This window comes from gamma proteobacterium symbiont of Lampromicra miyakona, assembly GCF_059730895.1.
In genome coordinates, this window is sequence record NZ_AP035932.1 from 1,201,959 (window position 1) to 1,257,827 (window position 55,869).

The window sequence follows — 55,869 nt, forward strand, 5'->3', positions numbered from 1 at the left end:
CAGGTACATCACCAGAAACACCAGCAGGATCGCTTCCAGCAGGGTTTTCACCACGTCCTTAATGGAGGCTTTAACGAACGGCGTGGTTTCAAACGCCACTTTGGCTTCCAGCCCGTGCGGGAAATATTGCGCCAGTTCGGCGACGCGGGCGCGCACCAGCTTGTCGGTATTCATCTCGTTGGCGCCGGAAGCCAGCTTGATGCCGAGACCGGAGGCGGGCTGGCCGTTATAGCGGCTCAGAAAGTCATACTTTTCGGCGCCCATGGCGATGGTGGCCACGTCGCCGAGCGTCACCACTGAACCGTCGGTGTTGGTTTTCAGCGTAATGGCGCGAAACTGCGCGGGCGTCTGTAGCATCGACTGGGCGTTAACCGTGGCGTTCAGCGCCTGTTTGTCCACCGACGGCAACCCGCCGACCTGGCCGACCGCCACCTGAGTGTTCTGCGATTCGATGGCGCTGACCACATCGTCGGTGGTTAGCGCGTAGTTAATCAGCTTGTTGGGATCGAGCCAGATGCGCATGGCGTATTGCGAGCCGTAGGCATCGACCTGGCCGACGCCGTCGATGCGGCTGAGCGGATCCTGAATGTTACTGGCGACGTAATCGGCAATATCCTGTTTATCCATGCTGCCGTCGGTGGAGACAAAGGCGATCATCAGAATGTTGCTGTCGCCGGTTTTGTTTACCGTGACGCCCTGCGACTGCACCGCCGCCGGCAGCTTGCGCAGCGCGCTCTGCAGCTGATTCTGTACCTGTTGCCGCGCTTCATCCGGGTTAGTGCCGGCGGTAAAGGTGAGGGTGATCTGCGCCTGGCCGGTGTTGCTGCTGTTCGAGGACATGTACATCAGGTTATCGATCCCCGTCATATTCTGCTCGATAACCTGGGTGACGGTGTTTTCCAGCGTCTGCGCGGATGCGCCGGGATAGTTGGCGGTGATGCGCACGTTAGGCGGCGCGAGATCCGGATACTGTTCCACCGGCAGCGAGATAATGGCCAGCGTGCCACACAGGCACAGCAAAATAGCCAGCACCCAGGCAAAAATGGGGCGGTCGATAAAAAAGTTCGACATGAAACCGACACTCCTCAGCTGCGTACTTTGTACTTGTTATTAGTAAAAGCGTGTCGCACGCTGCGCTTCACGCTGGCGGAGTGCAAGGGCGATCCTGAAAACTCCGGTTGCTGCTTACTGTACGCGGGGCAAATTAGGGAATCGTGGATAAATTATGGAGAAAGTGTAAAAGTCGCAGCAGCTTTATGTGCGCAATCACACATTGCGACTCTCCAGCCACAGCACCGTTGCCGCAACGCGGGAACGGACGTCGAGCTTACGCAGCAGGTTGCGGATGTGCACCTTTACCGTTTCTTCGGAAATGTGCAGCGTGGCGGCAATCTCTTTGTTGGATAAGCCGCGTGCTACTTCCTGCAACACATCCAGTTCGCGCTCGGTTAGCTGTCTGAACGGATTGACGCTGGGCTGGCGGGTCGCCAGATATTCTGCCACCACCTCGCTGAACACGTTCTCGCCCTGTGCGCCGCGCATCACCTGCGCCAGCAGCAGTTCCGGTTCGCTGTCTTTGAGCAGATAGCCATCGGCGCCGGCATCCACCATGGCGTAAATATCGCTGCGCGCGTCGGACACTGTCAGTACCAGAATGCGTGCCGCGACGCCCTCGTGGCGCAGCGCCTTCAGCGTATCCAGCCCGGACATGCCCTTCATATTCAGATCGAGCAGAATCACATCCGGTGCCAGACGGCGCGCTTCGGCCAGCGCTTCGGTACCGTTATTCGCCTCAGCCACCACTTCCAGACGCGGTTCCAGCGCCAGCAACTGGCGGATACCGCGACGCATCAGCGGATGATCGTCAACGATCATAATAGACAGGGAAGGGTGAGCCATAGGTTCTCCAGAGTTTCAATCCATTTGCTAAGTGTAATGCGTTAAGCCAGCCGGTGCGCGGGGCGGGCGGGAAAACGCAGCGTGACGCAGGTGCCCTGCGCCTGCGGGGTAATCAGTAAGCTGCCGGCGAGACGCGCCGCGCGCTCGGCCATGATGGTCAGCCCGTAGTGGCCCGGCGGCTCTTCCACGCTATTGATACCGCAGCCGTCATCTTCGATGGTCAGCAGGTGCTCATCATCAGCGACACGCTGATAGCGAATCTGAATCTGCTGCGCCTGCGCGTGACGAATTGCGTTGAGCAGCGCCTCGCGTGCAATCTGCAGCACGTGCACCTGCTGCTGGGCATCCAGCGTTTGCAGGCCAGGCTGATAGTCAAAGGTAATCGCCGCCTGCGACTGCTCCTGCAGCGGGGCGATCATCGCCTGCATCGCCTGCACTAAATCGGCCTGTTCAATGCTCAGGCGGAAGGTGGTGAGCAGCTCGCGCAGCTGCTGATAGGCCTCGGCCAGCGCGCGATCAAAATCGGCGATGATCGCCTGTGCCTGCGGCTGGCTGCTATCGACATTACGCCGCAGCAGCGTCAGCTGGATACGCAGAAAAGAGAGCGACTGCGCCAGCGAATCGTGCAGCTCGCGCGCAATGGTGGCGCGCTCTTCAATCAGCAGCATCTGCTGATACTGCTTCTGCGTCTGCCAGATCCACAGTGCACGCGCCAGCATGTTGGCCAGGCTGTGCATCAGCTCATCGGCCGGCGGCGCGCGGCGGGTTTGCCAGCACAGTTCGCCGAGGCGCTGCTCCTCCTGCTGCAGCGGCAGCCGCTGCCAGCTGAGATCGTCGGCGGGCACGCCGGCCTGGAAGGCGATATCTTCGCTGGCGATTTGCAGCACCTCCAGCGCTTCCCGCCGCTGCACCAGCCGCAGCAGGCCCTGAAACAGCTCGGGATTGAGCGGGCTGCCGGTGAGAATCTGCGAGCTTTCATACAGCAGCGACAGCGTGCGGTTGGCCTGGGTTAAATCTTCGGTTTTATTGCGTACCGCGCACTCCAGCAGGCGATAGTGCGAATGCAGCCGCTCCGCCATAGTGGTAAACGCCTGCGCCAGCACGCCCAGCTCGTTGGGCTGATGCACGGAAAGCGGCGGAAAACTGAAGTTGGCCTGTTCGACGTACTGACTGGCGGTGACCAGCGAATCGAGCGGACGCACCACGTTGCGGCGAATAAAGCCAATGCTCCACAGCGCCAGCGCGACAATCGCCAGAAAGCCGAACAGGCTGCTGGCGGCCACCAGATGCATTTTCAGCTCGGCATAGTGCTGCACCGCCAGCACGAAGCGGTCGATCTCACTGACGTAGCCCGCCACGCGCTGCTGGTACACCTGCGCCCGCGCCGGCTGCAGCGTCTCCTGCAGTACCGGCCAGCTGTCGCGCAGATAGCGATAGCGGCTGCTGACTTCAATCGGCACCCACGGACGCTCCAGATGCTGCAGCGCCGGTGACTCCAGCGTCTGCTGATATTGCTGCATATGGTGCGCCAGCTGCTGCGGATCGCGCGTGCTGTCCCACGCCAGCCGGTAGATTTGCATGCGCAGCGAGCCGGCGACATTCACCGCTTCGGCATCGCGCAAACTGCTGGAGAGCGTCATCAGCGCCAGGCCGGTGGTTAACAGCGACAGCAGCACAATCGCGCTGAGCGCGCGGGCAATGGTGCGGGTAACAGGACGTTTCACTATCACAATAATAACCCTTACAAGAGCGGGGGATTATAAGTCAGCCGCAGCGCGGGTGCGAGCGCGAAATTGACACATCTGGTTACTTTTACCAGAGAAACTAACCGCGGTTTACGTTTCCCTGGATTAACCGCGTTTGGCTGGCGAAATATTGAACGCTTTTACCGCCCGCGCAGCCTGGTTTGCACTGGCCCGACGATACTTTGACGCGTAACCTTTTCCCCGCACGACAACAGGAGCACCTCATGAAGACACGTTATGCCGTAATGACTGCTGCACTGCTTGCCAGCGCATCGTTTACTACCTTTGCCGCCTCGCCGTTGAGCGAGGCACAAACCCAGGACCTGCAAAGCAGCGGCACCGTATCGGTGAGCGGCGTGCGCGGTTCGCTGGATGACGCCACCCGTCAGCTGTCGCAGAAAGCGGAAGAGATGGGCGCCAGCCACTATCGCGTCATTGGCATGCAGAATCCAGGCGATTCCAGCATGTGGAGCGGCAGCGCCGAGATTTACCGTTAATGCCCTTCATTATTCCCCTCTGGTAGTTTTTTCCTGTAGCCACCGATTACCGGCCACCCCACTGGCCGGTTTTTTTGTGCGTCGCGACGGATTATTACAAATCAACCCGTGCAGTCAGCCAGTATATTTTGCTTCGTTCATGCAGAACGGGTAGGATTCATCGCCGTAATTTCCCGGCTCGCCGCGCGTCATCGTTCCGCCGCTCAGGGGCCGGTTTTACCCCATTTCGCACTGCCCGGCGCAATCGATTGGTTACGCGGTGATTGATGGACAGGACAAACAGGAAAGCTATGAAATCTACTAAAAAAACGCCAGCCGAACAGCGTGCTGCGAGAAGGCGCTGGCTTAACTCTCACGATACGGGTTACCACAAAGCGATGGGTAACCGTCAGGTACAAATGATCGCCATTGGCGGCGCTATCGGTACCGGTCTGTTCCTCGGTGCCGGCGCGCGTCTGCAGATGGCCGGTCCGGCACTGGCACTGGTGTATCTGGTGTGCGGTATCTTCTCCTTCTTTATTCTCCGTGCGTTGGGCGAGCTGGTGTTGCATCGCCCTTCCAGCGGCAGCTTTGTTTCGTACGCGCGTGAATTCCTCGGGGAAAAAGCGTCCTACGTCGCGGGCTGGATGTATTTCGTTAACTGGGCGATGACCGGTATCGTCGATATCACCGCGGTGGCGCTTTACATGCATTACTGGGGCGCGTTTGGTGATGTGCCGCAGTGGGTATTTGCGCTGGGCGCGCTGGCGATTGTCGGCACCATGAACATGATCGGCGTAAAGTGGTTCGCCGAGATGGAATTCTGGTTCGCGCTGGTGAAAGTGCTGGCTATCGTGGTGTTCCTGATTGTCGGCGTGGTGTTCCTCGGCAGCGGTAAACCGCTGGACGGCAACACCACCGGCTTCCACCTGATCACCGACAACGGCGGGTTGTTCCCGCACGGTCTGCTGCCGGCGCTGGTGCTGGTACAGGGCGTGGTGTTTGCCTTCGCCTCGATTGAGCTGGTGGGCACGGCGGCGGGCGAGTGTAAAGACCCGAAAACCATGCTGCCGAAAGCCATCAACAGCGTGATCTGGCGTATCGGCCTGTTCTATGTGGGCTCCGTGGTGCTGCTGGTACTGCTGCTGCCGTGGAACGCCTATCAGGCCGGACAAAGCCCGTTCGTCACCTTCTTCTCCAAACTGGGCGTGCCTTACATTGGCAGCGTGATGAACATCGTGGTGCTGAGCGCGGCGCTGTCGAGCCTGAACTCGGGCCTGTACTCCACCGGACGTATTCTGCGTTCAATGTCGATGGGCGGCTCGGCGCCGCAGTTCATGTCGAAGATGAGTAAGCAGCAGGTGCCTTACGCCGGTATCCTGGTGACCATCGGCGTGTACGTGATCGGCGTGGTGCTCAACTACTACGTTCCGTCGCAGGTGTTTGAGATCGTCCTGAACGTGGCGTCGCTGGGGATTATCTCCTCGTGGGCGTTCATCGTGGTGTGCCAGATGCGTCTGCGCAAAGCCATCAAAGAGGGCAAAGCGGAAGATGTCAGCTTCAAGCTGCCGTGGGCGCCGTTCACCTCGTGGCTGACGCTGCTGTTCCTGGTGAGCGTGCTGGTGCTGATGGCGTTTGACTACCCGAACGGCACTTACACCATTGCTTCAATTCCGCTGATTGCCGTGCTGCTGGTGCTCGGCTGGTTTGGCGTGCGTAAGCGCGTGCAGGCGGAAGCGATGAAAGAGCACGAGCATCATCATGACGATCAGGATGGTGCGGCGCCTAAACTTGCGGAAGACAACGCGCGTTAATCGCAGCGATGCTCACCTGCGGGGGCCAGTCGGCCCCCGTTTTTATTTCAATTATCCTTCTCTTGATCCCGCATCGGGAATTACACCTTTCGGGTGATATAGCCCTTCATAACCTCAGGTTATTTTACGCACCATCTCTACATCCCCGCATTGAGGTGAGCCGATGGCGTTGTCGCGACGTGAACTCTTTACCGGGCAGCGCGTCATGCCTGCCGGCGGTATCGCGTTGCCGTGGTGGCGGGGTGAGAGCGGCTGTGACGGCTGCGCCCGCTGCGTACAAGCCTGCGAGAGCGGCATTATCCGCATCGCCGCTGGCGAAGCGCCGCAGCTCGACTTTCTGCAGGGGGAATGCACCTTTTGCGCCGCCTGTGCCGACGTCTGCCCGCAGCCGCTGTTTCAGCCGCGCGACACTGAACCTTTTAGCCAGCGCATCCGCATCGACAGCCGCTGTATCGCTTTTCTTGGCGTTAACTGTCGCAGCTGCCAGGAGAGTTGTGAGCAGCAGGCGATCCGTTTTCGCCTGATGCCCAACGGCATCGGCCAGCCGGAAATCCTTCCGCAACACTGCACCGGCTGTGGCGCCTGTATCGCGCCGTGTCCGGTCTCAGCCACAGGACTGCATCATGACGAATAACGACAGCTGGCACGTATGTGGCCTGGTGATTCAGGCACGTCCGACCGCGATCGCGGCGGTGCGGCAGGCGCTACTGAACTTTGCCGATAGCGACATTGCGGCAGAAGATGCCGCACGCGGCACGCTGGCGCTAACGCTGGGCGCGGCCAACAGCGCCACGCTGCTGAGCAACATTGAAGCCACCCGCAACATCCCGGATGTGCTGGCGGTATCGCTGGTTTATCACCAGCAAGACGAAATTGAAGAACCCTGTAAGGAAGCATCATGAACCTGAGTCGTCGTGATTTTATGAAGGCCAATGCGGCGGCTGCTGCTGCAACGGCTGCCGGTCTCACCATTCCGACCGTGACCAAAGCGGCCACCAGCCTGGCTGAGCCGATTCGCTGGGAAAAAGCGCCGTGCCGGTTTTGCGGCACCGGCTGTGGCGTGCTGGTCGGCACGCAGAATGGCCGCGTGGTCGCCTCGCAGGGCGATCCGCAGGCGGAGGTTAATCGCGGTCTGAACTGCATCAAAGGCTACTTCCTGCCGAAGATCATGTACGGCAAAGATCGTCTGACCCAGCCGCTGCTGCGCATGACCGACGGCAAATTCGATAAGAACGGCGAGTTCACCCCGGTAAGCTGGGATCAGGCGTTCGACATCATGGAAGCGAAGTTTAAGGCGGCGCTGAAAGCCAACGGCCCGGAATCGGTCGGCATGTTTGGCTCCGGCCAGTGGACCGTATGGGAAGGTTACGCCGCATCAAAGCTGATGAAAGCCGGCTTCCGCACCAACAACCTCGATCCGAACGCGCGCCACTGCATGGCGTCTGCGGTGGTGGGCTTTATGCGTACCTTCGGTATGGACGAACCGATGGGCTGCTACGATGACATCGAGCAGGCCGATGCGTTTGTGCTGTGGGGATCGAACATGGCCGAGATGCACCCGATTCTCTGGTCACGCCTGACCGCGCGTCGTCTCAGCAATGACAACGTCAAAGTGGCGGTGCTGTCGACCTATCGCCACCGCAGTTTCGAGCTGGCCGATAACGCCATCGTCTTCACGCCGCAGAGCGATCTGGCGATCCTCAACTTCATCGCTAACTACATCATTCAGAACAATAAAGTCGATAAAACCTTCCTGCAGAATCACGTCACGCTGCGTAAAGGCGTGACGGATATCGGCTACGGTTTGCGCCCGACCAATCCGCTGCAGGCGGCGGCGAAAAATCCGGACAACGGCGAGTCGACGCCAATCAGCTTCGATGAGTATGCGAAATTTGTCGCGGAATACACGGTGGAAAAAGCCAGCGCCATGAGCGGCGTAGAGCAGGATCAGCTGATCGCGCTGGCGGAGCTGTACGCCGATCCGAACGTGAAGGTGGTCTCTTACTGGACCATGGGCTTCAACCAGCATACGCGCGGCGTGTGGGCGAACAACCTGTGCTACAACATCCACCTGCTGACCGGCAAAATTTCCCGTCCGGGCACCGGACCGTTCTCGCTCACCGGCCAGCCATCGGCCTGTGGCACCGCGCGTGAAGTGGGCACGTTTGCGCATCGTCTGCCAGCCGACATGGTGGTGAACAATGACAAACACCGCGCTTTAGCTGAAAAACTATGGAAGCTGCCGCAGGGCACGGTGCCAGCCAAAGTCGGTCTGCACGCCGTGGCGCAGGATCGCGCGCTGAAAGATGGCAAGCTGAATGCCTATTGGGTGATGTGTAACAACAACATGCAGGCCGGGCCGAACCTGACGCAGGAGCGCATGCCGGGCTGGCGCGATGCGCGCAACTTTGTCGTGGTATCCGACCCGTATCCGACCGTCAGCGCCCTGTCTGCCGACCTGATTCTGCCGACGGCGATGTGGGTAGAGAAAGAGGGCGCCTACGGCAACGCCGAGCGCCGTACCCAGTTCTGGCATCAGCAGGTGAAAGCGCCGGGCGAGGCGAAATCGGATCTGTGGCAGCTGGTGACCTTTGCCAAACGCTTCCGCGTTGAGGACGTGTGGCCAGAGGCGCTGATTGCTCAGCAGCCTGAGCTGAAAGGCAAAACCCTCTACGACGTGCTGTATGCCAACGGCCAGGTGAATCAGTTCCCGCTGAGCGAAGTGGCCGACGACCGCCTTAACGATGAAGCGCGTGAGTTTGGCTTCTATATCCAGAAAGGCCTGTTCGAGGAGTATGCCAGTTTTGGGCGCGGCCACGGTCACGATCTCGCACCGTTTGATACTTATCACGAGGCGCGCGGTCTGCGCTGGCCGGTAGTGGACGGCAAAGAGACGCGCTGGCGCTATCGTGAAGGTTTCGACAGCTATGTGAAAGCCGGTGAGGGCGTACGTTTTTACGGTAAGCCGGACGGCAAAGCCACCATTTTTGCCCTGCCGTACGAGCCGCCAGCGGAAGCGCCGGATGCCGAATATGACCTGTGGTTCTGCACCGGTCGCGTGCTGGAGCACTGGCACACTGGCACCATGACGCGCCGCGTGCCGGAACTGCACCGCGCGGTGCCGCAGGCGCTGCTGTATATCCATCCGCTGGACGCCAAAGATCGCGGCTTCCGTCGCGGTGAGAAGGTGCGCGTGGTATCACGTCGCGGCGAAACCCTCGCCACCGTGGAAACGCGCGGGCGTAATCAGCCGCCGCAGGGGCTGGTATTTATGCCGTTCTTCGATGCCGGCGTGCTGGCCAACAACATCACGCTGGACGCCACCGATCCGCTGTCGAAGCAGACCGATTACAAAAAATGCGCCGTTAAGCTGGTGAAAATCTGAGGCAGGATGCAATGAAACCTTTTATCACTCTTGTAACCGTTGCCGCCCTGATGCTGGGCGGCGTGGTGTACGCTAATAACGGCGTCGATCTCAATCAGTCACCGGAAGTGACGGCAACGCAGCAGGGCACCATTCATCAGCCCAAAGAGCAGAGCCGCAAGCCGCTGAACTATGTTAATCAGCCGCCGGTGATCCCGCACAGCGTGGAGGGCTACCAGGTGACGAAGAACGTGAACCGCTGCCTGCAGTGTCACGGCACCCAGAGCTATCTGACCACCGGCGCGCCGCGTGTCAGTCCGACGCACTTTACTGACCGCGACGGCGTGGTGAGCAGCACGGTATCGCCGCGTCGCTACTTCTGCCTGCAGTGTCACGTGCCGCAGACCGATGCCAAACCGGTGGTGGAAAACACCTTTAAGCCGGCTGACGGCTTTGGGCAGTGAGGTGACGATGAAACAGAAACTTTTACGTATCTGGCGCTGGTGGCGACGCCCCAGCCGTCTGGCGCTCGGCACGCTGCTGATTCTTGGCTTTGCTGGCGGCATCATCTTCTGGGGCGGTTTTAACACCGCGATGGAGATGACCAACCGCGAGCAGTTCTGTATTGGCTGTCACGAAATGCGCAACAACGTCTATCAGGAATATATGCAGACGGTGCACTACAACAACCGTAGCGGCGTGCGCGCCACCTGCCCGGACTGTCACGTGCCGCACGAGTGGGGGCCGAAGATGATTCGTAAGATCCAGGCGAGTAAAGAGGTGTACGCCAAGATCTTTGGCCTGATTGATACGCCGCAGAAGTTTGAAGAGACGCGTATCGAGCTGGCGCAGAACGAATGGCGCCGGATGAAGAACAACAATTCGCAGGAGTGTCGTAACTGCCACAACTTCGATTATATGGACTTCACCGCGCAGAAAACGGTCGCGGCCAAAATGCACAGCAAAGCGGTGCAGGACGGACAGACCTGTATCGACTGCCACAAAGGCATTGCCCACCATCTGCCGGATATGAAAGACCAGCCAAACGGTTTCTAATCACGACCCTGGCCGCGCCTGCCGGTGCGGTATCAGGGTTTTCGTGCCGACCGGTTGAGGCAGCCGCAAACCACACAACATTGTAGCGGCGCGATTTATCGCGCTAAGTTAATCACTGCACAGTTGCCCGGATGCGCGATGAATAGCGCCGCTACGACACGTGCCATGAGCGTTGAAAAGGCGTAATGCTCAACTGACAACCATTACGCCATCGCGGGCAATCTGCCCCACAATTCAGATAGTTTTCCCCACGGCTTCGGCCTATTATCTCAGGCTCCCTCAGCTACGCAGTGGAGCGGCTATGTCGTTAAAGATCAACATCATCAAAGATAAGTTGCTGTCTGATAATTATTTCATTCTGCGCAACTACACCTACGAACTCACCCGCAGTAACGGCGACGTGGTACGTCACAAACGTGAAGTCTACGATCGCGGCAACGGCGCCACCATCCTGCTCTACAACCGTGAAAAAAACAGCGTGGTGCTGATTCGTCAGTTCCGCATCGCGACCTATGTTAACGACAACGCCAGCGGTGAGCTGATTGAAACCTGCGCCGGACTGCTGGATAACGACACGCCGGAAGATTGCATCCGTAAAGAAGCGGTGGAAGAGACCGGCTATCAGGTTGGTAAGGTCGAAAAGCTGTTTGAGGCCTACATGTCGCCGGGCGGCGTAACGGAATTGCTGCACTTTTTCGCCGCTGAATACAGCGACGCGCAGCGCGCTAACGACGGCGGCGGCGTGGAAGATGAAGAGATCACCGTACTCGAGCTGCCGTTTCCCCAGGCGCTGGCGATGGTGAAAGAGGGGCGCATTCGCGACGGCAAAACCATTATGTTACTGCACTATGCGCAGCTGATGGGCTGGTTGCAGGCATAACCGCGGCGGTAATTCGCAGGGCCGGCACGAATGCCGACTCTGCAGATGCCAGGGCGCAATGCATTGCGCCACTACGCCATGTGCGTGATTTCCGGAGCATTTAACGGCGTTACTTCACACTCCGGATGAGCCTGCATGCGCGCCAGCGCTTCGGCGTAGGAGGGCATGGAATTGGCCGCGCCGGAACGCTCGACGCACAGCGAGGCAAACGCCGCCGCAAACAGCGCCGCCTGCGGTAACGCATCGCCGGACGCCAGGCGCGCCGCCAGTGCGCCGTTGAAGGCATCGCCGGCACCGGTGGTGTCGAGCGGCTGGGCAGGAAACAGCGGAATACGCAGCTGCTGCTCCGCGCTGGAGAGCAGGGCGCCCGCGGTGCCAAGCGTAATAATCACCTGACGCGCGCCCTTACGGTGCAGCACTTCGGCGGCGCGCTGCGCGCTGGCAAAATCGGTCACTTTTATCCCGCTCAGCTGCATCGCTTCGGTGCTGTTGGGCGTTAACAGATCCACCTTAGCCAGCAGCGCATCGCTGACTTTCTGCCACGGTGCCGGATTCAGAATGACAAACGTGCCGCCGGCACGCGCGTTGTCGATCATGCGCTGAATGGCGCTGAGGTTGTTCTCCAGCTGCACCAGCAGAATATCGGCGGCAGCCACGGTGGGCTGACAGCGCGCCACTTCGGCCGCGGTCACGGTGGTATTTGCGCCGGGATAGACCGATATCATGTTCTCGGCATCATCGCCCGCCACGTAAATCAGCGCGTTGCCGGTGGGTTTCTCTTTACAGGTGAACAGTGTAATGGCATCGAAACCGGTCTTCTCCAGATGGCGGCGGGCAAAGGTGCCAAAATCGTCATTACCTACCTTACCGATATAGTGCACGCGCGCCCCGGCGCGCAGCGCGGCGGTGGCCTGGTTGGCCCCTTTGCCGCCGGGCCCCATCATGCTGTTGTGCGCCGTGAGCGATTCGCCCGGCAGGGGGAAACGGTTCATCACCGCGACCACGTCGAGGTTGAACGAGCCAAACACACACACTTTTCCTTTCATTGCGCGCTCCTGAACAGCCGTTCTGCGGCGAGGCAGGCGCCGCGACAGCCGGTGTGATCGGTGGATTGACTGAAGATGATTTTCAAACCATCCCGCGTGGCCGGCGGCCGTAAATGCTGCTGGATCTGACTGCGCAGCTGCGCCAGCGGGAAATCTGCCATCGCCAGCACGCCGCCGCCCAGAATCAGGTACTCCGGATCGAGAATGTTCATCTCGGTGGCGATCAGCTGCGCCAGCCGCTGCACAAACGCCTGCAGCGCCGGGTCAGAACCGTGATGGGTAAACAGCGCCGACATTGGCGTTTGCGCCGCATTGGCCTGCGCCCAGTGGCTCAACCAGTGGCCGGAGGTCACGGTTTCCGCACAGCCATGGTTGCCGCATGGGCAGGGCAGCGCGTTACCGGCCACCGGCACGTGGCCGAGTTCACCGGCTCCGCCATGCTGACCATGGTAGAAGCGGCCGTTGATCCACAGGCTGTTGCCCATGCCGGTGCCAGGATACAGACCTACCGCATTTTCCGGCAGCTGCTCCAGCTGCATTAAATCCCACAGCATCAGATGGTTAACGTCTTTATCCATCGCCACCGGCACGCCCAGTCGTTCACTCAGCAGCGCCGCTACCGGCTGATGATCAAGCGCCTGAATGAACGGCAGTGAAATCACCTGCTGACGATCGCGGCTGAGAATGCCCGGCAGGCCGAGCATTACACCGCTGACCGGCTGCTGCTCCAGCGTTTCCGCAATCAGCTGCCCGAGTGCGGCCAGCGCATCGGGCTGCTGCGCCCAGCTGGCGGTGGGCACTTTACGAAAGCTGCTCCAGATGCGGCCCGCCTCCATCAACTGCAGACGGGTGCCGGTGCCGCCAATGTCGATACCGAGCCAGCGTGTTGTCATGCCGACACCTGCGCCAGGCCCTGCGCTTCATCAATGCTCTCACGCATCATGTTCCACGCGGTGGCGAGATCTTCGTGAATATTAAACAGGCCGGAAGTACCGACAATCAGCACTTCGGCACCGGCACCGACCAGCGTGTTGTAGGTACGCGTATTACAGGAACCGTCGATCTCAATCAGATAGCGGTGGCCGTGCGCCTGCTTCAGCGCCTTCAGCTCCTGTACCTTCTGCACCATCTCCGGAATAAACGGCTGACCGGCATAGCCCGGATCCACCGTCATAACGGTGATTTTATCCAGCAGATGAATGTAATGATGGATAAAGGAGACCGGCGTAGCCGGGTTGAGCACCACGCCCACTTTTTTGCCGTAGCTGCGAATCAGGTTGATAACGCGAAACGCATCACGGTTGATGGTTTCAGCGTGCGGGCAAATGTAATCGGCGCCGGCATTGGCCACCGCTTCAATAAAGTCGGTCGGCTCTTCCACCATCAGATGCACATCGATCGCTACCTGGGTATGCGGGCGGATCTGCTCAATAAAGAACGGCGACAGGGTGATGTTTTTAACGTAGTGACCGTCCATGATGTCGATGTGCAGGAAGTCAGCGCGGGAGTCCAGCACGGCCAGCTGGTGCTTGATCTCCATCAGATTCATACACATCAACGACGGGGAGACTTGAATACGCATCATACTTCCTTTTTTTCGGTCAGAGGATTAAGCGCCGCGGCCAGTTTGCTGAGCCTGACGGCACGGTGATCGTTAAAGCGCGCTTTGAGTTGTTTGAAGGCCAGCACCACCACCAGCACGGCACCCCACATCGCCAGGCTGACATGCTGGCTGATGTTCATCAGGTTGAAGCCGGTGGAGAGCACCTGCAGCGCAATCAGCGCCAGCACCACGCCGGTCACGCGGCCAAAACCGCCGTTGGGATCGGTGCCGCCGAGAATAATGGCCAGTACGGTCAGCAGCAGGTAGGCATCGCCGTAACCCATGCGCGCCGAGTTAAAGCGCGCCATCATGATCAGACCGGCCAGCACGCACAGCAGGCTGGAGATGACATACACCAGCATCACCATACGGTGGGTATTGATGCCGCTGAACCAGGTGGCGTTGATGTTGCTGCCGCCCATGTAGATGCATTTACCGGCGCGGGTTTTGCCGAGGAACAGCGCCAGCAGCGCGGCGGCAACCAGGAATACCCACAGCGGCAGCGGCATGCCCAGCAGCGTGTCTGAGCCGAGCGACTGCACCACCGGCGGCATACCGCTCACCGCCGCACCTTTGGTCAGCCAGATGCCGATGCCGTTGAGCGTCATCATGGTGGCCAGCGTTACCAGAATCGGGTGTGCGCCGATGCGCGTTACCATCACGCCGGTGATCACGCCAATCACGGCGGCAATCACCATCGCGCCGACGATGGCGATAAACAGCCACAGCAGCTGCTGACCGGTACCGGCATCAGCGGGCAGGGCGCTCATCAGGGTCCAGGCGATGAACAGCGCCGTCAGGTTGGCGGTGGCGATGATGGCGAGGTTCAGGCCGCCGCTGAGGATGGCGATAAACATCGCCAGTGTTAACAGGCCGAGCTCCGGCAGCTGAAACGCCATGCTCATAAAGGTCGAATCAGTGAGAAAGCGGCCCGGCAGCATGACGCTGAAGGTGGCCAGCGCCAGCGCAATCAACAGCATCAGGCCGATGTTGGTGCCGTCCGGCCGCAGCGCAGAGAGAGATTTCATGGTGATGGCTCCTCCCGTCAGACGAAACTGACGTCGGTTTCTTTACGTTTTTTGTAGTGGGTGACGGCAATCGCCACCATAATCGTGCCGCCGACCACAATGTTCATGAAGTAGTTGGAGACGCCGATCAGATTGAGGCCGTTTTTCAGGATGGCGATCAGGAATACGCCCATCAGCGTGCCGCTGACCGTGCCTTTGCCGCCCATCAGGCTGGCACCGCCCAGCACCGTCGCAGCCAGCACATCCAGCTCACCGCCGACCAGCGCGTTCGGCACTACTTCACCCATGCGGTACACCTGCACCAGCCCGCCAATCGCCGCCATCGCCCCGAGCCAGCCGTAGGCAAACACGTGAATCAATCCCACGCGGATGCCAATGCGCCGCGCCGATTCCGCATCGCCGCCCACCGCATACAGATGACGGCCCAGATTGGTTTTGTTGAGCAGCAGCGCGGTGAGCCCGGCAATCACCAGCATGATCGCCAGCGGTAAGCCAATCTGAAAACTGTTGCCCTGTACGCTAAACGGCAGCACGCTGCGCAGGGTGATCCACCAGTCCGGCAGCGAGTAGAGGCTTTTGCCGCCGGTAACCCACATCAGCAGACCAAACAGCAGCGACTGCATACTGATGGTGATGATGATCGACACCACGCGCAGCGAGGTGATCAGCAGGGCGTTGATCACGCCAAACAGCGTGCCGCAGACGATAGCCAGCAGAATGCTGAGCAGCGCGTTATCAAACTGGAACTGCACAAACAGCGAGGCGATCAGGTATTGCACCACCGACGCCACGGCGGCGAAGGAGATATCGATACCGCCGGTCACCAGCACCACAAACAGGCCGAGGGCGAAAATGCCGGTAACGGCATAGCTTTCCGCCAGATCCAGCAGGTTCTGCACCGTCAGGAACTGATCGCTGGCCAGCGAGAAGAACACCATGAAAGCCAGCAGCACCCAGGCGAGCCAGCCCTGGCTGGAGTGCGGACGTAAACGAGAGAAATCAGGCATTAATCACCTCCGCCAGCTGTTCCTGCGCCACGGTATCGGGTTGGTATTCGGCATGGATGGTGCCGTCGCGAAAGTGCAGAATGCGGTCGCAGTTGTACCAGACCTCCGGCACTTCGTCGGAAATCAGGATGATCGACAGTCCCTCTTTCGCCAGCTCGTGGATCAGCTGATAGATGCTGGCCTTGGCACCGACATCCACGCCGACGGTCGGCGAGTCGAGGATCAGAATGCGCGGCTGGGTCAGCACCCATTTCGCCAGCACGATTTTTTGCTGGTTGCCGCCGGACAGGGTAAAGATCGCCAGGTTGGGATCGGCCACGCGCACGCCGAGCTGCTGAATCCACTGCAGGATCAGCTTGTTCTTGCGGTATTCGTCGATCAGGTGGAAACGGTTTTGCAGCTTATCGAGAATCGGCAGCACCATGTTGTCGGCCACCGACTGCTGCTGCACCAGGCCGAGCGTCAGGCGATCTTCCGAAACGTAGCCGATACCGGCTTTGATGGCGTCTTCATGCCCGCGAAAACGCACCGGCTTGCTGTCGAGCCAGATTTTGCCGCTGTCCGGTTTGGTCATGCCAAACAGCGACAGCGCCAGTTCGGTGCGGCCGGAGCCGAGCAGGCCGCACAGGCCCAGCACTTCACCGGCGTAGAGTTTGAAATTGACGTCATGATACTGACCGGCGCGCGTCAGCTTCTCTACTTCGAGAATCGCCCGATCGGCGTTGCGCGTTGGCGCTTTTAACTGGTAGTCGAGCTTCAGGCCGGTCATCAGTTCGGTCAGGTGATGCGGCGTCATCTCCCTGGCTGGCCAGCAGCCCATCTTGCGGCCGTCGCGGATCACCGTCACGCGATCCGAAATCTCCAGCACTTCATCCAGCCGGTGACTGACAAACACCACACAGATGTTTTTGTCTTTCAGATAGCGCACGGTGCGCAGCAGCTGATTGACCTCGGTACGCGTCAGCGACGCGGTGGGTTCGTCCATGATCACCAGTCGTGCATCGGCCACCAGCGCGCGGCAAATCGCCACCTGCTGGCGCTGGGCAATCGACAGCGCAGCGACTTTCTCATTCAGATCGAGATCGAATTTCAGCTCATCAATAATGCCGCGCGCGGTGTCGCGCAGCCGGGCCTGACGGTGCCAGCCGAGCAACCCGTTGAGGTTATGCTCAAAGGCGATGTTCTCCGCCACGCTCAAATTGGGGAACAGCGACAGATCCTGGTAAATCACCTGGATACCGAAGTCGCGCGCCTGACGGGTGGTCAGACGCGGGAAACTCTGGCCGTCGCCGAGGGTAATGCGGCTGCCACTGTCCGGGGCGTGCACCCCGGAAATGACTTTAATTAAGGTGCTCTTGCCACAGCCGTTGGTGCCAGCGAGACAGTGCACTTCGCCGGCCAGCAGGGTCAGCGAGATATCGCTCAGTGCGCGGTTGCCACCAAATGTTTTCGACAGGTTGTCGAGCGCAATCAGCGTCTGTGGAGTGACCTCTTGCATGTTACAGCCCCATTTTCACCAGTTTTGGCAGGTTCTCTTTATCGAGACTTTCGGTGTTGTTACCGAGAATGGTGTGCGTCGCCTCATCCACCTTCACTTTGCCCAGCCCTTCAATGGTCATGCCGTCGGTAATTGGCTCTTTTTTCTCCATCATGTCGGCGATACGCACAAATACTTCACCGGCGGTCTGCGGATTCCAGATATAGCCGCCCTTGATAGCACCGCGCTGTACCAGCGACGCGCCCTGGCCCGGGCTGAAGGCGCCGATGACGCACACCTGATCGATCTTGTTGCGGTTCATGACCGCGCGGCCGGCGCCAATCGGTCCCTGAGAACCAAAGGCCATAATGCCTTTCAGATCCGGGTACTTAGACATCAGCTCGTTGGTGGTGCGGATGGAGTCATCCAGCGATTCGCCGACGCCGAATTTGTCGGTCACCAGCTGCATCTTCGGATAGTGCTGTTTCTGGTAGTTGAGCGCGGCGTCGGTCCACTCCTGATGCAGTGGCACCGTCAGGCTGCCGACATACATGGCGTACTTGCCTTCTTCATGCATGCATTTCGCCAGTGCTTTCATATGGTTGATGCCGTGGGTCGGCGCATCGACCAGCTCGAAATCCCAGTTGGCGTCTTTCTGGCCGGGCGATTCGTGGGTAATCACCATGATCCCGGCTTCACGCGCGCGCTTCAGCACCGGCTCAAGCACTTTCGGGTCGTTTGGCACCACGCCGATGATATCGACCTTCTGCGCAATCAAATCTTCAATGGCGCGCACCTGCAGCGCCGGGTCAGCGGCGGTTGGCCCGACCATCCACGCGTCGATGCCGCGTTTTGCCGCTTCACTTTTGATGCCCGCTTCCATGGCGTTGAACCACGGAATACCGCCAATTTTTACCACGATGCCCATGCGGATTTTGTCAGCGGCCTGCGCGCCAGCGGCGGCAAACAGGGCAAGCAGAGAACAGGCGATAAGATGTTTTTTCATAAAGACTCCGGATTAATTTTTTATTAGCTGCATCGAATGGCTGCGTTGCGAGCAATCAATAATATTGACGCCGTTCCACGCCAGTTCTTGTTCCAGCTCTTTGTCTTTTAATTGGTCAGTGATGAGAAAATCCACATCGCGGTAATGACAAATACGCGCGAATGAGGGGCGCAGAAATTTACTGCCGTCCAGCAGCAGATGTTTTCTTTCTGCCGCTAACAACATTTGCTGTTTTAAATGTGCGTTGTTTTCGTTACCTTCGCGTAAATAACCGTCATTGCCCAAACTGCTGCAGGAAAAAAAGATCTTATTGATCTGAAATTCCCGTAGCGGCTGCTCTGCGACGACGCCGTGGAAATCTTCATAACGGTCAGAATATTCTCCACCCAGGCAGATGGTGCGGATACTGCCGCGCGCTGCAAGGGTCTGGACGATTCTGATAGAATTGGTTAACACCGTTAATTCAATATCCGGTAGCTGTCGTGCCAGATACCAGCAGGTGGTACTACTGTCGAGTAATAAACAATCACCGGGGCTGATAAAATCGAGTGCTCGTTTGGCTATCGCCATCTTGGCCTCGACGTTTTCATTCATGCGCTGGCGAAAAGATAGTTCATACTCGTTAATACCGCGTGTATTTCCCTGAATGTTGGCGGCCTGTCGTTTGGCTGGTACTGCACCACCGTGACTGCGCTGTAATACGCCACGTTTCTCCAGCTGCGTTAAATCACGGCGAATGGTTTCCTGCGAAACCTGACACAGCGTGACTAATTCAGCGACAATGACCCGACCATTTAAATTAAGCTCGTCAATAATTCGCTGCTGTCTTTCAATCGGCAACATGACTTCCCTCCGATGGCTATAAATTACTGGATGCCGGAATGTGAAAATGTGGGCTGGGCACGAGTCCGCAGCGACCAACTGGCCCGGCGACATTAAGGTGATTTTCACTGGATTTTTTATGTAAATGAGATCTCTTTATTTCAGATTTGAGTGATCGCATTCACATAAATGCGCGTTATTACGCGAGGGAATGAGAGAGTCCATGCACAGCGTTGACGCTCTGCCAGCACCATAGCATGACCGCTTATGACCGTTTGTGTGTATTTGACCGTTTTGTGAAGGGGGTAAAAATTGTCCGACGAATCCGATTGAGCAGAAATCAGCCGCACCGGATGATGGAGCTGTTGCGCTATTCCACACAGATCGCCCATAAGGCGACGGCTTTTTCAGCAGTTAACTTCGCTTTTCAGGCCACTTCACAGTTTCGGCCTGATGACCGCGCATGCATTGCGCTATCATTTTCTTTCCAGGTATCGGGGATCGTTTTTTTTCATGTCGTATTGGATGAAGTCGCTGCTTTTATTGCCCTTTCTGCTGATTGCCAGCGTACAAGCCGAGCCGCTGCAAAAGTCGTTTTCCGACTGGCAGATCACCTGCAACAACGCGGCGTTCTGCGTGGCACGCAGTTTTCCTGGCGATAATGGCCTGGTGATGACGATTTCGCGTCACGCCGGGGTCAACGATCGGCCGCTGCTGCGCATTGATTACGGCAGCGCCTACAGCGGTGCATTGCCGGGCGCGGCGCTAAAAGACAACCTGCTGCTCGACCAGCGCCGCCTCAATCCGGACCTCAAACACTGGACGGTGGAGCCGCATCATCTGGCCACCAGCAACGCCATCGCCATCGACGAATTTCTCGCCCAGACGCTGGATGCCAGCAATTTACAGCTCACCTATAAAGCCAGCGCCAGTATTCCGCTGCGCGGTATGAAAGCGGCGCTGCTGCTGATGGATGACGTACAGGGGCGGGTTAACGGTGCCAGCGCCTGGGTAAAGCGCGGTGATCGCGTGCAGTGGGATGTGCCACCGCCGCCCTCAATTCCACAGCTGCCGGCACCAATGCCCGCACCCGCGCCGCTGACGCAGCAGGAAACCACCGGCCTGATCGATTACGGAACCTGGCGCATCAACACCGACAACTGCTCGCTCGATCCGCTGCGGCGTGAAGTCAGCGTCGCGCCACTCACCGACAGCAAAGCGCTGCTGCTGGTAAGCTGTGAAACCGGTGCCTACAACGTGATCGATCTGGCGTTTGAAGTCACACGCAGCCAGCCGTATGTGTCGCGCGGCATCACGCTCAACCTGCCGTTTACCCCGCCGTCGCGCACTGATAATCAGCTGGAGCTGGTGAACGCCGAGTTCGATGCCAGTAACGGCCAGCTGTATACCTTCAGTAAAGGGCGTGGTTTAGGCGACTGCGGTGTGGCCACACGCTGGCAGTTTGATGGTAATGCTTTCGTGCTGGCGGAGTATGCGGAGGAGAAGACTTGTGATGCCTGGCATAGTAGTGATGACTGGCCCACCCTCTGGGTGACTCAGTAATCCCCGTCATCCCTCGCACCGCAGGGGCGTTGGCTGCGGCTGTTCACCCCGGTCACTTACCTGAGTAAGCTCCCGGGGATGTCCATCCTTGCCGCCTTCCTGCAGCACGAATGATTTAGGGGAGGGGTCGCAGTAACTGCTCGTCATAACTCACGCTTTGGCTACGGTGACATGACATCAGCTGTCAAAGGCTTAGCGGATATTGCCGATCATCATCGGTGAGCCCGTCTGGTTGCCCACCAGCTCAGCCAGCATGTTGTTGACGCCATCGCTCATCGGGGTGAAGCGGGTCAGCGGCGAGCGCGTCACCACCACAAATACGCCGACGTTGTGCTGTGGCACCATCGCCATGTAGGTGATGAAGCCGCCGCCGCCGCCGGTTTTCTGAATGATGCCCGGATGGCCCGCCTTCGGTGCCATGTAAACCCAGCCCATGCCCAGCGCGTCGGCGCGTCCTGGCACGTCCATGCCTTCCACTTTGGTCAGCTGGTCGCGGCGATAAATCAGCGTTTGCAGCCGATCGATCTGCGGCGTGCGGTGATTCACCGCCGAGTTGAGAAACTGCTGCATCCAGCGTCCCATATCGTCCGGCGTGGAATACACGCCGCCGCTGCCGATGGCTGCCAGCGTGTTATTGCACGGGCTGGCCCCTTTTTCGGCAATCATCAGGCGCTGACACTGATCCGGTGATGGCGTGAAGGTGGTGTCCTTCATGCCGAGCGGACGCGTTACCAGCTGCTGCAGTAGGGCCGGATAAGGCATACCGGCGGCTTTAGCCAGCGCGTCGCCCAGCAGATCGAAGGCGAGGTTGGAGTAAGCCGCCTGCGTGCCCGGCGCGGCTTTTAGCTGCGCACCGCGCAGCCACTGCCAGCGATCCGCTTTGGTTGGCCAGACAAACACCGGACGATGCGGTTTGCCGCCCGGCTGCTCGCGCGGCAGGCTGCTGGTGTGGGTGGCGAGATTGATCAGCCGAATCGGCTGGCCGTTGTAAGTCGGTACGCGGGCACCTGGCGGCGCGTATTTGCTCAGCGGATCGTCAAGGCGAATCTGGCCGCGCTCGGCCATCTTCACCATCACTTCGCTGGTCATCAGTTTGCTCAGCGAGGCGATACGGATCAGTGAGTCCTGCTGTGGGCGCACATTATTGCCGGGACGGGTTTCGCCAAAGCTGGCGAACACGCGCTGATTACCGTCAATTGCCACCAGCGCCATACCGGTCGCACCGCTGCCATAAAAGATATGTTCGGCATAGCGATCAACAATCTGCGAGGCCAGCAGCGGATCGGTCGATACCTGCGCCGCGCTGGTAAAGGGCAGCACGGCAACCATTAAGGCCAGTAAAAAAGGAGTACGTTTTTTCAACGGGAAAGCGTCCGCTATAGGAATCGGAGGAAAACCTATAGTAATCAGTTTGCGCAAAGCGGGAAGGGGGCGGGGCGGATTTTTTTCTGTATCAGGCTGTGAAATAAAACGGCCCTCTCCCGGTAGCGGGAAAGGGCCAGACACTCAGGCAGGCTTAAGCAGCGATTCGGCGTGGCTCACCACGTTCTCGACGGTAAAGCCAAAGGCCGGGAACAGTTTGCCGGCTGGCGCCGATTCGCCGAAGGTGGTCATGCCGACAATTTTGCCGTCGATGCCGACGTATTTGTACCAGTAGTCGGCGATACCGGCTTCAACCGCCACGCGCGCGCGCACGGTGGAAGGCAGCACCGATTCACGATAGGCCACGTCCTGTTTATCGAACACGTCGGTGCTCGGCAGCGACACCACGCGCACCTTGTGGCCGTCGGCGCTGAGTTTCGCTTCGGCGCCCAGCGTGATCTCCACTTCGGAACCGGTGGCAATCAGGATGACGTCCGGCGTGCCGTCACAATCCTTGAGGATGTAACCACCGCGCGCGATGTTCTCTACCTGTTGCGCGCTGCGCTCCGGCTGCAGCAGGTTCTGACGCGACAGAATCAACGCGGTCGGACCGTGATGGCGCTCAATCGCCGCTTTCCACGCCACGGCGGTCTCGACCTGATCGCACGGTCGCCAGGTGCTGAAGTTTGGCGTCACGCGCAGACTGGCCAGCTGTTCAACCGGCTGGTGCGTCGGGCCATCTTCGCCCAGACCAATTGAGTCGTGGGTGTAGACCATAATCTGGCGCGCTTTCATCAGGGCGGCCATGCGCGCTGCGTTACGCGCGTATTCGACGAACATCAGGAAGGTGGCGGTATAAGGCACAAAGCCACCGTGATGCGCGATACCGTTGGCAATGGCCGTCATGCCAAATTCGCGTACGCCGTAATGAATGTAGTTACCGGCGTGATCCTCTTTGATCGGCTTCGAACCGGACCAGATGGTGAGGTTGCTGGGCGCGAGGTCGGCGGAACCGCCGAGGAACTCCGGCAGCAGTTTACCGAAGGCTTCCAGCGTGTTCTGTGAGGCTTTGCGGCTGGCGATTTTCTGCGGGTTAGCCTGCAGATCGCGAATGAACTGGCTGGTTTTGTTTTCCCAGTCAGCCGGCATTTCGCCCTTCAGGCGGCGGCTGAATTCGTCCGCCAGCTGCGGATGCGCCTGCTGATAAGCCGTGAACTTATCTTCCCAGGATTTCTCCTGCGCGGCCCCGGCTTCTCTGGCATCCCACTGCTGATAAATATCCTGCGGGATTTCGAACGGACCGTAGTTCCAGCCGAGCTGTTTACGCGTCAGCGCCACTTCTTCTTCGCCGAGCGCGGCCCCGTGCGACTCCTCTTTGCCGGCTTTGTTTGGCGAGCCAAAGCCGATCACCGTGCGGCAGATAATCAGCGAAGGCTTGTCGGTGACGCTTTGCGCTTCTTTGATGGCCGCCGCGATGGCGTCCGGATCGTGGCCGTCGATGCCTTCGGCGCTGCCCACCACGTGCCAGTTATAAGCTTCAAAACGCTTGTGGGTGTCGTCGGTAAACCAGCCTTCGGTTTCGCCGTCGATGGAGATACCGTTGTGATCGTAGAAGCCAATCAGTTTGCCGAGGCCCAGCGTGCCGGCCAGCGAACAGACTTCATGTGAGATGCCTTCCATCAGACAGCCGTCGCCCATAAACACATAGGTGAAGTGATCGACGATATCGTGGCCAGGCTGGTTAAACTGGGCCGCCAGCGTGCGCTCGGCAATCGCCAGACCGACAGCGTTGGCCAGCCCCTGGCCGAGCGGGCCGGTGGTGGTTTCAACGCCCGGCGTGTAGCCAATTTCCGGGTGGCCCGGCGTTTTTGAGTGTAGCTGGCGGAAGTTTTTCAGCTCTTCCAGCGGCAGATCATAGCCGGTGAGATGCAGCAGGCTATACAGCAGCATCGAGCCGTGCCCGTTAGACAGAATGAAGCGATCGCGATCCGCCCAGGCCGGGTTGGTCGGGTTGTGCTTCAGGAAGTCGCGCCACAGCACTTCGGCGATATCAGCCATGCCCATCGGCATACCTGGGTGGCCGGAATTTGCTTTTTGTACCGCATCCATGCTCAGGGCGCGGATCGCGTTAGCCAACTCTCTGCGTGAAGACATAGGGTTCTCCCTTGTAATTGGGCAAAAGCGGACGGGCCGCAACCCGTCCGGCAGAAGGTGAGTTCAGGATTACAGGCGGGCGGCCAGCACGTCTTCCAGCTTCTGCTGGTCAACGGCAAACTGGCGGATACCGTCGGACAGTTTCTCCACCGCCATCGCATCCTGATTATGCTCCCAGCGGAACTCCGCTTCGGAGAGCGGTGCCGGCTGGTGGAAGCCCTCGGTTGATGGCTCCAGTTTGCGCTCCACCGGCGCTTCGCTGTTGGCCAGCTCTTCCAACAGGTTCGGGGAAATAGTCAGGCGATCGCAGCCAGCAAGCGCCACAATCTGCTCCACTTTACGGAAGCTGGCACCCATGATGACGGTGTTGTAACGGTGCTTTTTGTAGTAGTCGTAAATACGACGCACCGATTTAACGCCCGGATCTTCGTCGACCACATACGGATCGAGCGGTTTGCGCGTGTTGTACCAGTCGTAGATTCGGCCGACAAATGGCGAAATCAGGAACACGCCGGCTTCGGCACAGGCGCGCGCCTGGGCGAAGGAGAACAGCAGCGTCAGGTTACAGTTGATGCCGTTCTTCTCCAGCTCTTCCGCCGCTTTGATGCCTTCCCAGGTGGACGCCAGTTTGATCAGAATACGTGAGCGGTCGATGCCGTTCTCTTCATACAGGCGGACCAGTTTCTCCGCTTTGGTCACACACATGCCACGATCGAAAGAGAGGCGCGCATCCACTTCGGTCGAAACACGGCCCGGTATGCTTTTCAGGATTTCCATACCGAGGTTGATCGCCACTTTATCGCTGGCGTTGATGATTTGCGTCTCTTTGCTGCCGCCCTGTTTTTTCGCGTACTCAATGGCGTCATCAATAAGGTGTTTGTAAGCGTCGAGGCCGGCAGCTTTGAGGATCAGGGATGGGTTAGTGGTGGCATCTTCCGGATGGTAATGGCGAATGGATTCGATATCGCCGCTGTCCGCCACCACGGTGGTGAACTGTTTTAATGCATCTAGCTGGTTCATCGCTTAACTCCTTGATTAGCAATAATGTGGGCAAAACAGGCACCCGGGCAGTCATCGTCTTAGGTGCGCCCTTATCGGGGAAGGGAGGTTCCACACAGTGCAACAGACGCCGGATGAAGAAAATGCGTTTTCTCTGATTGTGACGTCGGGGCGCGTTTCTGATAGTCAGGCCTGCCTGATCGGTTCAGCTCAGCGTTTTGCCACCCTTAAGCATAGCAGGCTGTCCCAAAGCCGCAGGCGAAGCCGTGGCAATCCGTGCCCTGGCGACTGTGCGTTCTTTGAGCGCCTTCACCCTCTTTTGCGCCGCGCGTTCTTATACTGAGGGCTTTTCAGCCGTGCAAAAGGATGTCTGATGGACGATCAACTCAAGCAAAGCGCGCTCGATTTTCACCAATATCCCACCCCCGGAAAAATTCAGGTGTCACCCACTAAGCCGCTGGCGACGCAGCGCGATCTGGCACTGGCCTATTCGCCCGGTGTGGCGGCACCCTGTCTGGAAATTGCCGCCGATCCGCTGGCCGCGCACAAATACACCGCGCGCGGCAATCTGGTGGCGGTGATCTCCAACGGCACGGCGGTGCTGGGGCTCGGTAATATTGGCGCGCTGGCCGGCAAGCCAGTGATGGAAGGCAAGGGCGTGCTGTTCAAAAAGTTTGCTGGCATTGATGTGTTCGACATCGAAATCGACGAGCACGACCCGGACAAGCTGATTGAGGTGATTGCCGCGCTGGAGCCGACGTTCGGCGGCATCAACCTTGAGGACATCAAAGCGCCGGAGTGTTTTTACATTGAGCAGCAGCTGCGGCAGCGCATGCAGATTCCGGTGTTTCATGACGATCAGCACGGCACCGCCATCATCTGTACCGCGGCAGTGCTTAACGGCCTGACCATCGTGAATAAGGCGATTGCCGACGTGCGGCTGGTGGTGTCGGGCGCTGGCGCGTCGGCCATTGCCTGCCTCAATCTGCTGGTGGCGCTTGGCATGCAGCAGAAAAATATCGTGGTGTGTGATTCAAAAGGGGTGATTTACCGCGATCGCGAAGCGGACATGACGCCGACCAAAGCCGCCTATGCCGTGGAAGATAGCGGGGCGCGCACGCTGGATGAGGTGATTGGCGGCGCGGATATTTTCCTTGGCTGCTCCGGTCCGAAAGCCCTGACGCCAGCGATGGTGCAGAAGATGGCGCCGAATCCGCTGATTCTGGCGCTGGCCAATCCGGAGCCGGAGATCATGCCGCCGCTGGCGAAGCAGGTGCGGCCGGATGCGATTATCTGTACCGGGCGCTCGGATTTCCCTAATCAGGTGAATAACGTGCTGTGCTTCCCGTTCATCTTCCGCGGCGCGCTGGACGTCGGTGCCACCGCCATCAACGAAGAGATGAAGCTGGCGGCGGTGCATGCGATTGCCGCCCTGGCGCAGGCGGAACAGAGCGACGTGGTAGCGTCCGCTTACGACGATCAGGATCTGAGCTTTGGCCCGGAATACCTTATTCCCAAACCGTTCGATCCGCGTTTGATTGTGCAGATAGCCCCGGCCGTCGCCAGAGCAGCGATGGATTCCGGCGTGGCGACGCGACCGATTGCTGACTTTGACGCCTACCGCGAGCAGCTCACCGAGTTCGTGTATAAAACCAATCTGTTCATGAAGCCGATCTTCTCGCAGGCGCGCAAAGCGCCGCAGCGCGTGGTGCTGGCGGAAGGTGAAGAGGTGCGGGTGCTGCACGCTACCCAGGAGCTGGTGTCGCTCGGGCTGGCGAAGCCGATCCTGATTGGCCGTCCCAACGTGATTGCCATGCGTTTACAGAAGCAGGGGCTGAAAATCGAGGCCGGGCGTGATTTTGAGATCGTGAACAACGAGTCCGATCCGCGCTTTAAGGAGTACTGGAATGAATATTATCAGCTGATGAAGCGGCGCGGCGTTACGCCGGAAACCGCCCAGCGCGCGGTGATTGGCAATCCCACGCTGATCGGCGCCATCATGGTGCATCGCGGCGAAGCGGACGCGATGATTTGCGGCACCATCGGCGACTACCGCGAACATTACGACGTGGTGGAGAAGGTGTTTGGCTTCCGCGATGACGTCAAGGTCGCCGGGGCGATGAACGCGCTGCTGCTGCCGAGCGGCAACACGTTTATTGCCGATACTTATGTGAATGAGGATCCCAGCGCTGAGCAGCTGGCGGATATCACGCTGCTGGCGGCAGAAACCGTGCGGCGTTTCGGCATCGAACCGCGCGTGGCGCTGCTGTCGCACTCCAGTTTTGGCACTTCGAATGCCCCCGGCGCGCGGAAGATGCGCGAGGCGCTGGCGCTGATTCAGCAGCGAGCGCCGGAACTGGAGATTGACGGCGAGATGCACGGCGATGCAGCGCTGGTGGAGAGTATTCGTCGCGAGCTGATGCCGGACAGCCCGCTGAAAGGTACCGCCAATCTGCTGATCATGCCGAACGTTGAGGCCGCACGCATCAGCTACAACCTGCTGCGCGTGTCCTGCTCGGAAGGGGTGACGGTGGGGCCGGTGCTGATGGGCATCCGCAAGCCGGTGCATGTGCTGACGCGCATCGCCTCGGTGCGGCGCATTGTTAACATGGTGGCGCTGGCGGTGGTGGAGGCGCAGACCGAGCCGTTGTGACCGGCAGGGCAACCCCACGGGGGCGCGTTTTATCGGGTTATTCCGCAGGGTGCGCATGAATGCGCACCTGGCTTATTTTTCCAGCCCCAGCCAGTCCTGCACCGGCAGGAAATCGCGAGTCAGCGCGGCTTCCGGGGAGTCGTCGGCGGGTTGATAATCATATTCCCAGCGCACCAGCGGCGGCATCGACATCAGAATCGATTCGGTGCGACCGCCGGTCTGCAAACCGAATAGCGTGCCGCGATCCCACACCAGATTAAACTCAACGTAGCGGCCCCGGCGATAAAGCTGGAACTGACGCTCGCGCTCGCCCCATGCCACCTGTTTACGCTTTGCCACAATCGGCTGATAGGCCTGCATGAAACCGTTGCCGACCGACTGCATGAAATCAAAGCAGTGGTCAAAATCCGGCGTATTCAAATCATCAAAAAACAGGCCGCCAATGCCGCGCTGCTCGTTGCGGTGTTTCAGGTAGAAATAGTCGTCACACCACTTTTTGTAGCGCGCATAGACGTCGTCGCCAAACGGCTGGCACAGATCGAACGCGGTCTGATGCCAGTGCCGGGCATCTTCTGTGAAACCGTAATAAGGGGTGAGATCGAAACCGCCACCAAACCACCAGACCGGATCGGCGCCCGGCTTTTCGGCAATGAAAAAGCGCACGTTGGCGTGGCTGGTTGGCACATACGGATTTTCCGGATGTACCACCAGCGACACGCCCATCGCTTCGAAGCTGCGGCCTGCCAGCTCCGGGCGGTGCGCGGTGGCTGACGCGGGCATCTGCTCGCCATACACATGGGAGAAATTAACCCCAGCCTGCTCGAACACCTTGCCATTGCGCAGCACGCGGCTGCGTCCGCCGCCGCCGCCGGGGCGTTGCCAGGTGTCTTCGGCAAAGCTGGCGCTGCCGTCTTCCGCCGCCAGACCGGCGCAAATATCATCCTGCAGCGCCAGCAGATAGGCTTTGACGCGCGAAATATCGGGATTGCTCATGGCTCACTCATTGCAAAAATTTGCCGCGATTCTAGCACAAAACGCTATCAGGCCTGGCGACGATCGTACTCATCAAAGTAATTGACGATACCGTCAGCAATCGCCCGGGCAATTTTCTGGCGAAACGCCGTGGTGCCCAACAGCTGTTCTTCACGCGGGTTGGTGATAAACGAGGTTTCCACCAGCACCGACGGAATGGACGGGGATTTTAGCACCGCGAACGCCGCCTGCTCGGTGTGCTGGCTGTGCAGGTGATGCACCGGGCGAATCTGATCCAGCACGTGTTTACCCAGCGTCAGGCTGTTGCGGATGGTATCGGTCTGCACCAGGTCGAACAGGATCTGGTTAAGGTAATTATCTTTTTCCTGTACCGCCGCGCCGCCCACTTTATCGGCGTCGTTTTCGCGCTGCGACATATAGCGCGCCATGGCGCTGCTGGCACCGCGATTGGAGAGGGCAAACACCGATGCACCGTTGGCTTCCGGGCTGGTGTAGCCGTCGGCGTGAATCGACATAAACAGGTTGGCGCCGTGCTGATGCGCAATCTCCACGCGCTGGTAGAGCGGAATGAAGTGGTCGCTGTCGCGCGTCAGCCGCACTTCCACCTTAGGGTGGTTCTGCAGCAGCGTACGCACAGTGTTGGCGATCTCCAGTACGATGTGCTTCTCTTCTGAGCCTTCCTGACCCACCGCGCCAGAATCAATGCCGCCGTGACCGGGATCGATCATCACGATGCGCTTGCCGCTGGTGGCCGGTTTTGGCGGCGTATGACGTGCGCTGACGGGCACTGCCGCGCGCGGCGACAGCACCGCCAGCGCCAGGCCGGAGAGGATCAGCTGGCGGCGATTGGTCAGGCGCCGCAACAGTGAAATCTTGTTCATTAACATGTCCCTGAGAGTAAACCTGCCCCGTGTTATAGCCTAAGCGCCGTCCGGCGGCGACTGCCGAACCATTTCAGGACATTACTTTGTATTTCAGGCCGCGAATCGCTATTTAGCCGTTTTTTTCAGCCGTTGCGCCCTGCGAGGGTTGCGCCTGGCAAAGAATGCGTGATAATCAGCGAATTGTGCCTCATTGCAGGGTAACGCCGATGGAAATCCGCTCCTTCCGCCAGGAAGATTTTGAAGAAGTCATTACGCTCTGGGAGCGTTGCGATCTGTTACGGCCGTGGAACGATCCGGAACTCGACATCGAACGCAAAATGAACCATGACCCGGAGCTGTTTCTGGTGGCTGAGGTAGGCGGCGAGGTCGTGGGCACGCTGATGGGCGGCTACGATGGCCATCGCGGCTCCGCCTACTATCTGGCGGTGCATCCTGATTATCAGGGCCGGGGATTTGCCAATGCGCTGATGAACCGGCTGGAGAAAAAGCTGATTGCGCGCGGCTGCCCGAAAATCCATCTGATGGTGCGCGAAGAGAACGATCAGGTGGTGGCTTTCTACGAGAAGCTGGATTACGAGCCGGTCGACTCACTGCTGCTGGGCAAACGCCTGATTGAAGACCGTGAATACTGATTCCACGCGTCGCGCGGCCGGGTTTCTGCCCGCCATGCAGCACCGCGAATAAACTTTTTGCCGGTTTGCGACTCCAACAGGCACGCCAGTCGGCACAAAAGAAAGGAGTTTGCATGAAAGTTGTTCGTCCCGCCCTGCTGGTCAGCGTCCTGGTGCTGGCCGGTTGCGCCAGTTCCGGTTCCTCTTCCCCTGCCAGCACCAGCGAAAGTCACTGGTACAATCCGCTCAGCTATCACTGGTCGGCGCTCAATCCGTTCAGCTGGTTTGGCAGTTCGCTCACCGTCACCGAGCAGGGCGTCGCCGGGCTGAACAGCAACACGGCAATGTCGGAGTCCGCCATTAGCGCCGCGCTGAACAATGATTATCAGCTGCGTCAGGGTATGCGCGCGCAGAACGGGCAGGTGGTGGATTTCTGGCAGGCGCTGGATGACGGTAAGGTTAAGCTGGTGATTAATGGCCAGCACAGCGTCGAGCGCATTGAAGTGCTCGATAGCGACGCACGCAGCGCCGACGGCAGTAAAATCGGTGATGCCTTCAGCGATAAATTCAGCAAAGCGTTTGATAACTGCAAAATGGTTGCCGGGCTGGATGTGCGCGATGTTGAGTGCCGCGCGCCGGGTAGTCAGCATATCGCCTATATCTACAGCGGCGAGTGGCACGGCCCGACCGGGCTGATGCCGTCGGACGATACGTTAAAAAGCTGGAAAATCAGTAAGATCGTCTGGCAGCGTTAACTGGCGAAAAAATTGCGTTAACGCATCTTCTGCGCAGGGCTTTCCGGTATGATACCGGCGAAAAAACGCCGTTAACTTTTATGCCGGAGAGCATTGTCATGTCTCAGTTTCAGAGCGGGATCCTGCTGGAGCACCGCCGTTTCGCCATTTGGCTGGAAGCCCGCGCCACCGGCGACCTCGCTGCGCTGCGTCAGGGTTGCCACGCCTTTCTGCAACAGCTGGCTGCGCTGCAGCAGCAATTCCCGGACGCCGGTCTTGGTGCGGTCATCGCCTTTGGTGATGCGCTGTGGCGCGATCTGCAGGGCACCGACTCAGCTCCCGAACTCAAAGCTTTCACGCCGCTCGGCAAAGGTGCGGCACCGGCGACGCAGCGCGATCTGTTGATCCATATTCAGTCGCTGCGTCACGACGTGAACTTTTCGCTGGCGCAGGCGGCGCTGACGGCGTTTGCCGGCGCGGTCGCCATTGAAGAAGAGACGCACGGTTTCCGCTGGGTCGAGGATCGCGATCTTTCCGGTTTTGTTGATGGCACCGAAAACCCGCAGGGCGAAGCGCGCCAGCAGGTGGCGATCATTGCTGACGGCCCGGATGCCGGCGGCAGCTATGTGTTTACCCAGCGCTGGGAGCACAACCTGCCGCAGTTCAACCGGCTGGCGATTGATAAGCAGGAAGCGATTATTGGCCGCACCAAACAGGACAATGAAGAGCTGCCGGGCGATCAGCGGCCGGCGACGTCGCACCTGAGCCGCGTGGATTTGAAAGAAGCGGGCAAAGGCCTGAAGATTCTGCGCCAGAGCCTGCCGTACGGCACCGCCAGCGGTCGCCACGGTCTCTATTTTATTTCGTACTGTCATCGCCTGTATAACATCGAGCAGCAACTGCTGAGCATGTTTGGCGAGCGCGACGGTAAGATGGATGCCATGTTACGGTTCACCAAACCGGTGAGCGGCAGCTACTTCTTTGCCCCTTCGCTGACGGCGCTGCAGGCGCTGTCACGTTAATCCATCGCGTTTACCGGTGCGCCACCGTGCGCACCACATCCCCGCTTGACGCGGCTCAGTTAATCCCGCCCTGCGCATAAACTCTGCCGCTGGCTTATGCCTTTTTAGACTTTGAAATCCCTAAACGATATATAAAACCGTTACAGCTTTCGCCAGAGTTATAAATACACTGACAGCATCTAATGGCATAGGCTCGAACTCCATTTCTCAGGGTGCAGCATGACACGTTCGGTTTCGAAAAAATGGCTTGGCGGTATAGCGCTGTCGCTGAGTTTAGCGGGCGCGGCACAGGCAACAGAGCTGCTTAACAGCTCTTACGATGTGTCACGTGAACTGTTTGTTGCCCTGAATGCGCCGTTTGAACAGCAGTGGGACGCGGCGCACCCTGACGACAAGCTGACCATTAAACAGTCACATGCCGGCTCCTCAAAACAGGCGCTGGCCATTCTGCAGGGGCTGCGTGCCGATGTCGTGACCTATAATCAGGTGACCGATGTGCAGGTGCTGCACGACAAAGGTAACCTGATCCCGGCCGACTGGCAGAGTCGTCTGCCCAACAGCAGCTCACCGTTTTATTCCACCATGGCGTTCCTGGTGCGCAAGGGGAATCCAAAGCAGATTCATGACTGGGCCGATCTGGCGCGCGATAACGTGAAGCTGATTTTCCCGAATCCGAAAACCTCCGGTAACGGCCGTTACACTTATCTGGCTGCGTGGGGCGCTGCCGACCAGGCGGACGGCAAAGATCAGGCCAAAACCGAAGCGTTTATGACGAAGTTCCTGAAGAACGTCGAAGTGTTTGATACCGGCGGCCGTGGTGCCACCACCACTTTTGCCGAGCGCGGGCTGGGTGATGTGCTGATCAGCTTTGAATCGGAAGTGAACAATATCCGTAACCAGTACGGTAAAGACCAATACGAAGTGATTGTGCCGAAAACCAACATCCTTGCTGAATTCCCGGTCGCGTGGGTCGATAAGAACGTCGAACACAACGGGACGGCGGAAGCGGCGAAAGCCTATCTTAACTACCTCTACACGCCGCAGGCGCAGAAAATCATCACCGGCTTTTACTATCGCGTGAACAACCCGCAGCTGATGGCGGAGCAGAAAGATCGCTTCCCGCAGACTGCGCTGTTCAATGTTAATGACGCGTTTGGCGGCTGGCCACAGGTGATGAAAACCCACTTCGCCAGCGGCGGTGAGCTGGATAAATTACTGGCAGCGGGGCGCGGCTGATGTTGGCTTCTGCACAGAAACGCGTTCTGCCCGGATTTGGTCTCAGCCTCGGCACCAGCCTGCTGTTTACCTGCCTGATTCTGCTGCTGCCGATCAGCGCGCTGATCATGCAGCTGTCGCAGATGACGCTGGCGCAGTACTGGCAGGTGATCAGCAATCCGCAACTGGTGGCAGCGTATAAAGTCACGCTGCTGTCAGCGGGCGTGGCCTCGCTGTTTAACGCGGTGTTTGGCATGCTGATGGCGTGGATCCTGACCCGCTATCGCTTTCCCGGCCGTACGCTGCTGGATGGCCTGATGGACCTGCCGTTTGCGCTGCCGACGGCGGTGGCCGGCCTGACCTTGGCCGGGCTGTTTTCGGTTAACGGCTGGTACGGTCAGTGGCTGGCACATTTTGATATCAAAGTGTCTTACACCTGGCTCGGTATCGCGGTGGCGATGGCTTTCACCAGCATTCCGTTTGTGGTGCGTACCGTGCAGCCGGTGCTGGAAGAGTTAGGCCCGGAGTATGAGGAAGCGGCGGAAACCCTCGGTGCCACGCCGTGGCAGAGTTTCCGGCGCGTGGTGCTGCCGGAAGTCGCGCCGGCGCTGCTGGCCGGGACCGCGCTGTCGTTTACCCGCAGCCTCGGTGAGTTTGGCGCGGTGATCTTTATCGCCGGCAACATCGCCTGGAAAACTGAAGTGACCTCGCTGATGATTTTTGTGCGCCTGCAGGAGTTTGATTATCCGGCCGCCAGCGCCATCGCTTCGGTGATCCTCGCGGCGTCGTTACTGCTGCTGTTTGCGATTAACACTCTGCAGAGCCGCTTTGGCCGCCGTCTGGGAGGTCACTGATGGCTGAGATTTCACAGATCAATCATGCCGAGCGTCAGCCGGTGAACTGGGGCAAATGGCTGCTGATCGGCATTGGCGTGCTGGTATCGATTGGCCTGCTGGTGGTGCCGATGGTCTCCATCTTCTGGGAGGCGCTGGGTCAGGGCATCGGCAAGGCCTTTAGCAACCTGCAGGATAGTGACATGCTGCATGCTATCTGGCTGACGGTGCTGGTGGCGCTGATTACCGTGCCGGTTAACCTGGTGTTCGGCACGCTGCTGGCCTGGCTGGTGACGCGCTTCACTTTCCCCGGTCGCCAGCTGCTGCTGACGCTGTTCGATATTCCGTTTGCCGTGTCGCCGGTGGTGGCCGGTCTGATGTATCTGCTGTTCTGGGGTGTGAACGGCCCGGCTGGCGGCTGGCTTGATGCGCACAACATCCAGGTGATGTTTGCCTGGCCGGGTATGGTGCTGGCGACGATTTTCGTTACCTGTCCGTTTGTGGTGCGCGAGCTGGTGCCGGTGATGCTGAGCCAGGGCAGCCACGAAGATGAAGCCGCCGTGCTGCTGGGCGCGTCTGGCTGGCAGATGTTCCGCCGCGTGACGCTGCCAAATATCCGCTGGGCGCTGCTGTACGGCGTGGTGCTGACCAACGCGCGCGCCATCGGCGAATTTGGTGCGGTATCGGTAGTGTCCGGCTCGATTCGCGGCGAAACCTATACCTTACCTTTACAGGTTGAATTACTGCATCAGGATTACAACACCGTGGGCGCTTTTACCGCCGCCGCGCTGCTGACCCTGATGGCAATTGTGACGCTGTTTCTGAAAAGCGTGGTGCAGTGGCGATTAGAGCATCAGCAGAAGCGCCAACAGGAGGAAAATCATGAGCATTGAGATTAAACACATTAATAAAGCATTTGGCCGCACGCCGGTGCTGAACGATATCTCTCTGGATATTCCTTCCGGCAAGATGGTGGCGCTGCTCGGACCGTCCGGTTCAGGTAAAACCACGCTGCTGCGCATTATCGCCGGGCTGGAGCACCAGAACAGCGGGCAGATCCATTTTCATGGCAAAGACGTCAGCCGCACGCACGCCCGCGATCGTCAGGTCGGCTTTGTGTTTCAGCACTATGCGCTGTTCCGCCATATGACGGTGTTCGACAACATTGCCTTTGGCCTGACGGTGCTGCCGCGCCGCGAGCGTCCGAACAGCGCCGAAATTAACCAGCGCGTTACCCGTCTGCTGGAGATGGTGCAGCTGGCACATCTGGCCAACCGCTACCCGGCACAGCTCTCCGGTGGGCAGAAACAGCGCGTGGCGCTGGCGCGTGCGCTGGCGGTTGAGCCGCAGATTCTGCTGCTGGACGAACCCTTTGGCGCGCTGGATGCCCAGGTGCGTAAAGAGCTGCGCCGCTGGCTGCGTCAGCTGCATGAAGAGCTTAAATTTACCAGCGTGTTTGTGACCCACGACCAGGAAGAAGCGATGGAAGTAGCGGATAGCGTGGTGGTAATGAGTCAGGGCAATATTGAGCAGGTGGGCGCACCGGATGACGTGTGGCGCGAGCCCGCGACCCGCTTCGTGCTGGAGTTCCTTGGCGAAGTGAACCGCTTTGACGGCGAAGTGCACGGCTCGCAGTTCCATGTTGGCGCACATCGCTGGCCGCTGGGCTATACGCCAGCGCATCAGGGCGATGTGGAGCTGTTCCTGCGTCCGTGGGAAGTGGACGTGTCACGCCAGAGTAGCCTGGAGACGCCGTTACCGGTGCAGGTGCTGGAGATCAGTCCGCGTGGCCACTTCTGGCAGCTGGTGGTTCAGCCCGTCGGCTGGCAGAGCGAGCCAATCTCGGTGGTATTCGCCGGTGAACAGACGGCGCCAATCCGCGGCGAACGGCTGTTTGTTGGTCTGCAACAGGCACGTATCTATCAGGGCACCACGCCGCTGCGCCCGGTTGCCTTTGCCGAAAGCGCCTGATATTTTTGTCACTCCTTCGGGCGGGATTTTCCCGCCCGATTTATTTGTACTCCTTTCGGCTGGAATGACACCGTGACCACTCTGGAAAACACCATCGGCAATACGCCGCTGATTAAGTTGCAGCGCCTGACGCCGGATAACGGCAGCGAAATCTGGCTCAAGCTGGAAGGCAACAATCCGGCAGGTTCGGTGAAAGATCGCGCGGCCTGGTCGATGATCCACCACGCTGAGTTGCGGGGTGAAATCCAGCCCGGCGACACCCTGATTGAGGCCACCAGCGGCAATACCGGCATTGCGCTGGCGATGATTGCCGCGCTGAAAGGCTACCGGTTACGCCTGCTGATGCCGGAGAACATGAGCCAGGAGCGTCAGGATGCGATGCGCGCCTACGGGGCTGAGCTGGTTTTGGTGACACGCGAGCAGGGCATGGAGGGCGCACGCGATCTGGCGCAGGCCATGGCGCAGCGCGGTGAAGGCAAAGTGCTGGATCAGTTTAATAATCCCGACAACCCGCTCGGTCACTATCTCACCACCGGTCCGGAGATCTGGCAGCAAAGCCACGGTCGTATGACGCATTTTGTCTCCAGCATGGGCACCACCGGCACCATCAGCGGCGTCGGGCGCTATCTGAAAGAGTTTGCCCCGGCGGTGAAAGTGATTGGTTTGCAGCCGCAGGAGGGCAGCAGTATTCCCGGTATTCGTCGCTGGCCGGCGGCCTATCTGCCGGGGATTTATCGTCCGGAACTGGTGGATGAAGTGATAGATATGGCGCAGCAGGAGGCAGAAGAGACCATGCGCGCGCTGGCGCAGCGCGAAGGCATTTTCTGCGGCGTCAGTTCAGGTGGGTCAGTGGCTGGCGCATTGCGCATCGCGACGGCGCAGCCGGGCAGTGTGGTTGTCGCCATTGTCTGCGATCGCGGCGATCGCTATCTTTCCACCGGCGTTTTTCACCGCTAGTTCCCCCGCCTGTTTCTGGCTTCGTGCGCCCTGTGACGCGGCGTACGGGCCATTTTTGTCTATAGTCTTCCTAAGCATGTTCTGACGCGGTCACTGTAAGGATCGCGTAAAACCGGCTGCTTTCCCGCGGCACTCAGGACAAAATAGCGGCAATTTTGTACGAGAGAAAAAGATGAAAATCCTGCTTGTTGATGACGATGTTGAACTTGGCACCATGCTGAGCCAGTACCTGATTGCCGAAGGTTTTGAAACCCAGCTGGTGCTGACCGGCAGCGCCGGGATTGAAGGGGCGTTATCCGGACACTACACCGCGATGATTCTCGACATCATGCTGCCGGATATGAGCGGTATTGATGTGCTGCGTCAGGTGCGGCAGAACAGCCGCCTGCCGGTGATTATGCTGACGGCGAAGGGCGACAATATCGACCGCGTTATCGGCCTGGAGATGGGCGCGGATGACTACGTGCCCAAACCCTGCTATCCGCGCGAGCTGGTGGCGCGTCTGCGCGCGGTGCTGCGTCGCTTTGAAGATCAGGCACCGGTGCCGGATAAGAAAGAGGTCCTGCGCTGGGGCGATCTCAGCCTGAACCCGGCCACGCGTATCACGGAGTGGCAGGGCAAAGCTTTTGATCTCACCGCGTCGGAGTTCAATCTGCTGGATTTGCTGCTGCGCGCACCGGACCGCGTGGTGTCCAAAGATGAGCTGTCGGAAAAGGGGCTGGGCCGTCCGCGTGAAGCTTACGATCGCAGCGTGGATGTGCACATCAGCAACATCCGCCAGAAGCTGGCTGCGCTAACCGCAGACAGCGTGAATATTGAAACCGTGCGCAGCATTGGTTATCGCATTCGATGAAACACAGCTACCGTGGCCGCATGTTCTGGAAGATCCTGCTGGGCTTCTGGATTGTGTTTGTGATTATCAGCCAGCTGCTGTGGCTGGGCTTTACCTTGTCAGGAAACCGTCACGAGCCGCCGGAGATTGTGGCGGTGCGTCGGATCGTTAATCTGCAAATGGCTTCGGCGGTGTCGGTACTGGAGCGCGGCGGCCCCAGCTCGCTCGACGATATGATGGCCGACTGGGAGCCGAACGATCGCCAGTTTTTCTCAGTGATTCAGCACGCCAGACCGGCCACTACGCCGGACAATGCGCCGCCGGAGACCTTTAATCAGCCGTTTCACGGCCCGTTTCCGCAGGTGATTGTGCGCTGGGTGAAGGGCGCTGACGGTAAAGAGTACGAACTGCGCTATGACGTCAAAGGGCTGCGTGAAGACAGTTCAATGGGCGGCGGAGGCCCGCGTCGTATTCTGAATATCCCCGAGCCGATGTTTACCTTTGCCGGCGCGCTGGGGCTGCTGTTCAGTCTGCTGCTGGCGTGGAACCTGACGCGGCCAATGCGTCAGCTGCGCGAGGGGTTTGCCCGCGTGTCGCGCGGTGATTTGTCGGTGCGGCTCTATCCGGTGATGCGCCGCCGCCATGATGAGCTGTCGATTGTGGCCCAGGATTTTGATGCGATGGTGGAGCGGCTGGATACACTGGTGAAAGCGCGTGAGGAGCTGCTGCACGATATCTCCCACGAGCTGCGCTCCCCGCTGGCGCGCCTGCAGTTAGCCACCGGTCTGGCGCGCCAGACGCCGGAGTCGGTAGCCTCCTCACTGAATCGCATCGACGAGGAGGCGCGCCGTCTGGATAAGATGATCGGTGAACTGCTGACGCTGTCGCGCGCTGAACATGAGAGCATGCCTGGCGAGCAGTATTTTGATCTGACCGGCCTGCTGCATGCGGTGGTAACCGATGTGCGCTACGAAGCGCAGATCCCCGGTGTACACGTAGATTTTCTGGTGGATGAGAACGCGGATTACACCGTGCGCGGTAATGCTGAGCTAATCCGCCGCGGCGTGGAGAATGTGCTGCGCAACGCGCTGCGTTTCTCGCATCAGGGGCAGCATATTAGCGTGCAGTTGCAGGCGGAGAATCAGTGGCTGGCAATTCGCGTGCGCGATCAGGGGCCGGGCGTGGATGATGAGAAGCTGTCGAGTATCTTCGATCCGTTCGTTCGGGTGAATTCACCGCTAATGGGCAAAGGCTACGGGCTGGGGCTGTCGATCGTGCGCAAAGTGGTTCTGGCCCATCACGGCGAAGTTCAGGCAGTGAATCGTCCGGAAGGCGGGCTGGAAGTGACACTGCGGCTGCCGCGCTGGAAGCAGGCGTAAATCATCACGCCAGGCGCAGGCGGTCAGGACGACCGGACAGATCGCAAAGACGGCATAAACCGTCCCTGGGCCTCGTCCCGCGCCATCCATGGCGCGGGACGCTTTGCTCCTCTGCCCGGTCGTCCTGCCCTCAAACAGGCACGGTGCGCTTTGCCAGAAGCGCTCGCCTGCAAATCATTCATCAGCGTGTGAAACAAACAAAAACGGCACCCATTGGGTGCCGTTTTCACGCAATCAGCGCGGTTTACTTCCTGATGCGGATAACCGGCGTTTCGCCCACGGTAACCTGACCGGAGAGTTTTACCAGGTCTTTGATCTCATCCATATTCGAGATCACGACCGGGGTCAGCGTGGATTTGGCTTTCTCTTCCAGCAGCGGCAGATCAAACTCGATCACCACATCGCCTTTTTTCACTTTCTGGCCTTCTTCAGCGATGCGTTTGAAGCCTTCACCTTTCAGTTCTACCGTGTCGATACCGAAGTGCACAAACAGTTCGATGCCGTTATCAGACTCGATAGAAAACGCGTGGTTGGTTTCGAAAATCTTGCCGATAGTACCATCCACTGGTGCAACCATTTTGTTGCCAGTAGGTTTGATGGCGATACCATCACCGACGATTTTCTCTGCGAATACCACATCAGGTACGTCTTCGATATTCACGATTTCGCCTGACAGAGGCGCAACGATATCGATAGTCCCTGACGCGCTCTCTGATTTATCGCCAAAAAGTTTAGAAAACAAACCCATGATCTTCTCCTAAGCAGTAATTTGGGGCCAGCGTCTCGTGGATCAGCAGAGCGTTTTTTCTTTGATGAACTTGTTCACCAGGTTCATCAAATCTTCCGCTGTGGGTTGAGCCAGAGCCTGCTCTGCCAGTGCCTTCGCATCTTCGAAATTGGTATTGCGAATGATCTTCTTGATGCTTGGGATTGAAATGGCACTCATGCTGAATTCGTCCAGCCCCATTCCCAGTAACAGTAGTGTAGCACGTTCATCACCAGCCAGCTCACCACACATGCCGGTCCATTTCCCTTCGGCATGTGATGCGTCGATCACTTGCTTAATGAGGCCCAGTACAGATGGCGTCATTGGGTTATAGAGGTGTGAAATCAAATCATTACCACGATCGACCGCCAGAGTATACTGCGTCAGGTCATTTGTCCCAATACTAAAGAAGTCGACTTCTTTCGCCAGATGGCGGGCAATCACTGCGGAAGCCGGGGTTTCCACCATGATGCCCACTTCAATGGACTCATCAAAGGCTTTACCTTCTTCACGCAGCTGTGCCTTCAGCATCTCCAGCTCAGCCTTCAGGAAGCGCACTTCTTCCACCGAGATGATCATCGGGAACATGATGCGCAGTTTGCCGAAGGAAGACGCACGCAGAATGGCGCGCAGCTGGGCATGCAGAATCTCTTTGCGGTCCATGGCGATACGAATCGCACGCCAGCCGAGGAATGGGTTCTCTTCTTTTGGCAGGTTCATGTAAGGCAGATCTTTGTCGCCGCCGATGTCCATGGTACGCACGATCACGGCCTGGGAACCCATCGCTTCCGCCACGGCTTTGTAAGCCTGGAACTGCTCTTCTTCGCTTGGCAGCGAATCGCGGTCCATGAACAGGAATTCAGTACGGTACAGACCAACACCTTCCGCGCCGTTGCGCTCAGCACCGGCGACATCACGCACGGTACCGATGTTGGCGCACACTTCAACCTGGTGGCCGTCCAGCGTAATCGCTGGCAGATCTTTCAGTTTCGCCAGCTCGTGCTTCTCAGACAGATACTGCGTCTGAATCGCTTTCAGCTCTTCCTGCACGTCGTCGGTTGGATTGACGTAAATCTTGTTGTTCACGCCATCGATAATCAGGAAATCACCGTTTTTCACGGTAGCGGTTACGTTGCCGGTGCCGACAATCGCAGGCAGCTCCAGCGAACGCGCCATAATCGAGGTGTGTGAAGTACGGCCACCCAGATCGGTAATAAAGCCCAGCACCTTTTTCAGGTTCAGCTGTGCGGTTTCGGATGGCGTCAGATCTTTCGCCACCAGAATGGATTCGTCAGCAATGGCGCTCAGGTCAACGATATGCAGACCCAGAATGTTCTGCAGCAGACGCTTGCCGATGTCACGTACGTCAGCCGCGCGCTCTTTCAGATATTCGTCGTCGAGCTCTTCCAGCGCTTTTGCCTGGCCTTCAACCACAGAGTGGGCGGCGGCGTCAGCGGTTACGTGATCTTTTTTAATCAGGTCGATGATTTCCTGCTCAAGCTCTTCGTCTTCGAGCAGCATGATGTGACCTTCAAAGATCGCCGCTTTCTCTTCACCGAAGGTTTCACCGGCTTTCACACGGATGGCTTCAAGCTGCCCGGCTGCTTTGCTGCGACCGTCGAGGAAGCGCTGAACTTCCTGCTCAACCTGGTCGTCAGTAATCTTTTTACGGCTGATGACGATCTCGTCTTCCTTCAGCAGCAGTGCTTTGCCGAAAGCGATACCCGGTGATGCTAAAATGCCTGAAATCATAACCCTACCTTTTAATCACGATGGCTCATTGACCCAATGCGTTGCCACTGTCGCGGAGCAGTACTCTAAGGAAGCAATAACGCGGACAGGTTGTCCGCGATCAACATAATTGCACTCAATGGGGCAAAGGAGTCGGTTTAATGGCTTACCGGAGCGGAATTACTCCAGTTCAGCCATCAGTTTGACCAGATGCTCAACCGCCTGCTGCTCGTCTTCACCTTCTGCAGAAAGCGTAACAACCGTACCCTGAGTCAGACCCAGAGTCTGCAGTTTGAACAGGCTTTTCGCGCTGGCAGATTTGCCGTTAGAAGTAACGGTGATTTCAGACTGGAAAGCCTTCGCTTCTTTCACAAACTGAGCTGCAGGACGGGTATGGAGGCCGTTAGGTGCGGTAATGGTAACTTCTTGCTGGAACATTCTATTTCCCCAACTTTATCAGGTTTGGTGTTATGGATCTAAAGTCTAGCCTGGAGCCGTAACTTTAGCCTGTGTAGGTGCGCTGGTACGGCATCACGCTGACCAAAAAATGCGCTTGAATGAAAAAGTCATTTTTTCGATGACGGATCAAAACTGCTGCAATACGTCACTCTGCTGATTATGCCGTGATTCGCCGTTTCACCAAATGAGTAAATCGATTCAGCTTGATCCACTTCAAAGGCAGATTAATTTCAGGCACCGAAATAATTGGCTGCTTAAATACCAGAGCCGCATCACTGAAATCAATCTGCCCGGTGGTAAAAGTGAGATCTGCGCCACAAAAAAGCACCCATTTGGGTGCTTTTTTCATCATTTTCAGACTCTGTCGTTTACTGTTGCAGCTCTTTTTCGGTGAACAGATCGGCAAACAGTGCGGTACTGAGATAGCGTTCGCCGGAAGAGGGCAGAATCACCACAATATTTTTATTGGCGAAGGCTTCATCTTCCTGCAGCTTAAGGGCAGCCGCCACTGCTGCACCGGAAGAGATACCGGCCAGAATGCCTTCCTCTTCCATCAGCTGACGCGCGGTGCTGATCGCTTCTTCATTGGTGATGGCCACCACGCGGTCAATCAGTTTCAGGTCAAGGTTGCCCGGAATGAAACCGGCACCAATCCCCTGAATCTTGTGCGGGCCCGGTTTGATCTCTTCTCCCGCCAGCGCCTGCGCGATGACCGGGGAATCCGTAGGCTCAACGGCCACGGTGATCAAATCCTGCTTGCCTTTGGTGTTCTTGATGTAGCGGCTCACGCCGGTCAGCGTACCGCCGGTGCCCACGCCGGCAATGAAAACGTCTACGGCGCCGTCAGTGTCTTCCCAGATCTCCGGGCCAGTAGTCTTTTCGTGAATTTCCGGGTTGGCCGGGTTGCTGAACTGCTGCAGCAGCACATATTTGTCCGGATCGCTGGCAACAATCTCTTCTGCTTTAGCGATGGCGCCCTTCATGCCTTTTGGCCCTTCGGTCAGCACCAGATTGGCGCCCAGCGCTTTCAGCAGCTTGCGACGTTCAATCGACATGGTCTCAGGCATGGTCAGCGTCAGCTTGTAGCCGCGCGCAGCGGCGACATAGGCCAGCGCAATGCCGGTGTTGCCGCTGGTTGGCTCTACCAGCTCAACGCCCGGTTTCAGAATACCGCGTTTTTCTGCGTCCCAAATCATATTGGCACCGATACGGCATTTAACGCTGAAGCTCGGGTTACGCGACTCGACCTTCGCCAGAATGCGTCCATTACCGATGCGGTTCAGTCGAACCAGCGGCGTATGACCAATTGTCAGAGAGTTGTCTTCATAGATCTTACTCATAGCCCGTCCTTAACTGTATGAAATATTGGGAACCCTCAGAGCATACCTGTTCTGACCCCCGGCGGAAGGAAAGAAATCGTATATCTATATAGCCTGCGACCATAAGCCTGATGCAAAAATGCATAAGGCTTTTTGATGCATTATAGATGACGCGCATGCTGGCTGCGGTAGCGATCGACCCACATGGCGGTCGCGCCGCATACCGCGACCGGCATGATGGCGAGATTGAGGATCGGAATCATGGTGAACAGACTGACCAGCGCGCCAAACTGCATATTGGCGGTTTTATGCTGACGCAGCGCGTTACGCATCTGAGGAAAACTGACTTTGTGGTTGTCGAACGGATAGTCGCAATATTGTATTGATAGCATCCAGGCGCTAAACAGAAACCACAACACCGGCGCCACGGTCTGGCCAAAGCCGGGGATAAAATAGAGCAGCAGCAGGCCCAGTGCGCGCGGCAAATAGTAGCCGAGCTTCTGTAACTCGCGCTTCATGATGCGCGGGATGTCTTTCATCATGCCGAGCCAGCCACTGTCCGGCAGGGGTTTTCCGGTCAGACGCCCTTCCAGCTGCTCCGCCAGCAGGCCGCAAAACGGCGCGGCAATCCAGTTGGCGATGGTGGAGAAGAAATAGCTGAATACCAGCACAATCGAAATCACCGACAGCGGCCACAGCAGATAGCTCAGCCACTGCAGCCAGTCCGGCACGTGCGACATCAGCCGGGGAATCCACTGGCCGAGGCGCTGAAACAGCCAGATAAACGCACCGCCCAGCAGCACAATGTTTACCAGCAGCGGGATGATGACGTAGCGGCGGATACCGGGCAGACGCACCAGTTTCCAGCCCTGGGCAAAATAATGAATACCATTCATGGATGAGACCGAATTCTCAGCGGGCATAGCGAGCCTTTCTCCTTTATGTAGCGGCGCCAACATCATAACCTGGCTTTTTATCGGTGACAGGCGCACTTTGCGCGAAAAAACAGCAAAAAAGCGTGGGGCAGCTATCTTATTTGTCAGAAAATACTGCACAGACTTGCACTTGTGTAGCTGGGCAAATACAGTTAGAGGATAAAGTTTGCCGTGGTGGCAAGGTATTGGAACAACAGAGAATACAATGATGCAGGATTTGCGTCTGATATTAATCGTTGTTGGCGCGATCGCCATAATAGCGCTGCTTCTTCACGGACTGTGGACCAGCCGTAAAGAGCGCTCTTCCGTGTTTCGCGATCGCCCGCACAAACGTCTGAAACAGCGTGAAGAAGCGGATGACGATGATCTGCTGAACAGCGAAGACGATGGCGTCGGCGAAGTACGCGTGCGTCGTCAGCGTGATGCCGAAGACGAGCCGCAGTTCGATGCGCCGGTCACCAAACCTGCTGCTCCGCGTGCGCCGGAACCGGTGCGTCAGCCGTTTCCACGCCAGGAAACGCCGTTAAGCGGCGATCCGCTGCTGGACGATGAGCCGGTATGTCAGCCTGCACCTGCGCCACAACCGCAGGCGCCGGTGGCGCAGCCCGTGCCACAGCCACAACCGATTCAGGCCGATCCGCTGCTGGATGATGAACCGCTGTCCGCCACCCAGCCGGCACCGGAGTTTACCGCCGCCGAGCCTGAGGTTAAACAACCTGAACCTGCACCTGTGCAGGAAACTGCACCGCAACCCGCTGCGCCGGGCAGTAAAAAAGAAGCGGTGCTGGTGTTGCACGTTGCCGCGCATGCCGGTGGCGCACTGAACGGTGAAGCGCTACTGCAGGGCATTCTGCAGGCTGGCTTCCAGTTTGGTGAAATGAACATTTTCCATCGCCATCTCAGCCCGGCCGGCAGCGGTCCGGTGCTGTTCAGCCTGGCAAACATGGTCAAACCGGGTTCGTTCAATCCGGATGAAATGGGCGATTTCACTACGCCGGGCGTCTCGATCTTTATGATGGTGCCGTCCTACGGTGACGCCAATCAGAACTTTAAGCTGATGCTGCAATCAGCACAGCGCATCGCCGATGATGTTGGTGGCGTGGTGCTGGATGATGAGCGTCGCATGATGACACCACAAAAGCTGGAAACCTACAAAGCACGCATCCGCGAGGTTATTGGCTAAACGCCGCCAGCAGTATCACCTTTTAACTAAATAACCCCCGCTTGCCGGGGGTTTTTTATCGGACGAGAGAATATGACATCGGTTCAGGAGCAGATCACCGAGCTGCGCACCACGTTACGCCACCACGAATACCTCTATCACGTGATGGATACGCCGGAAATCCCGGATGCAGAATATGACCGATTGATGCGCGAACTGCGTGAGCTGGAGAGCGCGCATCCCGATTTAATCACTCCGGATTCTCCCACCCAGCGCGTAGGCGCGGCACCGCTTGCCACCTTTGAACAGGTGCGCCACGAAGTGCCAATGCTGTCGCTCGATAACACCTTTGATGAAGCCGGATTTCTTGCCTTCAATAAGCGCGTGCAGGATCGCCTGAAAAGCACTGACGATCTCACCTATTGCTGTGAGCTGAAGCTGGATGGTCTGGCGGTAAGTTTACTGTATGAAAACGGCCTGCTGGTGCGAGCCGCCACGCGCGGCGATGGCACCACCGGTGAAAACATCACGGCGAATGTGCGCACCATTCACGCCATTCCGCTGCGCCTGCACGGCGACAATATTCCGGCGCGGGTAGAAGTGCGCGGCGAAGTATTTATGACCGAAAGCGGCTTTGAGAAGCTGAATGAGGAAGCGCGACGCACCGGCGGCAAAGTGTTTGCCAACCCGCGTAATGCGGCGGCCGGCTCGCTGCGCCAGCTCGATCCGCGTATCACCGCGAAACGTCCGCTGACCTTCTTTTGCTACGGATTTGGCCTGCTGGAGGGCGGCGAAATGCCTGCCAGCCACTGGCAGCGTCTGCAACAGTTTAAGGCCTGGGGATTACCGGTCAGCGATCGGATTCGCCTGGTGCACACCGCGGATGAAGTGCTGGCATTTTATCGTCAGGTTGAGCAGGACCGTCCGTCACTCGGCTTTGATATTGACGGCGTGGTGATCAAAGTCGACTCGCAGGCGCTGCAGGAGCAGCTGGGCTTTGTGGCCCGCGCACCGCGCTGGGCGGTGGCATTCAAGTTCCCGGCGCAGGAGCAGATGACGGTGGTGCGCGACGTCGAGTTTCAGGTCGGACGTACCGGGGCGATTACGCCGGTAGCGCGCCTCGAACCGGTGCAGGTCGCGGGCGTCATAGTCAGTAATGCGACGCTGCACAACGCCGATGAAATCGCCCGGCTGGGGCTGCGTATCGGTGACAAAGTGGTGATTCGTCGCGCTGGTGACGTGATTCCGCAGGTGGTCAACGTGGTGGAATCCGAACGTCCGGCGGATGCGCGCGAGATTGTGTTCCCCAGCCACTGTCCAGTGTGCGGTTCTGACGTAGAGCGTGTGGAAGGCGAAGCCGTAACGCGCTGTACCGGCGGGCTGATTTGCGGCGCGCAGCGCAAAGAGGCGCTGAAGCACTTTGTCTCACGCCGTGCGATAGACGTGGACGGCATGGGCGATAAAATCATCGACCAGCTGGTGGAAAAAGAGTACGTCAAAACCCCGGCCGACCTGTTCCGTCTCACCGCCGGCAAGCTGACCGGACTGGACCGCATGGGGCCCAAATCGGCGCAAAATGTGGTCGACGCGCTGGAAAAAGCCAAATTCACTACACTGCCGCGCTTCCTGTATGCGCTCGGCATCCGCGAAGTGGGCGAGGCGACGGCGGCCAACCTGGCGAACCACTTTGGCGAGCTGGAAAAGGTCATGAACGCCGATCTCGATGCGCTAATCGCGGTACAGGACGTCGGCAAAGTGGTGGCAGCGCACGTGCGCAACTTCATGGAAGAGGAGAGCAACCGTGAAGTGATCCGCCAGCTGACGGAGGAGGTGGGCGTGCACTGGCCGGCGGTGGTAGTGGTCAAAGCCGAAGAGATCGACAGCCCGTTCGCCGGAAAAACCGTGGTACTGACTGGCTCGCTGTCGCAGATGAACCGTGACGATGCCAAAGCGCGGCTGACGGCGCTGGGAGCCAAAGTCAGCGGCAGCGTATCGAAAAAAACCGATTTGCTGATCGCCGGTGAGGCCGCCGGTTCCAAGCTGGCAAAAGCGCAGGAGCTGGGGATTGCGGTGATCGATGAAGCCGAGATGATTCGGTTACTGGGCGCCTGAGATGGATAAGCAGCAGCTGGTTGAAATTGCCAATACCGCGATGCCGTTTGGCAAATACAAAGGACGGATGCTGATCGATGTGCCGGAAGAGTATCTGCTGTGGTTTGCGCGTAAAAATGAGTTTCCCGCCGGCAAACTGGGTGAGCTGATGCAGCTGACGCTGGCGATCAAAATCGAAGGCTTACAGGGCTTAGTTAAACCGCTCAAGCGCAGTGAATAAGTGACAGGCCCGCAATTGCGGGCCTGATGTTTTATGACTTCTGCGCTTCAATCTGTTGCTTCGCCAGCTTCTTCTCATTGCCGGCTTTATAGCGCTGGGCAATGAACGAGCACACCATCAGCTGGACCTGATGGAAGATCATCAGCGGCAGGACAATAATCCCCACTGCGCTGGCCGGGAACAGAATGTTAGCCATCGGCACGCCGTTTGCTAGGCTCTTTTTCGAGCCGCAAAACAGCACCACAATCTCATCCGCACGGCTAAAGCCAAACAGCCGGGAAGCGCCAAGGTTGATCGCCAGTGCGACGAACAGAATCAGCAGGCTGCCAGCCAGAATCCACAGCAGGGTATCAACGCCGACGCGGTGCCAGATGCCGTTAACCACCGCTTCACTGAACGCCGAATAGACCACCAGCAGAATCGAGGTTTGATCGGTTTTGCCAATCAGGCTGCGATGCTTCTCCACCCAGCCACCAATCCAGCGGCGTGCCAGGTGGCCCAGCACAAAGGGCACCAGCAGCTGCAGCATGATTTTACCAATCTGCTCCAGACCGTTGCCCGGCGCATCGCTGTGCACATTCATCACCAGGTTAACCAGCAGCGGCGAAATAAAGACGCCCAGCAGACTGGAGGCGGAGGCAGCACACACCGCCGCGGCAACGTTACCGCCCGCCATGGAGGTGAAAGCAATCGCGGACTGCACCGTCGCCGGCAGGATACACAGGTAGAGGAAACCGGTGTAAATCTCCGCACCGACGTTAACCGGATGCCACCACACCAGCAGCAGGCCAAGGATCGGGAAAATCACGAAGGTACTGCACATAATCCACAGATGCAGCCGCCAGTGGCTGCTGCCGGCGATAATCTTCTCACGCGACAGTTTGGCACCGTGCATGAAGAACAGCAGGGCGATGGCCGCGGTGGTCAGGTATTCGAAGAAATCGACAAACCCGCCTTTGGCCGGGAAGAAGCTGGCCAGCAGCACGGTGATGATGAGTTTGACCATCATCGGGTCAAGTCGTAAAAAGCCCATTGTTACAATCCGGTTAAATGTAATAAATGATGTTGCTGATTGTGCGTCAGTCGCGTTTAGAAATAAAATTGATTTATTGCATTAATCTATGAGCGTAATCGATGAATTACACCTTACGACAGTTGCGCACCTTTGTGGCGGTGGCGCAGCACGGCAGTTTCAGCCAGGCAGGGCAGGCGATTGGGCTGAGCCAGTCGGCGGTCAGTCATAGCATTAAAGAGCTGGAAGCGGAGATGGGCGTAAGGCTGCTGGATCGCACCACGCGCGAGGTGTTACTGAGCGAAGCCGGACAGCAACTGGCAACGCGGCTGGAACGACTGCTGGAGGAGCTCAATACCACGCTGCTCGATGTGCGCAGCTATGGCGAGCAGCGCAGCGGCACGGTGCGCGTGGCGGCCAGCCAGACGCCCTCGGCGCATCTGATGCCGCAATGCCTGGCCAGCAGCCAGCTGCGTTACCCCGACATTCGGGTGATTCTGCACGACCGCGTGCAGCAGTGGGTATTGCAGAGCGTGCGCAATGCGGAAGTCGATTTCGGTATCGTCATCGGTCCGCTGCAGGATGCGGATTTCGATAGCGAGGAGATTCTGCAGGAGCCGTTTTTACTGTTGTGTCATCAGGATGATGCGCTGGCGCAGGTGCCGCAGGCTCAGTGGTCAATGCTGGCTGGTCGCGCTATGGTGCTGCAGGATTACGCGTCGGGCAGCCGATTGCTGGTCGATGCCGCATTGCAGCGGCTGGCGCTGAACGTGCAGGTGGTGCAGGAGATTGGCCATCCGGCCACGCTTTATCCGATGGTAGAAGCGGGTATTGGCATCAGTATCTTACCGGCACTGGCGCTGCCTTTGCCGTCTGGTCGTAAGCTGACGGTGCGCCGGCTCTATCCGGAGATCAATCGCAGCCTGATGCTGATTAAACGCAAAAATCGGTCACTCACCCCGGCAGCGGAGGCTATCTGGCAGGAAGTGCGTCAGCAGGCGGCGCTGCTGACGCAGGATCGCGCGCTTAATCCGGCGTTTTAAACATAAACGTCAAGTTGGTTGCTGTCGGTTGGGCGGTTGATGCCATCCGCTTTCACTGCAGTAACCTCCTGTTTCTCCTGCTTCTGCTCCGCTTTCTCCTTTTCCTGCTTCTGCAACTGCTGGATTTGCGCCTGCAGCAGCTGAATCTGCGCGTTAATCGTCTCCTGCTTATCCTTTCTTTGCTTCTCGGTCAGGCTTTTGTCCTTCGCGATGTCTTTCAGTTCATCGTTCAGGCTGGCGATTTGTTTGGTCAGGCTGGCGATTTTCGAAGCGCTATCGCTACTGCCGGATGCGCTTCCGGAGCCGGAAGTACTGCTGCTGCCAATATTGGTATTGGTCGAAATGGTGGTCATAACGTTCTCCTTGCAAATGTGCCCTTTCGTTATCGGAAGGCAGCCGCTGCGGCTTGAGGGTGAGAGGTGTTAAATTTGCGAAAAGGTTTCGTCAGGAACGAGGGCGGAAGGGGATAGGGCGGGCACGGCCTCAGGCAGAGCGGGTTCTTCCTTAACAGATGAAGCGGAAAAGCGCCCTGAGAATGTAAGCGCGGTCAGATAAGGCAACCGCAAGTCGCACATTATTTGTAGCGGCGCGATTCATCGCGCAATAAATTGCGCCGCTACCAAACGTGCAAACGTGGTTGAATGCAGTTGCAGCTTAACTGGTGGCCTGGGAAGTGGGATGTGAAGAAACGAAAAAAGTGCCCTGAGGGCGCTCTTTTCTGAATTTAGTGGGTCGTGCAGGATATGCCTCGGCCCATCCGGGGCCTCGCCCTGCGGGTGATGCTGGCGCATCAGCCTGAATCGCTCCCGGCGATTCAGTCGAACCTGCAGCAGGTTCTCATCCTGCACGTTCAGCATCGGCACACAGAAACGAAAAAAGCGCCCTGAGGGCGCTTTTTCCTGAATTTGGTGGGTCGTGCAGGATTCGAACCTGCGACCAATTGATTAAAAGTCAACTGCTCTACCAACTGAGCTAACGACCCGAAGTGGTGGGTGATGACGGGCTCGAACCGCCGACCCCCTCCTTGTAAGGGAGATGCTCTACCAACTGAGCTAATCACCCACTTCGGTACTGCTTAACAAGAGTGTCATCTGACTAAGATATGGTGGGTGATGACGGGCTCGAACCGCCGACCCCCTCCTTGTAAGGGAGATGCTCTACCAACTGAGCTAATCACCCATATCTTATCTCTTGTTCACTGCGGGCCATCTCATTAAGAGTGGTGGGTGATGACGGGCTCGAACCGCCGACCCCCTCCTTGTAAGGGAGATGCTCTACCAACTGAGCTAATCACCCCCGCTGTGTGGAGTCGCATTATAGGGATCCTTCGAAGTGAGTCAACGCTTTTTAAAACATAAATGTGCGTTCGCTTTAAATTTAGACATCATGCAGCGCTTTTAGCCAATGTGCTGGTTTTATTAGCAGAAAAACGCACTTCTGCCCGCGCCGCCAGCGTGACAGTGATTGAGGAATCAGCCTCACCTGCTAGAATATGCGCACTGTTTTTCCGCGTTAACCCGTTTTTTTGTCATCCAGACAACGAAACCTGCGCATTTAAGGCAATGCTGAATGAAAATCAAAACTCGCTTCGCACCCAGCCCGACGGGCTACCTGCACGTCGGTGGTGCGCGTACTGCGCTTTACTCATGGCTTTATGCTCGCCATAACCAGGGCGAATTCGTCCTGCGTATCGAAGATACCGACCTGGAGCGCTCCACGCCGGAAGCGATCGAAGCCATTATGGATGGGATGAACTGGCTGAATCTCGACTGGGATGAGGGCCCGTACTACCAGACCAAACGTTTCGACCGTTATAACGACGTTATCGACGAAATGCTGGAAGCCGGTACTGCTTATAAATGCTATTGCTCGAAAGAGCGTCTGGACGCGCTGCGTGAAGAGCAGATGGAAAAAGGCGAGAAGCCCCGTTATGACGGCCGCTGCCGCGACAGCCATGAACATCATGCTGCCGATGAACCGTGCGTGGTGCGCTTCCGCAACCCGCAGGACGGTTCGGTGATTTTTGACGATCAGATTCGTGGTCCGATCGAATTTAGCAACCAGGAACTGGATGATCTGATCATCCGCCGTACCGACGGTTCACCGACCTACAACTTCTGTGTGGTGGTCGACGACTGGGATATGGGCATCACGCACGTTATTCGTGGTGAAGACCATATCAACAACACGCCGCGTCAGATCAACATCCTGAAAGCAATTGGTGCGGAAGTGCCAACTTACGCGCACGTATCCATGATCCTCGGCGATGACGGTAAAAAGCTGTCCAAGCGTCACGGCGCGGTGGGCGTCATGCAGTATCGCGACGACGGCTACCTGCCGGAAGCGCTGCTTAATTATCTGGTGCGCCTCGGCTGGTCACATGGCGATCAGGAAATTTTCAGCGTGGCGGAAATGACTGAACTGTTCACCCTTGATGCGGTGAGCAAATCGGCCAGCGCCTTCAACACCGAGAAACTGCAGTGGCTCAACCACCATTACATTAATACGCTGCCGCCGGAATATGTCGCGACCCAGCTGCAGTGGCACATCGAGCAGCAGAATATCGATACCCGCACCGGACCGGAGCTGGCGAAGCTGGTGACGCTGCTGGGTGAGCGCTGCAAAACGCTGGTCGAAATCGCCGCGTCCTGCCGCTACTTCTATGAAGAGTTTGACGCGTTTGATGCGGACGCAGCGAAAAAGCATCTGCGTCCGGTGGCGCGTCAGCCGCTGGAAGTGGTGCGCGACAAGCTGGCGGCCATCAGCGACAGCGACTGGAATGCGGAAAACGTGCATCACGCCATTCAGGCTGCTGCGGATGAACTTGAGCTCGGCATGGGCAAAGTTGGTATGCCGCTGCGCGTTGCCGTAACCGGTGCCGGCCAGTCGCCTGGGCTCGACGTGACGGTGGAAGCCATCGGCCGCAGCCGCAGCGTGGCGCGTATCGAAAAAGCACTGGCGTTTATCGCGGAGCGTGAAGCACAGGCCTGATTGAGCTGAACAGCGGCCTGTCAGGCTGCTGTGATAAGGCAGGCAACAAAAAAGCCGGAAGCATCTCACTGCTTCCGGCTTTTCTATTCTTCCTGGATTCCTAACCGCTGTAATACGCCCCTGATCCCTTCCCGCAATAACAGCGCCGCCAGTTGTTCCTGTTCGGTGGCCGTCATTTGCTGGACAGAATTTATTAATAACGCAGGTAACGTATTTTGCTGAGCGCCGTAATTCGCCGCCGGTTCGTTTGCATGGCGGGTGGACTGAATGAAGCTTTTGACACGCTCATCAATGTGGATTAATCGCGCCTTACCGCCCTGTACACCGGGCTTGGGCGTGGTCGTCCAGTTTTCACGCTTGATCCATTTATTCACCGTCTGCCGACTGTAGCCCGTTTCCAGCGCGAGCTCTTCGGGAGTGAGCCATTCCTTTTTCACGATGCTGTCCCTGTTAAATACATTAGCTCTACATATTACAACAAAACGTTACGGGGAAAAGTAATCAAGGCAGAAAATGCCTTTTGCTGTGCGACAAAAGGCAAAATCGGTTTACTGCGCTTCGCTGACCGCCGCCTGTGCCGGACGGAAGGCGAGGAAATAGGTGAGGCCGACAAAGATCGCACCGCCCACACCATTGCCTAAAAATACCGCAACCACGTTAGGTGCAAATTCTGCCCAGCTCATCTGACCGGCAAAAATTGCGGCAGGCACGATAAACATGTTGGCCACTACGTGCTGGAAACCGATTGCCACGAAGGCCATCACCGGGAACCACATGCCGAAGATTTTGCCGACCATATCTTTACTGGCGAAGGCCAGCCACACCGCCAGACACACCAGCCAGTTGCAGCCGATGCCAGAGATGAACGCGTGCATGAAATCGGCGTTCACTTTGGCATGCGCGATCGCCACGGTTTTCTTCAGATAGTCGCCTTCGGTCATGCCGAGCAGATGGCCGAAGAACCATGCTACCGCAACGCTGCCAATAAAATTGGCGATGGTGACCCAAAACCAGTTACGCAGTACGCTGAAACCGCTAATGCGGCGCGCGAACCAGGCAATGGGCAGCGTCATCATGTTGCCGGTCAGCAACTCGCCACCCGCCAGCACGGTCAGAATCAGTCCGACCGGGAATACCGCCGCACCGAGGAAGCCGGCAAACGAGCCCCATTCAGCAGGCAGCTGGTTAATAACGTGCAGATCGAGCAGGAAGCCGGTGGCGATAAACGCGCCAGCCATAAAGCCAAGAATTAATAAGGTGGAAACCGGCAGACGGCTTTTAGCCACGCCGGCCTGAATCGCCAGTTGCGCGATCTCTTTAGGTGTATGCAGCGACATAGTTCACTTTTCTTTTATTAAACAAGGAGGACGTGCTGGCCGGTTAGCGAGTGAATACCCTGGACGGCTAACCGGTTAATTAGCGCGCTAAGTTTTACACGCACCATTAACGAAAACAAGCCTGACGCTAACATCTTTAACCTAAAGTTAACCTCGGCGTGGCGCACCGTTGAGGCGGCGTTGAGATAACGGCTGAGGGCAGGGATGATGAGTACACGCTGCGCTGAAAAAAAAGCCACGGCGACACAGGGTTGCCGCCTTTTTCAGCGATCGCACGCAGAACGAGAATTTGCCGTTGACACTCAAACAGCGGTCTCATATTATGCCGTCCGTCGAGGTAACTCGGCGGTTTTTTCGGTACGGGGCTATAGCTCAGCTGGGAGAGCGCTTGCATGGCATGCAAGAGGTCAGCGGTTCGATCCCGCTTAGCTCCACCAAACCGCTCCCAACGGTTTGCACTGAAAAAACGAATTCCAGATGTGGGGGTATAGCTCAGCTGGGAGAGCGCTTGCATGGCATGCAAGAGGTCAGCGGTTCGATCCCGCTTATCTCCACCAATTCTCTGTTCGTTCAGAACAAACGTACTTAAAACCCGATAACACTGCCCGTTTGCGCAGTGTGACGTTGTATTCGCCGACTGGCTGCGCGCAATGGCGCTGACCTGCAGCGCCTTTCCATGTTAAACCGTCACGGCCTGTGGCTGCAGTTGCAGCACGCGAAAACCGTGGGTACCGTCGCGATCCAGTTGCGCCACCAGACCATATTCCCAGTCGAGATAGGCCTGCATCACGTCCGGTTCAATATCGGTGCCTTCGTACGGGCGGCGATAACGATCGATGGGCGGCGAGAGCAGGCGCTGCTCGCCCTGTTCGGTGGGCAGACCGGCGGCACGCCAGGCTGCATTGCCTCCCGCCAGCACCCGCACCGGTTTGCCGGTCAGCGTGGCAATTTGCTCCACGGCATAGCTGGCCAGCAGGCTGCTACCGCAGGTCAGCACATAGCGGCCTGCATCGGGCAGTAATGCCTTGCCCTGCTGCTGCAGGGTGGAACGCAGTAGCCAGGCCGCACCGGGAATATGGCTGTTGCGGTAATTGGCGAGCGTGGTGAAATCCAGCACCTGCGTGTCGCCTGCCGCCAGCCACTCGACCAGCTGCGCGGGTGAGATCGATTCCGGCGCAGCAACCGGTGCGACCTGCGGCTGCCAGCTACCGACAGCGCTGAAATCGCTGGCCTGCAACGCGTCAAGTACTGCCACCTGCCAGCCAAGCTGCGCCAGCCAGGAGCCGGTCATATTGGCGCGGACACCGTCATCATCCACCAGCACGATACGCGCACCGCGCACGCTGGCGTAATGATCGGTCTCCTGTACCAGCTGGCCGCCCGCCACGTGGCGGCTG

At 58.1% G+C, this 55,869-nt stretch carries 53 protein-coding genes, 6 tRNA genes and 1 other RNA gene (2 of these 60 running past the window's edge); 28 read left to right on the forward strand and 32 right to left on the reverse strand.

Features of this window, described 5'->3' with window-relative positions; translation table 11 throughout:
• The 3 genes from acrD to narQ all read right to left on the reverse strand — a co-directional run.
• Window positions 1–1,071, reverse strand: partial view of a multidrug efflux RND transporter permease AcrD gene (acrD, locus tag AC6I8P_RS05470; RefSeq protein ID WP_058770826.1) — the start only. It extends 2,046 nt beyond the left edge of the window; only the first 1,071 of its 3,117 coding nucleotides appear in the window; the start codon lies at window positions 1,069–1,071; the stop codon falls past the left edge of the window.
• 195 nt (window positions 1,072–1,266) lie between these two features.
• On the reverse strand, window positions 1,267–1,899 hold the full coding sequence (locus AC6I8P_RS05475; RefSeq protein ID WP_031279800.1) for a response regulator: 633 nt from the start codon (window positions 1,897–1,899) through the stop codon (window positions 1,267–1,269).
• Window positions 1,900–1,940: 41 nt separating this feature from the next.
• Window positions 1,941–3,629 (reverse strand): nitrate/nitrite two-component system sensor histidine kinase NarQ, encoded by a 1,689-nt coding sequence (narQ, locus tag AC6I8P_RS05480; RefSeq protein ID WP_058758332.1) that lies wholly within the window; start codon window positions 3,627–3,629, stop codon window positions 1,941–1,943.
• Between the two features lie 239 nt (window positions 3,630–3,868).
• Between narQ and AC6I8P_RS05485 the strand changes: the two genes are divergently transcribed.
• From AC6I8P_RS05485 to nudK, 8 genes are all read left to right on the forward strand, one after another.
• A complete protein-coding gene (locus tag AC6I8P_RS05485; RefSeq protein ID WP_058770823.1) occupies window positions 3,869–4,141 on the forward strand; it encodes a YdgH/BhsA/McbA family protein in 273 nt (90 codons plus the stop codon).
• A 290-nt stretch (window positions 4,142–4,431) separates the two neighbouring features.
• Window positions 4,432–5,934 carry an L-asparagine permease gene (gene ansP / locus AC6I8P_RS05490; protein ID WP_498031041.1) on the forward strand — a complete coding sequence of 501 codons (1,503 nt, stop codon included), beginning with the start codon at window positions 4,432–4,434 and terminating at the stop codon, window positions 5,932–5,934.
• Window positions 5,935–6,097: 163 nt separating this feature from the next.
• Window positions 6,098–6,568 carry a ferredoxin-type protein NapF gene (gene napF, locus AC6I8P_RS05495; protein ID WP_059011693.1) on the forward strand — a complete coding sequence of 157 codons (471 nt, stop codon included), beginning with the start codon at window positions 6,098–6,100 and terminating at the stop codon, window positions 6,566–6,568.
• A complete protein-coding gene (locus tag AC6I8P_RS05500) occupies window positions 6,558–6,836 on the forward strand; it encodes a chaperone NapD (RefSeq protein ID WP_264240131.1) in 279 nt (92 codons plus the stop codon). Before napF ends, AC6I8P_RS05500 begins: the two co-directional genes overlap by 11 nt.
• Window positions 6,833–9,319: a nitrate reductase catalytic subunit NapA gene (gene napA / locus AC6I8P_RS05505; protein WP_104094115.1), complete on the forward strand. Its 2,487-nt coding sequence runs from the start codon at window positions 6,833–6,835 to the stop codon at window positions 9,317–9,319. The genes AC6I8P_RS05500 and napA overlap by 4 nt, the downstream gene beginning before the upstream one ends.
• Before the next feature lie 11 nt (window positions 9,320–9,330).
• On the forward strand, window positions 9,331–9,762 hold the full coding sequence (gene napB, locus AC6I8P_RS05510; protein WP_058758336.1) for a nitrate reductase cytochrome c-type subunit: 432 nt from the start codon (window positions 9,331–9,333) through the stop codon (window positions 9,760–9,762).
• Window positions 9,763–9,769: 7 nt separating this feature from the next.
• Window positions 9,770–10,354 (forward strand): cytochrome c-type protein NapC, encoded by a 585-nt coding sequence (napC, locus tag AC6I8P_RS05515; protein ID WP_058758337.1) that lies wholly within the window; start codon window positions 9,770–9,772, stop codon window positions 10,352–10,354.
• A gap of 301 nt (window positions 10,355–10,655) precedes the next feature.
• On the forward strand, window positions 10,656–11,234 hold the full coding sequence (nudK, locus tag AC6I8P_RS05520) for a GDP-mannose pyrophosphatase NudK (RefSeq protein WP_021508055.1): 579 nt from the start codon (window positions 10,656–10,658) through the stop codon (window positions 11,232–11,234).
• A 71-nt stretch (window positions 11,235–11,305) separates the two neighbouring features.
• Here the strand turns inward: nudK and rbsK are convergent, their stop codons facing one another.
• From rbsK to AC6I8P_RS05560, 8 genes are read right to left on the reverse strand one after another with little or no spacing between them, the layout of a single operon-like run.
• On the reverse strand, window positions 11,306–12,280 hold the full coding sequence (gene rbsK / locus AC6I8P_RS05525; RefSeq protein WP_058781764.1) for a ribokinase: 975 nt from the start codon (window positions 12,278–12,280) through the stop codon (window positions 11,306–11,308).
• A complete protein-coding gene (gene alsK / locus AC6I8P_RS05530) occupies window positions 12,277–13,173 on the reverse strand; it encodes an allose kinase (RefSeq protein WP_021508057.1) in 897 nt (298 codons plus the stop codon). Before alsK ends, rbsK begins: the two co-directional genes overlap by 4 nt.
• Window positions 13,170–13,862, reverse strand: a complete 693-nt coding sequence (gene alsE / locus AC6I8P_RS05535) for a D-allulose 6-phosphate 3-epimerase (RefSeq protein WP_031279804.1) — start codon at window positions 13,860–13,862, stop codon at window positions 13,170–13,172. The genes alsK and alsE overlap by 4 nt, the downstream gene beginning before the upstream one ends.
• The gene (locus AC6I8P_RS05540; RefSeq protein ID WP_021508059.1) at window positions 13,862–14,911 is read right to left on the reverse strand and encodes an ABC transporter permease; all 1,050 of its coding nucleotides are present in this window, start codon (window positions 14,909–14,911) and stop codon (window positions 13,862–13,864) included. Before AC6I8P_RS05540 ends, alsE begins: the two co-directional genes overlap by 1 nt.
• A 17-nt stretch (window positions 14,912–14,928) precedes the next feature.
• The gene (locus AC6I8P_RS05545; protein WP_498031042.1) at window positions 14,929–15,918 is read right to left on the reverse strand and encodes an ABC transporter permease; all 990 of its coding nucleotides are present in this window, start codon (window positions 15,916–15,918) and stop codon (window positions 14,929–14,931) included.
• The gene (locus tag AC6I8P_RS05550; RefSeq protein ID WP_498031043.1) at window positions 15,911–17,416 is read right to left on the reverse strand and encodes a sugar ABC transporter ATP-binding protein; all 1,506 of its coding nucleotides are present in this window, start codon (window positions 17,414–17,416) and stop codon (window positions 15,911–15,913) included. The genes AC6I8P_RS05545 and AC6I8P_RS05550 overlap by 8 nt, the downstream gene beginning before the upstream one ends.
• A gap of 1 nt (window position 17,417) precedes the next feature.
• Window positions 17,418–18,401, reverse strand: a complete 984-nt coding sequence (locus AC6I8P_RS05555) for a substrate-binding domain-containing protein (RefSeq protein ID WP_058758342.1) — start codon at window positions 18,399–18,401, stop codon at window positions 17,418–17,420.
• 12 nt (window positions 18,402–18,413) lie between these two features.
• Entirely contained in the window at window positions 18,414–19,244 is an 831-nt protein-coding gene (locus AC6I8P_RS05560) for a DeoR/GlpR family DNA-binding transcription regulator (protein ID WP_021508063.1), read from the reverse strand.
• 236 nt (window positions 19,245–19,480) lie between these two features.
• Here AC6I8P_RS05560 and AC6I8P_RS05565 point away from each other — a divergent pair, with 236 nt between their 5' ends.
• Window positions 19,481–19,885, forward strand: coding sequence for a hypothetical protein (locus AC6I8P_RS05565; protein WP_249042763.1), 405 nt, complete (start codon window positions 19,481–19,483; stop codon window positions 19,883–19,885).
• On the forward strand, window positions 19,860–20,786 hold the full coding sequence (locus tag AC6I8P_RS05570) for a DUF1176 domain-containing protein (RefSeq protein ID WP_248295867.1): 927 nt from the start codon (window positions 19,860–19,862) through the stop codon (window positions 20,784–20,786). Before AC6I8P_RS05565 ends, AC6I8P_RS05570 begins: the two co-directional genes overlap by 26 nt.
• A 192-nt stretch (window positions 20,787–20,978) precedes the next feature.
• Here the strand turns inward: AC6I8P_RS05570 and ampH are convergent, their stop codons facing one another.
• The 3 genes from ampH to tal form a co-directional block, all read right to left on the reverse strand.
• Entirely contained in the window at window positions 20,979–22,148 is a 1,170-nt protein-coding gene (ampH, locus tag AC6I8P_RS05575) for a D-alanyl-D-alanine-carboxypeptidase/endopeptidase AmpH (protein WP_166711959.1), read from the reverse strand.
• A gap of 144 nt (window positions 22,149–22,292) precedes the next feature.
• Window positions 22,293–24,302 (reverse strand): transketolase, encoded by a 2,010-nt coding sequence (gene tkt, locus AC6I8P_RS05580; protein WP_459746657.1) that lies wholly within the window; start codon window positions 24,300–24,302, stop codon window positions 22,293–22,295.
• Between the two features lie 69 nt (window positions 24,303–24,371).
• Window positions 24,372–25,322 carry a transaldolase gene (tal, locus tag AC6I8P_RS05585; RefSeq protein ID WP_498031044.1) on the reverse strand — a complete coding sequence of 317 codons (951 nt, stop codon included), beginning with the start codon at window positions 25,320–25,322 and terminating at the stop codon, window positions 24,372–24,374.
• Between the two features lie 352 nt (window positions 25,323–25,674).
• Here tal and maeB point away from each other — a divergent pair, with 352 nt between their 5' ends.
• Complete coding sequence (gene maeB / locus AC6I8P_RS05590; protein WP_058781769.1) at window positions 25,675–27,954, forward strand: NADP-dependent oxaloacetate-decarboxylating malate dehydrogenase; 2,280 nt, start codon at window positions 25,675–25,677, stop codon at window positions 27,952–27,954.
• Window positions 27,955–28,026: 72 nt separating this feature from the next.
• Here maeB and hemF read toward each other — a convergent pair whose 3' ends face one another.
• A complete protein-coding gene (gene hemF, locus AC6I8P_RS05595) occupies window positions 28,027–28,947 on the reverse strand; it encodes an oxygen-dependent coproporphyrinogen oxidase (protein ID WP_477529506.1) in 921 nt (306 codons plus the stop codon).
• A 47-nt stretch (window positions 28,948–28,994) separates the two neighbouring features.
• Window positions 28,995–29,828 carry an N-acetylmuramoyl-L-alanine amidase AmiA gene (gene amiA / locus AC6I8P_RS05600; protein WP_498031045.1) on the reverse strand — a complete coding sequence of 278 codons (834 nt, stop codon included), beginning with the start codon at window positions 29,826–29,828 and terminating at the stop codon, window positions 28,995–28,997.
• A 209-nt stretch (window positions 29,829–30,037) separates the two neighbouring features.
• Here amiA and AC6I8P_RS05605 point away from each other — a divergent pair, with 209 nt between their 5' ends.
• The 10 genes from AC6I8P_RS05605 (at window position 30,038) to AC6I8P_RS05650 (ending at window position 39,385) form a co-directional block, all read left to right on the forward strand.
• Window positions 30,038–30,463 carry a GNAT family acetyltransferase gene (locus AC6I8P_RS05605; protein ID WP_021508071.1) on the forward strand — a complete coding sequence of 142 codons (426 nt, stop codon included), beginning with the start codon at window positions 30,038–30,040 and terminating at the stop codon, window positions 30,461–30,463.
• A 113-nt stretch (window positions 30,464–30,576) separates the two neighbouring features.
• Entirely contained in the window at window positions 30,577–31,197 is a 621-nt protein-coding gene (locus AC6I8P_RS05610) for an RpoE-regulated lipoprotein (RefSeq protein ID WP_477529507.1), read from the forward strand.
• A 98-nt stretch (window positions 31,198–31,295) separates the two neighbouring features.
• Window positions 31,296–32,198 (forward strand): Dyp-type peroxidase, encoded by a 903-nt coding sequence (locus AC6I8P_RS05615; protein WP_021508073.1) that lies wholly within the window; start codon window positions 31,296–31,298, stop codon window positions 32,196–32,198.
• A 219-nt stretch (window positions 32,199–32,417) separates the two neighbouring features.
• Window positions 32,418–33,434 (forward strand): sulfate ABC transporter substrate-binding protein, encoded by a 1,017-nt coding sequence (locus tag AC6I8P_RS05620; protein WP_058775688.1) that lies wholly within the window; start codon window positions 32,418–32,420, stop codon window positions 33,432–33,434.
• Window positions 33,434–34,267 carry a sulfate/thiosulfate ABC transporter permease CysT gene (cysT, locus tag AC6I8P_RS05625; RefSeq protein ID WP_021508075.1) on the forward strand — a complete coding sequence of 278 codons (834 nt, stop codon included), beginning with the start codon at window positions 33,434–33,436 and terminating at the stop codon, window positions 34,265–34,267. The genes AC6I8P_RS05620 and cysT overlap by 1 nt, the downstream gene beginning before the upstream one ends.
• The gene (gene cysW, locus AC6I8P_RS05630; protein WP_104188618.1) at window positions 34,267–35,139 is read left to right on the forward strand and encodes a sulfate/thiosulfate ABC transporter permease CysW; all 873 of its coding nucleotides are present in this window, start codon (window positions 34,267–34,269) and stop codon (window positions 35,137–35,139) included. Before cysT ends, cysW begins: the two co-directional genes overlap by 1 nt.
• Window positions 35,129–36,217 carry a sulfate/thiosulfate ABC transporter ATP-binding protein CysA gene (cysA, locus tag AC6I8P_RS05635; protein WP_282996160.1) on the forward strand — a complete coding sequence of 363 codons (1,089 nt, stop codon included), beginning with the start codon at window positions 35,129–35,131 and terminating at the stop codon, window positions 36,215–36,217. The genes cysW and cysA overlap by 11 nt, the downstream gene beginning before the upstream one ends.
• Before the next feature lie 72 nt (window positions 36,218–36,289).
• A complete protein-coding gene (cysM, locus tag AC6I8P_RS05640) occupies window positions 36,290–37,174 on the forward strand; it encodes a cysteine synthase CysM (protein WP_104188616.1) in 885 nt (294 codons plus the stop codon).
• A gap of 172 nt (window positions 37,175–37,346) precedes the next feature.
• Window positions 37,347–38,027 carry a response regulator transcription factor gene (locus AC6I8P_RS05645; protein ID WP_021508079.1) on the forward strand — a complete coding sequence of 227 codons (681 nt, stop codon included), beginning with the start codon at window positions 37,347–37,349 and terminating at the stop codon, window positions 38,025–38,027.
• On the forward strand, window positions 38,024–39,385 hold the full coding sequence (locus AC6I8P_RS05650) for an ATP-binding protein (RefSeq protein ID WP_021508080.1): 1,362 nt from the start codon (window positions 38,024–38,026) through the stop codon (window positions 39,383–39,385). Before AC6I8P_RS05645 ends, AC6I8P_RS05650 begins: the two co-directional genes overlap by 4 nt.
• 244 nt (window positions 39,386–39,629) lie before the next feature.
• Here AC6I8P_RS05650 and crr read toward each other — a convergent pair whose 3' ends face one another.
• The 6 genes from crr to cysZ all read right to left on the reverse strand — a co-directional run bounded on the left by crr (window position 39,630) and on the right by cysZ (window position 44,583).
• The gene (gene crr, locus AC6I8P_RS05655; RefSeq protein ID WP_010617547.1) at window positions 39,630–40,133 is read right to left on the reverse strand and encodes a PTS glucose transporter subunit IIA; all 504 of its coding nucleotides are present in this window, start codon (window positions 40,131–40,133) and stop codon (window positions 39,630–39,632) included.
• 42 nt (window positions 40,134–40,175) lie between these two features.
• Window positions 40,176–41,903 carry a phosphoenolpyruvate-protein phosphotransferase PtsI gene (ptsI, locus tag AC6I8P_RS05660; protein ID WP_021508081.1) on the reverse strand — a complete coding sequence of 576 codons (1,728 nt, stop codon included), beginning with the start codon at window positions 41,901–41,903 and terminating at the stop codon, window positions 40,176–40,178.
• Window positions 41,904–42,062: 159 nt separating this feature from the next.
• Window positions 42,063–42,320 carry a phosphocarrier protein Hpr gene (gene ptsH, locus AC6I8P_RS05665; protein WP_007889063.1) on the reverse strand — a complete coding sequence of 86 codons (258 nt, stop codon included), beginning with the start codon at window positions 42,318–42,320 and terminating at the stop codon, window positions 42,063–42,065.
• A gap of 178 nt (window positions 42,321–42,498) precedes the next feature.
• A complete protein-coding gene (locus AC6I8P_RS05670) occupies window positions 42,499–42,693 on the reverse strand; it encodes a hypothetical protein (RefSeq protein ID WP_498031046.1) in 195 nt (64 codons plus the stop codon).
• Window positions 42,694–42,709: 16 nt separating this feature from the next.
• The gene (gene cysK, locus AC6I8P_RS05675) at window positions 42,710–43,681 is read right to left on the reverse strand and encodes a cysteine synthase A (protein ID WP_021508083.1); all 972 of its coding nucleotides are present in this window, start codon (window positions 43,679–43,681) and stop codon (window positions 42,710–42,712) included.
• 140 nt (window positions 43,682–43,821) lie between these two features.
• On the reverse strand, window positions 43,822–44,583 hold the full coding sequence (gene cysZ / locus AC6I8P_RS05680) for a sulfate transporter CysZ (protein ID WP_021508084.1): 762 nt from the start codon (window positions 44,581–44,583) through the stop codon (window positions 43,822–43,824).
• A 217-nt stretch (window positions 44,584–44,800) separates the two neighbouring features.
• On the opposite strand from cysZ, the gene zipA reads away from it, so the two are divergent.
• The 3 genes from zipA to AC6I8P_RS05695 all read left to right on the forward strand — a co-directional run bounded on the left by zipA (window position 44,801) and on the right by AC6I8P_RS05695 (window position 48,089).
• Window positions 44,801–45,778 (forward strand): cell division protein ZipA, encoded by a 978-nt coding sequence (zipA, locus tag AC6I8P_RS05685; RefSeq protein ID WP_477529509.1) that lies wholly within the window; start codon window positions 44,801–44,803, stop codon window positions 45,776–45,778.
• Between the two features lie 72 nt (window positions 45,779–45,850).
• Window positions 45,851–47,869 (forward strand): NAD-dependent DNA ligase LigA, encoded by a 2,019-nt coding sequence (gene ligA / locus AC6I8P_RS05690; protein WP_477529510.1) that lies wholly within the window; start codon window positions 45,851–45,853, stop codon window positions 47,867–47,869.
• 1 nt (window position 47,870) lies between these two features.
• Window positions 47,871–48,089, forward strand: a complete 219-nt coding sequence (locus AC6I8P_RS05695; protein WP_021508087.1) for a DUF3820 family protein — start codon at window positions 47,871–47,873, stop codon at window positions 48,087–48,089.
• A 31-nt stretch (window positions 48,090–48,120) separates the two neighbouring features.
• On the opposite strand, the gene AC6I8P_RS05700 is transcribed toward AC6I8P_RS05695, so the two are convergent.
• Window positions 48,121–49,122 (reverse strand): bile acid:sodium symporter family protein, encoded by a 1,002-nt coding sequence (locus tag AC6I8P_RS05700; protein ID WP_021508088.1) that lies wholly within the window; start codon window positions 49,120–49,122, stop codon window positions 48,121–48,123.
• 101 nt (window positions 49,123–49,223) lie between these two features.
• Between AC6I8P_RS05700 and AC6I8P_RS05705 the strand changes: the two genes are divergently transcribed.
• Entirely contained in the window at window positions 49,224–50,144 is a 921-nt protein-coding gene (locus tag AC6I8P_RS05705) for a LysR family transcriptional regulator (protein WP_021508089.1), read from the forward strand.
• On the opposite strand, the gene AC6I8P_RS05710 is transcribed toward AC6I8P_RS05705, so the two are convergent.
• The 6 genes from AC6I8P_RS05710 to AC6I8P_RS05735 all read right to left on the reverse strand — a co-directional run bounded on the left by AC6I8P_RS05710 (window position 50,141) and on the right by AC6I8P_RS05735 (window position 51,440).
• Window positions 50,141–50,497, reverse strand: a complete 357-nt coding sequence (locus AC6I8P_RS05710; protein WP_021508090.1) for a FlxA-like family protein — start codon at window positions 50,495–50,497, stop codon at window positions 50,141–50,143. The genes AC6I8P_RS05705 and AC6I8P_RS05710 overlap by 4 nt on opposite strands.
• 372 nt (window positions 50,498–50,869) lie before the next feature.
• Window positions 50,870–51,006, reverse strand: a non-coding RNA gene (locus AC6I8P_RS05715) — RtT sRNA.
• Window positions 51,007–51,050: 44 nt separating this feature from the next.
• Window positions 51,051–51,126 (reverse strand) — tRNA-Lys (locus tag AC6I8P_RS05720).
• A 4-nt stretch (window positions 51,127–51,130) separates the two neighbouring features.
• Window positions 51,131–51,206 (reverse strand) — tRNA-Val (locus tag AC6I8P_RS05725).
• 41 nt (window positions 51,207–51,247) lie between these two features.
• Window positions 51,248–51,323, reverse strand: a tRNA-Val gene (locus AC6I8P_RS05730).
• 41 nt (window positions 51,324–51,364) lie between these two features.
• Window positions 51,365–51,440 (reverse strand) — tRNA-Val (locus AC6I8P_RS05735).
• A gap of 273 nt (window positions 51,441–51,713) precedes the next feature.
• On the opposite strand from AC6I8P_RS05735, the gene gltX reads away from it, so the two are divergent.
• Window positions 51,714–53,135 (forward strand): glutamate--tRNA ligase, encoded by a 1,422-nt coding sequence (gltX, locus tag AC6I8P_RS05740; RefSeq protein ID WP_058776541.1) that lies wholly within the window; start codon window positions 51,714–51,716, stop codon window positions 53,133–53,135.
• Between the two features lie 83 nt (window positions 53,136–53,218).
• Here gltX and AC6I8P_RS05745 read toward each other — a convergent pair whose 3' ends face one another.
• Both AC6I8P_RS05745 and AC6I8P_RS05750 read right to left on the reverse strand, forming a co-directional pair.
• A complete protein-coding gene (locus AC6I8P_RS05745) occupies window positions 53,219–53,572 on the reverse strand; it encodes a YfeC-like transcriptional regulator (RefSeq protein ID WP_058758359.1) in 354 nt (117 codons plus the stop codon).
• Between the two features lie 111 nt (window positions 53,573–53,683).
• The gene (locus AC6I8P_RS05750) at window positions 53,684–54,472 is read right to left on the reverse strand and encodes a formate/nitrite transporter family protein (protein ID WP_021508241.1); all 789 of its coding nucleotides are present in this window, start codon (window positions 54,470–54,472) and stop codon (window positions 53,684–53,686) included.
• Window positions 54,473–54,833: 361 nt separating this feature from the next.
• Between AC6I8P_RS05750 and AC6I8P_RS05755 the strand changes: the two genes are divergently transcribed.
• Together AC6I8P_RS05755 and AC6I8P_RS05760 are read left to right on the forward strand one after the other, a co-directional pair.
• Window positions 54,834–54,909: transfer RNA gene (locus AC6I8P_RS05755), tRNA-Ala, on the forward strand.
• Window positions 54,910–54,953: 44 nt separating this feature from the next.
• A tRNA-Ala gene (locus AC6I8P_RS05760) sits at window positions 54,954–55,029 on the forward strand.
• Window positions 55,030–55,151: 122 nt separating this feature from the next.
• Here AC6I8P_RS05760 and AC6I8P_RS05765 read toward each other — a convergent pair.
• A protein-coding gene (locus AC6I8P_RS05765) for a rhodanese homology domain-containing protein (protein ID WP_498031047.1) crosses the window boundary here: on the reverse strand, window positions 55,152–55,869 show its final stretch. 899 nt of this gene lie beyond the right edge of the window; the window shows 718 of its 1,617 coding nt (coding positions 900–1,617); its start codon lies off the right edge, out of view — the gene reads right to left on this strand; the stop codon is at window positions 55,152–55,154.

What these genes read in the sequence shown, in the direction of transcription:
- napC (WP_058758337.1), top strand. Translation starts at nt 9,770, where the DNA reads ATGAAACAGAAACTTTTACGTATCTGGCGCTGGTGGCGACGCCCCAGC.
- ligA (WP_477529510.1), top strand. Translation starts at nt 45,851, where the DNA reads ATGACATCGGTTCAGGAGCAGATCACCGAGCTGCGCACCACGTTACGC.
- AC6I8P_RS05620 (WP_058775688.1), top strand. Translation starts at nt 32,418, where the DNA reads ATGACACGTTCGGTTTCGAAAAAATGGCTTGGCGGTATAGCGCTGTCG.
- cysZ (WP_021508084.1), bottom strand. Translation starts at nt 44,583, where the DNA reads ATGCCCGCTGAGAATTCGGTCTCATCCATGAATGGTATTCATTATTTT.
- napB (WP_058758336.1), top strand. Translation starts at nt 9,331, where the DNA reads ATGAAACCTTTTATCACTCTTGTAACCGTTGCCGCCCTGATGCTGGGC.
- AC6I8P_RS05695 (WP_021508087.1), top strand. Translation starts at nt 47,871, where the DNA reads ATGGATAAGCAGCAGCTGGTTGAAATTGCCAATACCGCGATGCCGTTT.
- hemF (WP_477529506.1), bottom strand. Translation starts at nt 28,947, where the DNA reads ATGAGCAATCCCGATATTTCGCGCGTCAAAGCCTATCTGCTGGCGCTG.
- tkt (WP_459746657.1), bottom strand. Translation starts at nt 24,302, where the DNA reads ATGTCTTCACGCAGAGAGTTGGCTAACGCGATCCGCGCCCTGAGCATG.
- AC6I8P_RS05475 (WP_031279800.1), bottom strand. Translation starts at nt 1,899, where the DNA reads ATGGCTCACCCTTCCCTGTCTATTATGATCGTTGACGATCATCCGCTG.
- AC6I8P_RS05700 (WP_021508088.1), bottom strand. Translation starts at nt 49,122, where the DNA reads ATGGGCTTTTTACGACTTGACCCGATGATGGTCAAACTCATCATCACC.
- napA (WP_104094115.1), top strand. Translation starts at nt 6,833, where the DNA reads ATGAACCTGAGTCGTCGTGATTTTATGAAGGCCAATGCGGCGGCTGCT.
- AC6I8P_RS05750 (WP_021508241.1), bottom strand. Translation starts at nt 54,472, where the DNA reads ATGTCGCTGCATACACCTAAAGAGATCGCGCAACTGGCGATTCAGGCC.
- AC6I8P_RS05645 (WP_021508079.1), top strand. Translation starts at nt 37,347, where the DNA reads ATGAAAATCCTGCTTGTTGATGACGATGTTGAACTTGGCACCATGCTG.
- amiA (WP_498031045.1), bottom strand. Translation starts at nt 29,828, where the DNA reads ATGAACAAGATTTCACTGTTGCGGCGCCTGACCAATCGCCGCCAGCTG.
- ptsI (WP_021508081.1), bottom strand. Translation starts at nt 41,903, where the DNA reads ATGATTTCAGGCATTTTAGCATCACCGGGTATCGCTTTCGGCAAAGCA.
- AC6I8P_RS05615 (WP_021508073.1), top strand. Translation starts at nt 31,296, where the DNA reads ATGTCTCAGTTTCAGAGCGGGATCCTGCTGGAGCACCGCCGTTTCGCC.
- cysA (WP_282996160.1), top strand. Translation starts at nt 35,129, where the DNA reads ATGAGCATTGAGATTAAACACATTAATAAAGCATTTGGCCGCACGCCG.
- AC6I8P_RS05565 (WP_249042763.1), top strand. Translation starts at nt 19,481, where the DNA reads ATGACCGCTTATGACCGTTTGTGTGTATTTGACCGTTTTGTGAAGGGG.
- rbsK (WP_058781764.1), bottom strand. Translation starts at nt 12,280, where the DNA reads ATGAAAGGAAAAGTGTGTGTGTTTGGCTCGTTCAACCTCGACGTGGTC.
- AC6I8P_RS05605 (WP_021508071.1), top strand. Translation starts at nt 30,038, where the DNA reads ATGGAAATCCGCTCCTTCCGCCAGGAAGATTTTGAAGAAGTCATTACG.
- tal (WP_498031044.1), bottom strand. Translation starts at nt 25,322, where the DNA reads ATGAACCAGCTAGATGCATTAAAACAGTTCACCACCGTGGTGGCGGAC.
- maeB (WP_058781769.1), top strand. Translation starts at nt 25,675, where the DNA reads ATGGACGATCAACTCAAGCAAAGCGCGCTCGATTTTCACCAATATCCC.
- ansP (WP_498031041.1), top strand. Translation starts at nt 4,432, where the DNA reads ATGAAATCTACTAAAAAAACGCCAGCCGAACAGCGTGCTGCGAGAAGG.
- AC6I8P_RS05710 (WP_021508090.1), bottom strand. Translation starts at nt 50,497, where the DNA reads ATGACCACCATTTCGACCAATACCAATATTGGCAGCAGCAGTACTTCC.
- ptsH (WP_007889063.1), bottom strand. Translation starts at nt 42,320, where the DNA reads ATGTTCCAGCAAGAAGTTACCATTACCGCACCTAACGGCCTCCATACC.
- AC6I8P_RS05540 (WP_021508059.1), bottom strand. Translation starts at nt 14,911, where the DNA reads ATGAAATCTCTCTCTGCGCTGCGGCCGGACGGCACCAACATCGGCCTG.
- AC6I8P_RS05705 (WP_021508089.1), top strand. Translation starts at nt 49,224, where the DNA reads ATGAATTACACCTTACGACAGTTGCGCACCTTTGTGGCGGTGGCGCAG.
- AC6I8P_RS05500 (WP_264240131.1), top strand. Translation starts at nt 6,558, where the DNA reads ATGACGAATAACGACAGCTGGCACGTATGTGGCCTGGTGATTCAGGCA.
- nudK (WP_021508055.1), top strand. Translation starts at nt 10,656, where the DNA reads ATGTCGTTAAAGATCAACATCATCAAAGATAAGTTGCTGTCTGATAAT.
- AC6I8P_RS05650 (WP_021508080.1), top strand. Translation starts at nt 38,024, where the DNA reads ATGAAACACAGCTACCGTGGCCGCATGTTCTGGAAGATCCTGCTGGGC.
- AC6I8P_RS05545 (WP_498031042.1), bottom strand. Translation starts at nt 15,918, where the DNA reads ATGCCTGATTTCTCTCGTTTACGTCCGCACTCCAGCCAGGGCTGGCTC.
- cysW (WP_104188618.1), top strand. Translation starts at nt 34,267, where the DNA reads ATGGCTGAGATTTCACAGATCAATCATGCCGAGCGTCAGCCGGTGAAC.
- crr (WP_010617547.1), bottom strand. Translation starts at nt 40,133, where the DNA reads ATGGGTTTGTTTTCTAAACTTTTTGGCGATAAATCAGAGAGCGCGTCA.
- AC6I8P_RS05610 (WP_477529507.1), top strand. Translation starts at nt 30,577, where the DNA reads ATGAAAGTTGTTCGTCCCGCCCTGCTGGTCAGCGTCCTGGTGCTGGCC.
- AC6I8P_RS05670 (WP_498031046.1), bottom strand. Translation starts at nt 42,693, where the DNA reads ATGATGAAAAAAGCACCCAAATGGGTGCTTTTTTGTGGCGCAGATCTC.
- napF (WP_059011693.1), top strand. Translation starts at nt 6,098, where the DNA reads ATGGCGTTGTCGCGACGTGAACTCTTTACCGGGCAGCGCGTCATGCCT.
- alsE (WP_031279804.1), bottom strand. Translation starts at nt 13,862, where the DNA reads ATGCGTATTCAAGTCTCCCCGTCGTTGATGTGTATGAATCTGATGGAG.
- zipA (WP_477529509.1), top strand. Translation starts at nt 44,801, where the DNA reads ATGATGCAGGATTTGCGTCTGATATTAATCGTTGTTGGCGCGATCGCC.
- cysT (WP_021508075.1), top strand. Translation starts at nt 33,434, where the DNA reads ATGTTGGCTTCTGCACAGAAACGCGTTCTGCCCGGATTTGGTCTCAGC.
- alsK (WP_021508057.1), bottom strand. Translation starts at nt 13,173, where the DNA reads ATGACAACACGCTGGCTCGGTATCGACATTGGCGGCACCGGCACCCGT.
- gltX (WP_058776541.1), top strand. Translation starts at nt 51,714, where the DNA reads ATGAAAATCAAAACTCGCTTCGCACCCAGCCCGACGGGCTACCTGCAC.
- AC6I8P_RS05485 (WP_058770823.1), top strand. Translation starts at nt 3,869, where the DNA reads ATGAAGACACGTTATGCCGTAATGACTGCTGCACTGCTTGCCAGCGCA.
- cysK (WP_021508083.1), bottom strand. Translation starts at nt 43,681, where the DNA reads ATGAGTAAGATCTATGAAGACAACTCTCTGACAATTGGTCATACGCCG.
- AC6I8P_RS05550 (WP_498031043.1), bottom strand. Translation starts at nt 17,416, where the DNA reads ATGCAAGAGGTCACTCCACAGACGCTGATTGCGCTCGACAACCTGTCG.
- AC6I8P_RS05560 (WP_021508063.1), bottom strand. Translation starts at nt 19,244, where the DNA reads ATGTTGCCGATTGAAAGACAGCAGCGAATTATTGACGAGCTTAATTTA.
- AC6I8P_RS05555 (WP_058758342.1), bottom strand. Translation starts at nt 18,401, where the DNA reads ATGAAAAAACATCTTATCGCCTGTTCTCTGCTTGCCCTGTTTGCCGCC.